Source organism: Microbulbifer taiwanensis (assembly GCF_014904815.1).
GTDB classification, from domain to species: Bacteria; Pseudomonadota; Gammaproteobacteria; order Pseudomonadales; family Cellvibrionaceae; genus Microbulbifer; species Microbulbifer taiwanensis.
In genome coordinates this window covers 1-56415 of sequence record NZ_JACZFR010000013.1, presented here as the reverse complement: position 1 = coordinate 56415, position 56415 = coordinate 1, and the positions used below count along the sequence as shown (strand labels likewise).

The following is a 56415-nucleotide window of genomic DNA, read 5'->3' as shown; positions in this document are numbered from 1 at the left end:
CGTTCTGGTCGTGGCGGATACCGTTCAGCCACACGTCCGGCTTAAGGTCCTGCATTGCGCGGTTGAAGGGCTCCAGCTTGACAGTGCGCGAGAAGAAATCGTGCTCCGGCGTATCCAGGGGCGGAATACCGCCGTAGACGGCGTTGTAGTGGGCCGCGGACATCTTTGGCGAGTAGGTGAAGAGGTTCAGCTCCAGCTCCCGGATCACCCGCTCGATATGGCGATAGGTTTCCGGGGTGTTGTAGCCGTGGTCCACCCAGATCACCGGAATATCCGGCTTGGCGCGGGTCACCAGGTGCAGGAAGGCCACCGCCAGGGGGCGAAAATTGGTGAAGACCACCGGATTCTCCGCCTGCTCGATGGTGAACTGCATTATCTCGCTCGGCTTGGCATCGCGGAAACGCTGGTTCAGCGCCTCCAGGTCTGCACCGTGATGAAAGGTGCGCGCCGGGTAGGAGCGGATGGCGGTGTTGCTGGCGTTAAGTCCCATAAAAACTCAAGGCGTTGGATCAGTAGGGTGAAAAGCATGCTAACCCCTGTCGCCGCAACAGAGAAACAATAAAAAGAAGTGATTCCATAAGCTAAGGTTATAAGTCGACCGGCACATCACGGCCGGATGGCGGCTGTGCCGTGCTCAGAGTGCACTGCCGCCATAGCGCATCAACAGGCGATTCTGCCCCGCCCCGCGGCACGGCCGCCGCTCCACCTCGACAAACCCGTGCTGCTGCAGGAAGTAGCGCGCACCCAGGTTCTCCTGCAACACAGAGGTCTGCAACTGCGCTCTGTCGCGCTTGACCGCCTCCATCAGCGCACTGCCGACACCGCGCCCGGTAACCACGGGGCTGACACAGAGACACTGCAGCCAGTCACCATGGCTCACTACGGCAAAGCCCTTGGCCATCTCCTCCCCGGCATCCACGTAAACCAGACTGCAGTCCGCCCGGCGCCAGCGCAGGATCGCCTGTGCCGCGCGACCGCGCCAGTAGTGCCGCGGCACCGCCGGGTGGGCGCTGCTCATCGCATAGAGCCACAACTGCTCCAGTCTCTCCAGGTCCGCATGCTCTGTTGTTCGAATCATATCTGCACCGTTAGTGAGCACTTGCGCACAATGCTAGTCCGCACAACACACCACTCCTAATCTGTACCAGATCAGGGTGGGTGCCTTCCGAGCTCATAAGAGGGTGAGGCTGACCAGGTTCGGACGCGCCATCAGCGTAAAGATTTGTAATGCAGAAACTTTCATTAATGATAAAATACAATCATTCTCATTAATAAATTCAATCAAGTAACCCCAATCTAATAATGCAAGGAGCATCCATGAAATCTTTCTCCCTGTCGCCTCTCGCCCTGGCCCTGGCTGCCGCGGCGGCTGCACCGGTTATTGCCCAGGAAAGCGAAACGCAACTGGAAACAATCTCCGTGATCGGCGACGCCGAGACCATTGCCGAGTTGCCCGGTTCGGCGCACCTGATCGACGCGGATCAACTGGCCAGGTTCGAGTTCGTCGATATCAACCGCATGGTGCGCTCGGTACCGGGTGTCTACATCACTGAGGAGGACGGCTACGGCCTGCGCCCGAATATCGGTATACGCGGTGCCAGCGGCGGCCGCTCCGGCAAGATCTCGCTGATGGAAGACGGTGTGCTGATAGCCCCGGCGCCTTACTCTGCACCCGAGGCCTACTACTCCCCCACCGCGGGCCGTCTCGAAGGTATCGAAGTACTGAAGGGTCCGGGCACCTTGAAGTACGGTCCCTTCACCGTCGGCGGCGCGGTCAATATGCTGAGCACACCGATCCCGCAAGCCGCTGAGGGCATGGTGCAGCTGGAGGCCGGCCAGTTCGGCGAGAACCGCCTGCACAGCTACTACGGCGCCAGCACCGAAAACACCGGCTGGTTGCTGGAAACCCACCAGCAGCGGGCCGACGGTTTCCGCGATATCGACCGCGCCGACAGCGCCGATATTGCCAAGGAAGACTACCTGCTCAAGGGGCGCATCAACTCGGCTGCTGACGCCACCTATCGCCAGCAGCTGGATATCAAATTGCAGTACTCCGAAGAGGAGTCCGGCATGAGCTACCTGGGCCTGACCGACGCCGACTTCGACCGCGACCCGAATCGCCGCTACGGCATCTCCGCCGAAGACGAGATGCAGAACCGCCACAGCACTGTGCAGCTGAACCACAGCATCCAGCTGAGCGACAGCTTCACCCTGAACACCCAGGCCTACTACAACAAGTTCAAGCGCGACTGGTTCAAGGCCAGCGAAGGCGACCTGATCGCCGCTGCCAACGGTGGCGACACCTTCGCCCAGGCGGTACTGGATGGCGAGGCGGACTACGACTTCGGCATCAAGCACAATAACCGCCAGTATGAGGCGCGTGGCCTGCAGGTCAGCGGTGACTGGCAGCTGGCCACCGGCGGTGTTTCCCACGAACTGACCGTGGGCCTGCGCAGCCACTGGGACGAGGTGGACCGCTACCAGCCGACGGAGAACTACCAGCAGATCGACGGCCAGCTGTCGTTTGTCGACAAGTCACTGCCCAATGCCAGCAACAACCGAGTCGGCGAGGCGAACGCGACCTCCTTCTTTATCTACGACGATATCCAGCTGTCGGAACAGCTGACGCTGACCGCCACGCTGCGCTACGAGGACGTGGAACTCAGCGAACAGCGCTACGACGACCCAGAGCGCACCATCAAGGGCGCAAAAGCGGAAAACCAGGTGGATGAGTGGCTGCCGGGTCTGGGCCTGGTCTATGACGTCAGCGAAACGTGGAGTCTGCTGGCCGGTGTGCACCGCGGCTTCGCCCCTCCCGGCGCCGGCTCCCAGGACGGTTTCGGCCCGGAACTATCCACCAACTACGAGTGGGGCGCGCGCTTCAATGGCGGCAACCTGTTCGGCGAAGTGATCGCCTTCTTCAGCGATTATGAGAATGCGGTGCAGAACTGCTCCGTGGCCGTGCCCTGCGACAATGGCGCAGACAGCGGCACCTTCCAGTTGGGTGAGGCGGAAATCAAGGGGCTGGAGGCGTCCTTCGGTACTGAGTGGGCGCTCACAAATGGCTGGAATATGCCGCTGCGCGCCAGTTACACCTATACGGACGCCGAGACCACCGAGGACAGCGACGACGGCGATAAACTGGCTGGCGACAACTTCGCCTACCTGCCGGAAAACGTCTTCGCCCTGTCCGCGAGCCTGGACAGCGGTGCCGCCTGGCGCGTCAACCTGACCGCCGCCTACCAGGACGAGATGTGTGTTAACACCGAGTGTAACCGCGGCGGCACCGATCGCTTCGACTACACCGAGTCCCTGTGGGTTTGGGACGCGGCCGCCCACTATGACTTCAGCCAGGATCTGAGTGCCTACCTGAAGGTGGACAACCTGTTCGACGAGCAGGTGATCGTCAACCGCGGTCCGGACGGCGCCCGCGCCAACCGCCCGCGCACCGCGACTCTGGGTATGAAGTTCGTCTTCTGATCCCTGTCGCCATAGGCAAACGAAAAAGGCCGCGGGCAGAACCCGCGGCCTTTCTTTGTCCTGAAATAGCGGCGCCTCAGGCCCTGCAAATCTTCCTTCTATATATAAGCGTCTATTTGCCCAGGTGCACAAAGTGCGCTTTCAGATAGCGCGTCTCCGGAATTGCCGGGTGCACTGGGTGATCCGCCCCCTGGCCGCCGCTGGTCAGCAGGGTCGCCGGCCGGTCCAGTCTATGCGCGGCGCCGCGCACACAATCCAGCAATTCATCTGCCGCCAGGTGCATAGAGCAGGAAGCGCTTACTAACAGGCCATCCGCCGCCAGCAGGCGCATTGCCAGTTCGTTGATATGGCGATAGGCGGACAGCCCCGCCTTGTGATCCTTGCGCCGCTTGATAAATGCCGGAGGATCCAGCACCACCACGTCGAACTTCTCGCCTTCGGCGACCATGGCCTTCAGCACATCCACCGCCTTGCCGCGCTCGGTGCGCAGCCGGTCCGCCACCTGGTTGTGCTCGGCATTGGCGCGACACCAATCCAGGGCCTGTTCGGATGCATCGACACAGGTGGCACTTTCGGCACCGCAGGCCAGTGCCTGCACGCCCCAGCCGCCGGCGTAGGAGAAGAGGTCCAGTACCTTCCTGCCCTCGACCCAGCGGTTCAGCCGCTCGCGATTGTCGCGGTGATCGTAGAACCAGCCGGTCTTCTGCCCCGCGTGCACCGGTGCCAGCAGCGGCACGCCGTTTTCCTCGAAGGGTGCCAACTCCGGCACCTCTCCGAACACCACTTCATTGACCCGGGGCATCTCCTCCACCGCGCGTCCCTGGTGGTCGTTGCGCAGCAGTATGCCTTTTGGTGCTACCAGCTCGGTCAGTGCGTCTACTACCTGTGGCAGCAGCCTTTCCATTCCCCAGTTGCTGACCTGTACCACCAGGTAGTCGCCGAACCTGTCCACCACCAGCCCCGGCAACCAGTCGGAGTCGCCGTATACCAGGCGGTAGCTCGGGTGTTCGAAATAGCGCTGGCGTATCGACAGCGCGGTTTGCAGACGCCGGTGCAGCAGCTCACCATCCAGTGCGCCCTGGCGGGAAACCAGGCGCCCGCAGATCAGCTGGCTCGGGTTCACGAAGGCGGTGCCCAGTGACTTGCCGCGACTGTCGAGTATCTCGCACTGGCTGCCGGCCTCCAGGCCTTTCAGCGGCGAGCGCCTGGTGTCCACTTCATTGCTGTAGATCCATAGGTGACCGCGCTTGAGGCGCCGCTCGGCTTTGGGGTTCAGGATCAACTGGTGTTCCACGATAGGGGCTCCAAAAAAAAGTGCCGGTCGGCGGGGGCGCAATTGTTGGTCGATGCCGGTGGCTTTGCAAGGGGGTGGGGCGGCACACAAGGGTAGGATAGCCCCGGAAAGGGTATGGCAGTTTTTGCAGTCAGCTTGTCATTCCTGCCAGAAGATCTCTGTGTAAGACTGGCCGTATGAAAACAGCAGATTCAATCCCCAACAGTCCAATGAAGATCGCCATGGTGATCTACCCCGACGCCCAGTGTCTGGATATCACCGGACCGCTGGAGGTCTTCGCCCTGGCCAACCGCCAGCTGTGGGAGGAGGGCCGTTGCACTGAAGATGTCTATCGGATAGAACTGCTCGCGGAAGAGGCGGGCCCCGTGCGCATGTCATCCGGAATGACGCTGATAGCGGATAGGTCGTATCGCGACGCCGGGCAGATGGACACGCTGCTGGTGAGCGGCGGCATGGGAGAGAGTGCTGCGCAACTACAGGATAATCAGGAATTTATCTCCTGGCTAAACCACAGAGTCGCGATCGTCCGCCGTCTGGGTTCCATCTGCAGCGGTGCACTGATTCTCGCCAGCGCCGGCCTGTTGAATGGCAGGCGCGCCACCACCCACTGGCTGGATGTGGAAGAACTGCAGGGCTTTCCCGAAGTGGCAGTGGATCCGGATGCCATCTACGTGCGCGACGGCCATATCTACACCTCCGCCGGTATCACTTCGGGTATCGATCTGGCGCTGGCCCTGGTTGAAGAGGATTTCGGCCGCCCCCTGGCGCTGAAGATAGCGCGACGGCTGGTGCTCTACCTGAAGCGCGACGGCGGCCAGAAACAGTACAGCGAACACCTGTCGGGCCAGGTGGAGTGCGACCAATTCGGTCAGCTGGTCGAGTGGATCTACAGCAACCTGGAAGCGCCGCTTACCGTCGATACGCTGGCACAGGTCGCCGCCATGAGCCCGCGCAATTTTGCCCGCCGTTTTCTACAGACAATGGGTGTGACGCCGGCAAAGTTTGTCGAGCGCGCGCGTGTGGAAAAATCCCGGCAGCTGTTAATGGAACAGAATCTATCCGCGGAGAAGGTGGCGGCCCTGTGTGGATTCCAGTCCCGGGAACAACTGCGCCGGGCCTTTCGCCGCCAGTTGGGTGTGTTGCCCAGCGATTACAGGAAACACTTCAAACGCTAGCGGTATCAGGGAAAAACATCGTAGGGAAAAAGGATGCGTTTCAATCTAACGACTCCCCAGTGGAGAGTTGGGCTTCCGGCAACGCCGCGATCAGATTGGTCAGCGCCTCGTACATAGTACTGCTGACCTCCGGATAGGGCGCCCGGTACTCTTTCATCTGGGTCACATAGGTTTCCCGTCGCCATCAATAGTTCTCTGTTCTTCCTTGCTCAAACTGATCGTTCCGTTCAAGAGTAAAAACTAATTAATTAGTTGACAGCTCAAGCTCGTGTTCTTAGAGTTAAAAACTAAACAATTAGTAGGTTGAATCATGGCCAGAAGAAAATCCGATCAGCTCACCGATGGCGAGCAGAGTATTCTGGAAATTCTGTGGGAGCGGGGCGAGTGTTCGGTCAAGGAGATTGCCGGTGCGCTTTCGGCGGACAAGCCCGCCGCCTACACCACGGTCCAGACCATGTGCAAAATCCTGGCGGATAAAGGCTACGCCGACTATCGCAAGGAGGGGCGCGCCTTTGTCTATCGCGCCTGCATCAGCCGCACCGAGGCCCGCCAGAGCGCGCTCAAAAGCCTGCTCAATCGTTTCTTCGGCAGTTCACCCGAACTGCTGGCGCAGCACCTGATCCGCGAGACGGAAATCGACCTGAAGGATCTCGAGTCACTGCAGAAGAAAATCGACGAAACGGACTGATCGGCGGACCCCCCATGCTTTTTGAACTGACACTGTTCACGACCTTTACCCTGCACCACCTGCTGATCGGGAGTTGCCTGATACTGCTGTTGACGGCTGCTACCCGGCTTTGGCGACCGAGCGCGGAACTGCAGAGCTGGATCTGGACCACCGCCTTCGCCATCTGCCTGCTGCTTCCCTTTGCGTCGCTGATATCGAGCGCGGAGTCGCCGGCGGCAGCGCCCGCCACAAAGGTCGCGCAGATTGCTGAACCTGTGATGGAGGCGCCGCCGGTGACCACCGGCAGCGCCGCGTCTGCGCAAACTGCGCCGCCCGCCCCTGAAGGCGGTGACAAATTCCAGTGGCAACTCTCCCCGCTGTGGATCAGTGAGGCGAGTGCAGGCTTGCATATTCTCCTATTGGTCTGGCTGCTGGGTAGCACCTGGCGTTCGGTCGGGGTGGTGCTATCGATCCGTCGCACGCGCCGGCTTGTTCGAGCCGCAGTGCCCTATGAAGACTGCGACAAAAAACGGGTCCCATGTCCGCTGCTCGTATCCGCGAGTGCCAGGGCGCCGATGGCCGCGGGTCTACTGAAGCCGGTAATCCTGCTGCCGCAATCTTTTGTCGAGCGTTTCGACAGCGATCGGCTGGCACCGATCATCCTGCACGAGTGGGCCCATATCCAGCGCCGGGATCTCTGGGTGGGCACCCTGCAGGAGCTGGTCGCCATCGTCTTCTGGTGGAGCCCGGTGATGCGACTGATTGAGCGAAAAATCCATGTCTCCAGGGAGTTGGCCTGCGATATGCGCGCGGCCCATGTGTTGGAGAGCGGCAAGCAATATGCGCAATCCCTACTCGACTGTGCCGAGCTGATGATCACCCGGCGACAGAACCTGATGGCTATGGGGCTTTTCAGTAAAAAGAAGGATCTGGCAGCGAGGATCAATGCCGTCCTGAAACTCAAAAGTGCAAAAAAACCAAAACTTCTGACCACCGCGACCGCCTGTACCGTCTTCGCCATCGCCAGCCTCGGCGCTGCCCAGGAATACGCGCCGCGAATAGATCTGGCGATAATGAAAAGTAATGCACTGTCACGCGTCGAGGGAGAGCGGCTGATGGGAGTCATTCGCGCAAACGATCTGCCGGCGCTGACGGAAATGCTGAACAGCGGCCTCGAGATCAATACGCCGGTATTGGGTGAAGGCACAGCCCTGATAGAGGCGGTCCGCCACAACAGGCACGAAATTGCGGAGCTGTTGATCGGTGCAGGCGCGGACGTGAATCTGTCGTCGCCGGGTGACGGCAACCCGATGATCACAGCCGCGCAACACAACCGCATGGAGCTGGCCGAGTTGCTTTACCAGCGGGGCGCGGACCTCGACACCGTAGTGCCCAGGGAGGGCACGCCGCTGATTGTTGCCATCCGTGCAGGTCACGACGACATGGCGGAACAGCTGATCGAGTGGGGAGCCGATGTCAATAAGGCCGCCGAGTGGGACGGAAGCCCGCTGATTGCCGCAGCCATGAACGGCAATCTTGAAATTGCCAAACGGCTTCACCAACAGGGGGCCGATGTAAATGGCGTGGTTTCAACCGATGAGACACCGCTGATCAATGCTGCATACCACGGCCATCTGGAAATGGTCAGTTTCCTGGTAGAGCAGGGAGCCGACGTCAATCTCGGTGTCATGGCCAACGGCAATGAACTCAGAACGCCGCTCAACCGGGCGCGCAACAATGCGGTACGCGATTATTTAATCCACGCGGGCGCGACAGAATAAAAAACTCCAGATTAAATTCACGCACCGGTTAGCCAATCAAAAAGGAATCGGGATGAAAAAGATAAACCGAAAGCTGCTGGCGGCATTGTCACTGGCGATATTAATCGGCTGGCTGCTGTGGCCCGCCTACCAGTTTTTTGCCTATAACAAGGGCTCCATGCCACTGCCTCCATTTGGGTGGTTGAAGCTTCCGGACGATGGCCCATCGGTGCAGGAAATTTACGATCCGGATTATTCTGAGGCAGCGAAACTTTCATTGACGGTGTTGGAAAAGCATCGAAAAAAAGTTGCAGCGCCGGCAATCTCCGCAGCCGTTTCCGCCTGTGGCCGCTTGGTATGGGCGGGCGCCAGCGGTTGGTCGGATATCGAGTCCAGGACACCGGTCAGCACGGCAACCCGCTTTCGCATCGGCAGCACCGCCAAGGCGCTGACGGGAACCGCGTTGGCGCGCCTGGTGCAGAGTGGGCGCATGGATCTGGATACGCCCATCGCTAATTACCTTGATCCGCTCCCCAACGGGGAATGGGCGCAGATAACACCGCGCCAGCTCGCCTCCCATATGGCGGGACTGCCGGACTACAAGGAAAACAGAGACTGGCTCGGGCTGTATCACACACTGGCTTTGCGGAATCACTTCGACAGCATGGTTGAGGCGCTCGACGTCTTCGACGACAACCCGCTCCTGTACCGGCCGGGTAGTCGGTTCCACTACACCAGTTTTCACACGGTGCTGCTCGGCGCAACCATGGCCAGCGCGGCGCAAAAAAATTATCTGCAACTGATGCAGGAGCAAGTCTTCGATCCGGCGGGAATGACGGCGACCATACCATCTCCGCTTAATGGCGATCACGAAAAAGGTATCGCTACTTTCTACAAAAGTAACGGTTTGTTCGGGGCGAAACACCGCCTGCGTGAGTGGCGGCCTGTGGACCTGAGCCACCGTCTGCCCGGAGGCGGATTTGTCTCCACGCCGTCAGATCTGGTGAAACTCGGCAGCCGCTATTTGGATACGGATTTTATTTCTGCGGAAACCCGCGAAATTTTCTGGACACCGCAGAAACTCGCCAACGGGGAAGCCAACCCGCAGCACTATGCCCTCGGCTGGCGCTACCGCGAAATGGAAATTCCGCAGCTGGGAGTGCTGCGCCACGCCAATCACGGCGGCGTGTCACGCGGCAGCCAGAGCTGGTTGATGGTACTGCCGGACTATGAAATGTCGGTGGCCGTAAACATCAACCGCAAGACAGAAGTCTTCTGGGATTTCGGCAGCGTGGCACTGGAAATTGTCCAAGCGTTTGTACAGGGCCGTTCCCGCGGTGACTGCGCCCGGGATTTGTGAGGGGTCTATTTCACCCGATACAGTCGCAGCGGCTTCGTTTTCACACGTTGTACAAACCCTTTCGCTTCCAGGTCGAGCTGCGCGGCTTTGAGCCACCAGCCCGCCTTTTCACCGCCGGGGAATAGCGATTGCGGCAGCTGCGGTAACAGTTTTTCCTTCGCTTCCGCCACCGTCAACCCGGGGGCTTCCTGTGGCAGGGAGAATAGAAGCGCCTCCCGCATGGCTTCGAATTTCTCCCGGTTCACCCGAATGGTTCGGCCCGGCGACATGATGTTCTCGATCTCTATTTTGTCGGCATTGTCAGGCATCCAGAGCTCCGTTCACGAAGGTAATTTCCGGGGTGCGAAAACCCATGGCAGCCCAGGCGCCGATCAGTTTCACAAAAAAACGGAAGGAGTGAGTCTCGGCATTGGGCACATCGCCGGGGAGGGCCACACCCTCGCACCTGTCGCGTGTCATGGTCCGCATCTCCACTGGTGGCAGGGTCGCCAGCGGCCACCTTTGCCCGTAGAGACTCAGCCAGTGGCCCGGAGTGAAGTCCAGGAACATTGCACTGTTACAACAGGTCGCGACCACGCGGCGGGTCTTGGCATCCGCGGACAGGCGATATTCCCGCAGGGCATCTGCGCCCCGCTCGCAGCGAACCCGGTCTTTGCGATAGAGCACCAGTTGCGTTGCGCCCTGATCGTTCAATAGTGGCGCTGCCGTAGCGGAAAGCGACTGCAGATACTCGCCGGCCTCCCTGCAACTCGTGCAATGACACTCGGTGCTGATAATGGGCTGACCTTCGAGCTGCAGGGCAACCCGCCCGCAGTCGCAGGTGACCTCCGTTTCTGGGCGCATTGGAAACTCCATAGCCTGGTATGTACTGCTAACTAGACTAGACGGTCCAGTTTGATGCGTCAAGCCGCGGCGGCTATCATCCGCCGCGACTGTGGGCAGGAATCGGAATATGGCGAGTGGCGTTGAAAAAAGACTGATGAGGAGTCGCCAGAAAATTCTGGCGGCTGCGGAGCAGGTGTTCCTGCGCAGTGGCTTCCCCGGTGCCACCATGGACGAGGTGGCCGCCACCGCCGGAATCTCGAAGCAGACGGTCTACGCGCATTTCGGTTCGAAAGAGACGCTGTTCATCCAGGTGGTCGAAAGCATTACCGGCGGTGCATCCAGCACCCTGGAGCAGCATGTTGGCGAGTCGGTCCAGGACAGGCCTGCCGAGGCGTTCCTACTGGATTTCGCGCAGGAACAGCTGGCAGTAGTGCTGACCCCCCGGCTGATGCAACTCCGTCGCCTGGTCATCGGTGAGGTGGAGCGCTTCCCCGACCTCGGCCGCACCCTGTATCAACAGGGCCCACTGCGCTCCATCGAACGGCTCACCGAAATCTTGCGCCACTATCAATCGCAAGGCGAACTGAACTGCCCGAATCCCACCGCCGCCGCGACCTACTTCAACTGGATATTGATGGGAGAACCCGTCAGCAGTGCCATGTTGCTCGGGGACAGGGGTATTCCCTCGAAACGCCGGCTGCACGAGCACGCGAAAGAGAGCGTGAGAATCTTTCTCGCGGCCTTCAAAAGGTAATCGGAACAGAGATACCGGATAGGGCGGGAGTCGCGACCACTTATTCAAATGGCGCCAGGGGGTGGGAAGAGGCGAAAACAGATCCCCCCGTGGCGGGGGGATCTGCCATCGATCGATTACTGGGTGTTAACCATCACTTCGGTTTCGGCAAACGTCTGTGTCCCGTCGCCATGACCGAGCAGGCCCAGGGCGCGGATGCCCGGCGCCAGCCCCATCCACTCGATGGAGATTTCTCCACTCTGTCCCACCGCTGCCACAGTCGGCGCGCCAACTACCGAATTGCCGGCGTCGCCAGTCAGGTTGAAGTTGAACAGTGTGTAGGGCGTCGGTCCGGCCGCAGAGGCGTAGTCGATCACGAAGACCGCGTATTGGCCGGCCTGTGGATCGCGCATGGTTACCGCCTCCGCAGAGGTCGGGGAGCCGCTGCTGCCCACCAGCGGGAAGTCCGGAGCCGGGCCGTAGACCTGCAGGTCCAGGTCGTCGGAGCCGTCGCCGGTACCCACATCCGCGTCGAACAGTGCCACGCGGGCCAGGTCAGTGCCCTCGGGTACGTCGAAGAAGATCAAGTTGTCGCCACCGTCCTCCACTGCACCCGGGAACGGAATCCCCTCGGCCAGGCCGTTCATCTGCGCCTGGTAGGCACCGCTGTAGCCGAACTGCACATCAACGCTCAGGGAGCCGTCGCTGCCGCTGGCGCTCAGTTGCGCCGGCGCAGCAATGGGCACCGGGCGCACGGCGATGGGGCTGCGCACCTCGAAGCGATTACCCAGCGAGCGCCAGGTCAGGGCGCCGAAAGCCCAGTCGCCGAGCTGTGCCTGATCGGTGGCGGTAAAGGTGACTTCGAAGTTGGCGCTCTCACCCTCCCGCAGGCGCAGAATCAGCGGATTGACTTGCACATCCACGCCCGCGGGCGCGTCCACGGAAGCCCAGAACCATTTGCTGCCGCGCGTTACATTGGTGACGCGGCGGGTGATGGTCTGGCTGCCGGCCAGCTCGGCGATACCGATGGAGGCCAGGTTCAGGTCGCTGGAGTCGAGGGAATAACCGCCGGATTCCAGCTCAGTGCAGGTGCCGGGATCGATCAGTTGCGGCTGATTCTCCGCGCCGCAAAGGAAGGCGAAGTAGTCCGCCAGACCGGCGTCGTACACCAGGCCCGGACTGAAGGCGGCACCCGGGTCTATGGCGCCGGCACCCATATCGAAGGGGTCCGCCGCCTGCGGGCCGAAGGACTTGCGCAGTCCGGTGCGCGCGGTGGTCATCAGTGCGGACTTGGCCATCGCCGGGGTCCACTCCGGGTGCACCTGCTTGAGCAGGGCCATGACGCCGGCCACATGGGGGCTGGCCATGGAGGTACCGCTCAGGGATGCGAAGAGGCTGCCGCCGCTGGAGACTGGCGTGGTGCCGGCGATGATACCGACGCCGGGCGCCGCCACATCCGGCTTGATGATATCCGGCGCACCGGCGTTGGCGCCGCGGGAGGAGAAGCCGGTGATGCGATCCTCGCGCGCCACCTGGATTTCCGGGCTCAGGGTACCGGCGCTGTCGGCACTGGATGCGATCAGGTCGCCGTCCGGGTGGCGGATCATAATACCCGGAATGGTGGTATCCGGCGCAGACATCACGATGGGGTCCATCCGGTCGGCAGCGGTACCGTCGTTGTAGACGACGATGGCGCGGGCGCCGGCGGCGGCGGCATTGTTGTATTTGTCGCTAAAGGCACAGGCGCCGCGAATCACCAGCGCAATCTGCCCTTCCATCTCTGCGGCGTTGGCCAGGGGCCCGCAGGCGTCCAGCGGTTCTGCGGCGATTACCGAGGCGGATATGGCGCCGACATCTGCCAGCCGCACCGGGCCGCCGCCCTCGAGGCCCTCGAAGGTGGCGGCGATATCCGCCGGCGCGTCCAGCTGCAGCCCGGTACCGAAATTCTGGTTGTCTTCGGCGGCGGCCACCGAGGTGACCCAGGGAACACCGGAGGGGGTGCCGATGGTTTCGGCGCCCGGACCGCTGTTGCCGGCGGAGACGGATACGAAGACACCGGCATCGGCAGCAAACAGGAAGGCGATATCGTCCGGGCCGTTGAACGTAGTGCTGCTGCCGCCAACGGAGAAGTTGATTACGTCGACACCGTCGGCCACTGCCTGGTCGATGGCGGCCATGGAGTCGGACGAGAAGCAGCCGCTGTCATCCGGGTTGGGTGCGTCCCAGCACACCTTGTACACGGCCACCCGCGCCCGCGGCGCCATGCCGCTGAGAGTGCCGCCGGCCGGTCCCTCGACACCGTAGTTGCCGCCTGCAGTGGTGGCTGTGTGAGTGCCGTGACCGTCCGCATCCCGCGCGGACAGGAACTCGTAGTCCGCCAGTGTATTCACCGTCAGGAAGGATTCGGAGAAGGACTGCGCCTTGATCAGCTTGTTGTTGCACTCGAAAGGCGCGTCCGCCGGGTTGAAGTCGCTGTTGCCGAAATCACAGCCCTCGCCGACGAAGTGCTCCGGCGCGGGCCCGAAAGAAATTTCGCGCCCGCGATCACCGCGTTTCGGCGTGGGCACGTCGGCCACACTGGGGTGTTCCGGGTGTATGCCGCTGTCGATCACGCCGATCACCACATCCTCGCCGGTGATACCCCAGAGCCAGGGACCGCGGATGCCGGTCAGGCCGAGAAAATCCCGGGTGGAGTCTGTCTGCGGCTTCAGCAGCTTGTCCTCCCAGACGCCGAGTACATCCTTGCGTGCGCGCAGCGTCTCCGCCTCTTTGCTGCTCATCAGTGCGGCGAAGCCGTTGAAGGCCACCTTGTATTCGTGCACCTTGCGCGCGCCGGGCACCGCGGACAGCACCTGCTCGCGGCGCGACTTGAGGAAATCGGCGTAGTGCTGGAACTGGCTGCTCTGCGGATTCATTTTGCGACTGGCGCGCGGCTTGGTGGCCGCGAGACCGGGAATATGGCCCTCATAGGCGGCCAGAGGCTCCTCGGCCAGTTGCACAATGTAGATTTTTCTCTTCTTGTTGAAGTCGGGCTTGAGTTTGCCCTTGTCGGGTTCTGCAAGACTGCCGAACGACAGCAGCAGGCCCGCAATCAATGCGGTAACTACCGTTTTTTTCATATTGGATTGCCCCAAGTAATTATTTTTTCAGGCAGGAGTGGAAGCGATTGAAAGGCGGGACTATCCGCTAAACAGCTGGGCTCTGCGCGGCCGGCGGCAAACGGTACTGCGGGTCTGGTCCTTCAACCCATCCTCCGCCGGCTATCTGGTACTAATGAATAGCAAAATGACGGATTTATTTATCCTGTAATTCGCTTTTAAAGTAATGGGGCGTTCAAATCAATGCATTGGCGCGCAATTGATTGAGTAGGCGAGATTATGGGATCCAGTGGGGAAAAAGGGGGAGACCGGGACCGGTCTCCCCGGATATCTTGGCCGCACTCAGGCGGCCACAGTCGCCTCGCTCTCGATGGCGCGGACAAGGGCGGGGTGCTCGGCGACGCGCGCAAGCATGCGCCTGGTCCTGGCGCCCAGCTCAATCTCCAGCGGGAAGTACTGGCCCCAGTTGGCGTAGACTGCCAGCATCATGTCCACTGCGGTAACTTGTTCGCCGCAGATAAACGGCCTGTCCTGCAGCCGCTCCTCGACGATGGCCCAGAGCGCTGACAACCGCGCCGCGCCCCTGGTCAGCACCTCCTGCTTTGCCGCGTCGCTTTCCAGCGCCCGGGCGCCAAAAAACAGCAGGCTGTAGGCCGGGTGCAGTGTCGCATTGGCAAACATCAGCCACTGGTGAAATTCGGCCCGCAGCTCCGGCTCCCTCGGCAGGGTGGGGCTGGCGTGCTTTTCCAGCAGGTAAAGCACTATGGCGGCGCCCTCGCGCAGTACCAGGTCGCCATCCACCAGCACCGGCACCTGGTTGGTCGGGTTGACCTGTTTGAAATCGGCAACGGAATCCCGCGCGATGAGTTCCACCGGCTGCTCCAGTTCGTTGAGCAGGGCGTGAATGGCGCGGGAACAGGCGCCGGGCATAAAGTAGAGCTTGTACATGCTATTTACTCCTTAACGGTTCTTCCTTCGGGTGAAGCGGTTTCAGGCGCATAATCGGCGACCAGTGACGCCATCAGTTCCGCCGCGCGGCGGTGCTGGGAAAGGCCGGCGATCTGGCCCGCGGCCATGGTGGCGAAATCGGCGCTGCCGCGCTCGGCGGAAGCCCTGGCCAGCGGTCGCGTCAGCGACATCTGCAGTGGATAGGGCAGGGCCGGGTCCGGCCAGGCGGCGGTGGCCTCGGTCAGGCGGTTGCGGATATAGCGCGCCATGCGGCCCGATACGGCGCGTGTCAGCACGGTGTCGCAGCCCTCTGGTTGGCGCAACAGGGATCTGTGCAGCGGGCTGGCCCCGGACTCGTCACAGGCCAGGAAGGCGGTGCCTATCTGCACTGCGTCCGCCCCCAGGGCGAAGGCGGCATCCACACCGCGGCGATCGGCGATGCCGCCGGCGGCGATCACAGGTATCGAAACCGCATCGCGGATTTTCGGTAGCAGGGAAAAGGTGCTCATCAGTGAGCGCGGTTGCGGTTCCTCGAGAAACGCCGGGCGGTGACCGCCGGCCTCCAGTCCCGAGGCCACCAGCATATCCACGCCGGCGCGCTCCAGTGCCAGCGCCTCTTCGACACTGGTGGCCGCACCCAGGGTGGCGATACCGCGTTCGGCGCAGCACTCGAGGATGTTCCTGTCGGGAATGCCGAACACGAAACTGAACACCGCCGGGCGCGCCTCCAGCAATGCCTCCACCTGCTCGTCGAAGTCGTGCAGTGGGTTCTCGGCGCGCGCCGGCGGTGGCAGGTCCAGCTCCTCGAAGAAGGGTTTTATCTGCTGCAGGTAGGCGGCCTCCCGCGCCTCGCCCATCGGCAGGCCCCACTCAGCCTGTCGCGGAATCCACAGGTTGAGATTGAAGGGGTGGGAGGTTTTGGCGCGGATATCCTTTGCCAGCGCCAGTATCTGCTCGCCGGACAGGTGGTGGGCACCATAGGCACCCAGGCCGCCGGCGTTGGAGACCGCCGCCGCCAGCCCGGCGCTGGAGTGGCCGCTGCCGAAAGGTCCCTGAAGAATCGGGTGCTGAATACCCAGTGCGCTTGTGACGGGATTGTTCTCCCACATACTGCCGACTCCTTAGCGATTGAATTCGCGGATGAGTCTAGCCATGCGAGTTACCTAAGTATACTTGCGGAGGCTTGGTAACTAAAATAAGCGGTTACCAAAAGGTAACCTGGTGAGTGCGAGTCGAACCGGGGCCTGCAAAATAAGCGAACAGGATGAAAACCATGCTGCCGAGAAGAAAAAATCCCGTAGAGCCGCCGCTGCCGACCTGCCCGATCGGTGAGTGTATGAAAGTGATCGGCGGCGCCTGGACGCCAAATATCATCTGGTACCTGAGCCAGCGCCCGCGGCGTTTCAGCGAACTGAAGGACGATGTTCACGGTATCTCCGCCAAGGTGCTGACCACCCGCCTCAAGCAGCTGGAATCCCGCGGCGTGGTGATCAGGGAAGTGATGCCCACTTCGCCGCCGAGCGTGGAATACCGCCTGACCGAATTGGGTGCGGAATTGAAGCCGGCAATTGAGGCGATAGTCAGCGTCGGCCACCGGTTAAAGTCGCGTGCAAAGTCGCGTGGGGAAGTGGGCTAGGAAGAACGCAGCAGAAAATCCGCAAACTGGGCCAGGTCGTCGAATACGGCTGTATCGGCCAGGCGCGCGTCCGGTTCGCTGATCAACTGCTGCAGCGTCTGTTCGCCCACGCCGGTCTTTACCAGCACCGGTTTGCAGCCTTTTCCCAGTGCCGCCTGCAGATCCTTGCGCTTGTCGCCGACCATATAGCAGTCGTGCAGGCTGGTATCGAACTCCGCCTCGATGGCGTCGAGCATTCCGGTATTGGGCTTGCGGCAGCGGCAGTTGTCATCGGGACCGTGGGGGCAGTAAAAGATGGCCGCGATTTCGCCACCGGCGTCCTCCACCAGCGCGCGCATCTTTGCGTGCATGGCCTCCAGGTCGTCCAGGTCGAAGAGTCCGAGAGCCAGGCCGCTCTGGTTGGTGGCGATCACCAGCTGGTATCCGGCGCGGCTCAGTTCGGCCATGGCCTCGATACTGCCGGGCAGGGGTATCCACTCCTCAGCGGATTTGACGTAGGCGTCGGAGTCGGCATTGATGACCCCGTCCCTGTCCAGCACGATGATTGCCATGAAACTGTTTCCGGGTTGCGATGAATGCGGGAAGCCGTCTGACAGCTTCCCGCAAATCTGACCGTCCGATTTATTTGGCGGGAACCAGCAGCGAAATATCCGCCACCTCGAGGAAGAGCGAACGCAATTGCGCCAGCAGAGCCAGGCGGTTGTCGCGCAGCGTCTCGTCGTCGGCCATCACCATCACGTGGTCGAAGAAGTTGTCCACGGTTTCGCGCAATCCGGCGAGGCCGGCCAGGCCCTCGGCAAACATGGCCTCTTGATACAGCGGTTCCACCTCGGTGCGCGCCACCTGGACCGCCGCGTAGAGGGCCTTCTCCGCGTCCTCCTGCAGCAGCGCCTCGTCCACTTTGTGCGGCACCGAGCCCTCGAATTTGGCGAGGATATTCGAAACCCGCTTGTTGGCCGCGGCCAGTGACTCCGCCTCAGGCAGCTGGCTGAAGGCATGTACCGCGTGCACCCGGTTGTCGATGTCCAGCGGGCGCGACAGCTTGCGCGTGGCCACCGACATAAAGACCTCGGTGGCGATCCCCCGATCCTCGTAGCGGGCGCGGAAGCGCTCGAGGATATAGGTCAGGGTCTGCTCGACCACGGTGTTGTACTCGCCCAGCGCGGTGCGCGGGTACTGGTCGCGGGCCTGTTCCAGCAGTTCGCGCAGGTCCAGGTCGAGTTTTTTCTCCACCAGAATGCGGATGACGCCGAGGCTGGCGCGGCGCAGCGCGAAGGGATCGCGGGAGCCGCTGGGGGGCTGGCCTATGCCGAAGATGCCGACCAGGGTGTCGAGGCGGTCCGCCAGGGCGATGACAGTGCCTGTCTCGCTCCGGGGCAGCTCGTCGCCGGCGAACTTGGGCATGTACTGCTCGTACATGGCCTTGGCCACGTCCAGCGGCTCGCCGTCATTCTCGGCATAGTAGTAGCCGGCGATACCCTGCAGGTCCGGAAACTCGAACACCATTTCGGTGACCAGGTCGGATTTGCACAGGCGCGCGGCGCGGGCGGCCCATTCCGGATTGGCATCAATGCGGTCGGCGATCTTTGCCGCCAGTACTGCCACCCGCTCGGTCTTGTCGTAGACACTGCCCAGATGCTGCTGGAAGACGATCTGGCGCAGTTTCTCGCGCCTGGCCTCGAGGCTGGTCTTCTTGTCGGTCTCGAAGAAGAAGGCGGCGTCGGCCAGGCGCGGGCGAATCACCCGCTCGTTGCCGTGGATCACCTGGGCCGCGTCCCGGCTCTCGATATTGGATACGGTAATAAAGAAGGGCAGCAGCTGGCCGTCCTGGTCCACCACGTGGAAATACTTCTGGTGCTCCTTCATCGACGAGACCAGTGCCTCGGCGGGTACTTCCAGGAAGCGCTCCTCGAAGCGGCCGGTCAGGGCCACCGGCCACTCCACCAGCGCGGTGACTTCGTCGAGCAGATCCTCGTCGATCACCGCCTCGCCGTTGACGTTGTTCGCCTCGGCCATCACCTGCTCGCGGATCATCTCGCGGCGCTCGGCGAAGTCGGCGATCACATAGCCCGGGTCGCGCAGCTGCTGCACATAGTCGCTGGCGGAATGGATCTCCAGTTCGCGGTCGCAGTGGAAGCGGTGACCGCGGCTGCTGTTGCCGGCCCTGAGGCCCAGCACTTCGCCGTCGACGACGGTGTTGCCGAACAGCATCAACAGCCAGTGCACCGGGCGCACGAACTCCTCGCGGCGGGCCCCCCAGCGCATGCGTTTCGGGATCGGCAACTGGGCGAGGGACTTTTCCACGATGGCGGGCAGCAGCGTCTCGGTGGCGGCGCCCTTCTGTTCGCTGACAAAGGCGAGGCGCTCGCCCTTATCGGTCTCGACTCGGCTCAGCTGCCCGACGGAGACGCCGTTGCTGCGCGCGAAGCCCTCTGCGGCCTTGCTCGGTTTGCCCTCCTTGTCGAAGGCGGCGGCCACGGCTGGCCCCAGCTTTTCGATCTGTTTGTCCTGCTGTCTTTCGGCCAGTCCGGAAACCGCCACCGCCAGGCGGCGCGGGGCGGCATAGGATTTCATCTCGCCGAATTCCAGCTCGGCGCCCTTCAGGCCCTGGGCGATACCCTCGGCAAAGGCGTCCATCAACTTGTGCAGCGCTTTCGGCGGCAGCTCCTCGGTGCCCAGCTCTACCAGAAAATCCTGCGCCATTACTGCTTCTCCTCTTGCTCGACGTCTTCCGCGAGAATATCTGCACGCAATTCCTCCGCCGCCAGCGGGAAGCCGAGGGCGCGACGCGCATCGTAGTAGGCCTGGGCGACGGAACGCGCCAGGGTGCGCACACGCAGGATGTAGCGCTGGCGCTCGGTGACCGAGATGGCGTGGCGCGCGTCCAGCAAGTTGAAGGCGTGGGAGGCCTTCATCACCTGCTCGTAGGCGGGCAGTGGCAGGCCCAGCTCGATCAGTCGCCCGCTCTCGCGCTCGCAGTGATCGAAAGTGGCGAACAGGAACTCCACGTCCGCGTGTTCGAAGTTGTAGTGGGACATCTCCACCTCGTTCTGGTGGAAGACGTCGCCGTAGGTGACCGGGCTGCCGTCCGGGTTGCGGGTCCACACCAGGTCGTAGATGGACTCGACGCCCTGCAGGTACATGGCAATGCGCTCCAGGCCGTAGGTGATCTCACCGGTGACCGGGTAGCACTCGAGGCCGCCCACCTGCTGGAAATAGGTGAACTGGGTGACTTCCATACCGTTCAGCCACACCTCCCAGCCCAGGCCCCAGGCGCCCAGGGTGGGGGATTCCCAGTTGTCCTCGACGAAGCGGATATCGTGCACGGCCGGGTCCACGCCCATGGCGCGCAGGCTGTCCAGGTACAGCTCCTGGATATTGTCCGGGGACGGTTTCATCACCACCTGGTATTGGTAGTAGTGCTGCAGGCGGTTGGGATTCTCGCCGTAGCGGCCGTCGGTGGGGCGGCGGCAGGGCTGCACATAGGCGGCGTTCCAGGTCTCGGGACCCACGGCGCGCAGGAAGGTGGCCGGGTGAAAGGTGCCGGCGCCCACTTCCATATCCAGAGGCTGTAGAATGACGCACCCCTGGCGCGCCCAGTAGTCCTGCAGGGCGAAAATCAATCCCTGGAAGGTGCTGTGGTCGTATTGCTTGGACACCGCTATCTCCGCGTGGCTATTTGCTTGTGTATTTGCTGACTGGGGGCAAAGGGACGCAATTATAGCGGCAGCGGGTGGCGCACTAAAGGCGCCGTGGCCCGAATGAATGGCCATACTTGATCGAATCTGGATTGGGAAGTAGTCGCATTGGATATCAAAGGCTGGCTGGCGGCCACCGCTCTGAAACTCGTCGGTAAACTGCCGCTGCGCTGGTCGCGCCGGCTGGGGTGGCTGTTCGGCAAGATCGCGGTGCTGACCCGCGGCGACAGCCTGCGTATCAGTCGTATCAACCTGGCACTCTGCTATCCGGCCATGGACCCGGTACAGCGGGAGAGACTGGCACGGGACAGCGTCGTCCACACCACCATGACCGGCTGCGAGGTGGCCACCATCTGGCACCAGCCCTGGAGCCGCAGCGAGGACCAGATAGTGCGGGTGCGCAACCAGCAGTTGCTGTGCGAGGGTGTCGAGGAAAACCGCGGCGTGCTGGTGTTGATGCCCCACACCGGCAACTGGGAGATCTTCGGCATGTACCTGGCCACACTGGGCCCGTCCACCGGTCTCTATGCACCGCCGAAAATCCCCGCACTGGATCCGATTATCCGCAACGGCCGCGAGGCCACCGGCGTGCATATGGTGCCCACCAATGTGCACGGGGTGCGCTCGCTGTTGAAATCGCTGAAGGCCGGCAACATGGTCATGGTGCTGCCGGACCAGGAGCCGGATATGGGCGGCGACTTCGCGCCCTTTTTCGGCAAGCCGGCGCTGACCATGACCCTGGCCCACAACCTGCTGCAGCGCACCGGCTGCCGCTGTGTATTCGGATTCGGCAAGCGGGTGGAGGGCGGCTTCGAGCTGGTGTTCCTGCCTGCAGAGCAGGCCATCTACAGCGAAGAACAGAAGGTGTCATTGGCGGCCATGAATCGCGGCGTCGAGGCCTGTATCGCCGAGGCGCCGGAACAGTACCAGTGGGAGTACAAGCGCTTCAGGAAACAGCCGGAAGGCAAGAGCCGTATCTACCAGAAAAAGCGCAACTGATCAGGTCTGCGGCAAACGGTTGCGGCTCCATACTTTCTTCAGCGTATCCAGTTGATCCACCCGCTGCGCAATTGCGAACAGTTGCGGGCACTCGGCGGCAAACCACTGCCGCCGCGGACGCCAGCAGCTCATTACCGCAATAAATATGTCCAGCGCCGTCCTCCGCCCGCCGCAGATCCAGGGGCCACCCGTTTCCTTTTCCAGTTGCCGCCACAACGCCTGGCGACGCAGGTCAGTGGTTTCGCGCAGCTGCACGGCATCCGTTTTGTCTGGGACAAAGCGCTCCGGGTGGTCGCCGTAGGTAAAGGTCGGATAGACGGCGGCCACCAGCCAGACCAGCCGGCGCAGAAACTGCACCCGCACCGGATCGTCTGCCGGCGGTACCAGCTTGCTTGCGGGAAAGCGATCCCCCAACCACAGTGTGATCGCCGCTGTCTCGGTGAGTAAGTCGCCATTATCGAGACGCAGGGCGGGGATTTCGCCGAGCGGATTTACTGCCAGCAGCTCCTCGTTGGGCAGGTCCTCCCAGGAAAAATACTCGACCCGGTACTCCTGCCCGGTCAGGGTCAGCAGCGCCTCCACTATGGCGGAGCCGCCGCCCCGCGCGGCGTAGAGGGTGATGGCCACGTCAGGCCCCGTTGCGGAAGGCGACGATGACCGGCATGCGCGCCGCGCGCCAGGCGGGGAAGAAACCGCTGAGGAAACCGATCAGCAGCGCCAGCACCGCGCCCTGCACGAACAGGTCCGGCGACATGTCAAAACTGAACACCACCTGGGTAAAACTGCCGCCCAGGGTCGAGGCGTTGAGGCCGTCGAAGAACACAAAGGCGGCCAGGGAACCCAGCAGGCCGCCGGCGGCGGCGAGCACCAGCGCTTCGGCGATGGTGCCGCAGAAGGCGGAGAAGTTGCCGAAGCCGAGGGCGCGCAGGGTGGCGATTTCCTTCGCCCTGTCCGCCACCGAGGTATACATGGTGTTGAGCGCGCCGGCCAAGGCGCCCAGGGCCATGATAAAGCTGATCACCCTGCCGAAGATGGCCATGTACTGCAGCTGTTTGCCCTGTTCGGCGAAGTAGGCCGACTCGGTCTTGAGTTCCAGGTTGAGCTGCGGCTCGGCGTCGATATATGCCTTGAGCGGCTCCAGGTTGCCGGGGTTTTCCAGTTGCGCGCGGATGGTCTGGTAGCTGCTGCCGCGGTTGTAGTGGCTCTGGATCATCTTGGCATCCGCCCAGAGTTCACTTTCGAACACATTGCCGCCGGTGGAGAAAACGCCCACCACCGTCCACACGTTTTTGCCGAAGCGTATCTCGTTGCCGAGCTGGAAGCCGTCGAACTCGCGCAGGATTCCGGCGCCGACAATCATCTCGTTGGTGCCGGGGGTGAACATGCGGCCCTCCAGCAGCTGCATATTGCCGCGCATGGCCATGCCGCGCGCATCCAGGCCGCGCAGGGGGATATTGGCCTTGCCGCCGGTGCCTTTCTTGATGCCGTCGACGATCACGTAGAGTTCGGGGGATACCAGCGGGCCGTCGGCGTCGCGCGCAATACCGGGCGCTTCCTCGATCAGGTTGACCTGGTCGCGGCCGATCACACTGTTCAGCTCCGCCTGGGAACCCTCGCGCATCATCAGCGCCACGGCGTCCGAACCGGCGCCGCTCATGGTGGCCTCGAACCCCCTGGCCATGGCCAGGAAGGCGAGCAGTATGGCGACCACCACGGCGCTGGCCAGCACCATGGCCAGGGACATCCACAGGCGCCGGGGCAGGCTGCGGATATTCATCACCGCAACCGCGGCAATTTGTGACATTAGAGATCCCATTGGCTCACCCCCGGTTGAAAGCTGTGACGATATTGAGGCGCAGCGCGTTGAGCGCCGGCAGCAGGCCGGTAACCAGCCCCAGCAGCAGCATGAATGCCAGCGCCTGCAGGGCTATGCCGGAATCCAGCACCAGGTTGGGCAGGAACTGGGCCATGGTGGCCTTGGCACCCTCGACGATCAGCCAGGCGGCGCCCAGGCCGGCGAGGCCGCCGATCAGGGCGATCAGCAGGGATTCCGTCAGTACCATTTTGAAAATGCGCGGGGCGGCGAAGCCCAGGGTTTTCAGCACCGCGATTTCGCCGGTGCGCTCGCGCACCGCCAGTGCCATGGTGTTGCCGACCAGGATCAATATGGTAAAGAAGGCCATAAACACCACGCCAAAGATGATCAGGCCAATATTGCCGATCTGTTCGATAAACGCCTTGCTGAAGGCCGCTTCGGTGCTGGTATCCGTTTCCGCCTGGGAATTGGCGAAGCCGTTGTCGATTTCGTCGGCGATGCGCTGGTTCTGCGCCGGGTCCACAGTGGTGAGGGTGATCCAGCCGATCCAGTCGCCGCCGAAGCTCTGGGTCTCCATAAAGTACTTGTAGTGAAAGTACATGCTGTTGGTATCGTGCTGCGGATCGCTGCCGGTAAAAATCCCCTCCACTACGAAGTCCCAGGTGTGGCCGCCCTCCTTGTGGGAAAAAATATTGGAGGAGACCGGCACCCGGTCGCCGACCTTCCAGCCCAGGCGCTGCGCCAGGTTCTTGCCGGCGATCAGGCCCTGGCGGTTGCCGAGCCAGGCGGCACGCTGCTCCAGTGGCAACACGATTTCCCGCTCGTACACCTGCAACAGGCTCTCCGGCTCCACGGCCATGGCCACTATCTGGTTGCGCGCCTCCTGGTAGTAGCCGCCGAACCAGTTGGCGTAGGTGACGTGCTCCACGCCTTCCACCGCCGCCACCTTCTGCGCGTAGGCAATCGGCAGTGGCTGGGTGAAGTTGATCTTGTTGACCACCACCAGCCGGTTGTCCGCCGCCAGGTCGATACCGGCGTCCAGCGCGCTCTTGAGGGTGGTGACCGCGCCGTAGATCAGGAAGGCGATAAAGATCGCAAAACAGGTGAGGAAGAGCCGTAGCGGCTTCCTCGTCATGTTTTTGTAAATTAAATAGAGATCACTCATGCCACCAGTTCCCTCTGCACGAATTTGCCCTTGTCCAGATGCAGCGTGCGGTTCGCATACTTGGCCGCGGCCGGGTCGTGGGTGACCATGACGATGGTCTTGCCGTGGTCGCGGTTCAGCAGCTGCAGCATTTCGAGGATTTCATCAGCGGTAGTGCGGTCCAGGTCGCCGGTGGGTTCGTCACACAGCAGCAGTTTCGGGTCCGAGACGATGGCGCGGGCTATGGCCACCCGCTGCTGCTGGCCGCCGGACATTTCGCTGGGCATGTGCTTGGCGCGGTCGGATAGACCCACCAGCGCCAGTGCTGTCTCGACGTTTTTCCTGCGCTGCGCCTTGGAGAGTTTTGTCAGCAGCAGCGGCAATTCCACGTTGCGTGCTGCGTTCAGCATCGGCATCAGATTATAGAACTGGAAGATAAAGCCGATATTGTGTGCGCGCCAGCGGGTCAGTGCGCTCTCGCTCAGGTTGTCCACCCGAGCACCGTCGAACGAGACCTCGCCACCGCTCGGTTGGTCAACGCCGCCCAACATATTCAACAGCGTCGTCTTGCCGGAACCGGACGGGCCCATGATGGCGACGAAGTCGCCGCGCTCGATGGTCAGGTTCAGGTCGCTAAAGATAGAAATTTCTTCCTTTCCCTTGACGAAACTCTTGCTGACACCGTTTAACTGAAATAAAAGGTCCTGCGACATCGTCAATTCCCTCAATTGGCAAATTAGTGAATTTTTTATTGTTGCGGGGAGACTTCTCCCGCGCCGCTATGCTCTGTGGCCATAAAGCCCACCTTGACACCCATATCCGGCAGTATGCGCGCGTCCCTTGCATCGATACCGATGCGCACCCGTACCGTCGCCTTGGCGCGGTCGGCAGTGGGGATGATGGCGACCACCGTTGCCGGAATATCCCAGTCCGGGTAAGCGTCCAGGTTGGCGTTGACCTTCTGCCCCGGCGACACGCGACCGATAAAGGCCTCGTTGACGTCCACTTCGATTTCCAGTGAATCCATATCGACGATGGTGCAGATACCGGTGCGGGTGAAGCCGCCACCGGCGGAGCTGGGCGCGACTATTTCCCCGGGCTGGGCGTTTTTCTGTGTGACCACACCGGAGAAGGGGGCGCGTATCGTGTGATCCTCGAGCCGCTCGCGCTGGCGCTGCACTTCTAGCTTCGCCACTTCTATATCCGCGCGCGCGCTGGCGAGTTCTGCCTGCAGGCTCTCCACCGCAGCCTCACTCTGGGTCAGCTGGGCGCGACTGGAATAGTGTTTGTCACTCAACCCTGCGTAGCGGACACGCTGGCGCCGGGCCTCCTCCAGGTTGGCGATGATGCTGGCCTGCCGTGCCTGCAGAACCCGAACCTGCGCCAGGGCAAAATCGAGGTTGACCTTCGCCTTGGCGTCGTCCAGTCGCGCCAGTACCTGACCTTCGCCCACGCTCATGCCCTCTTCGACATCCACCTCGGCGATCAGGCCCATCACCTCGGCGGAAACCGTGGCCATGCGCCGCGCGGTGATATAGCCGGAGGCGTTGAGCACCGTCTCGCGCCGGGTTAAAGCGGCCGGCTGGATTTTGGGGGCGGTCGGGGTTTGCGTCATGGCGCTGGCAAGCGGCTGCGGTGCCGCTTCCTCGCCGCCGAAAAGCGACACGGCGAGGGCGCCCAGCAGCAGGCCGGCAGTGACGCCGAGCGATGCGGCAATCAGGGTGCGCCGGGAGGGGGGATCGGATGCGGGCACTGCGTCGCGATCGATCTTCAACTGACCGAGCAACTCGCTGGTGTTTCTGCTCATACTGCCTTTATTTATTGTTGGCTACTTCCTGTAGCCCGCTACTGTGGCAGAAACTTACGAATTTGACTATCGCACAAGAGTACCGTTTGCGGCGACTGGTGACAGCTAGTGTCGCCAGAAGGCCGGGGTCAGCAGTACCAGCAGGGTAAAGATCTCCAGACGCCCCATCAGCATCGCCAGTATCAGGAACCACTTGGCCACCTCGTTGACCGAGCCGTAGTGGGCGGCCGCGTCACCGAGGGCCGGACCTATATTGCTGAGGCAGGAGGCGACGGTGGAAAAGGAGGTGACGAAATTCTCCCCGGTAGCCATGACGATGACGGTGAGCACGAAAAAAGACAGGATATAAACGGCAAAGAAGCCCCACACCGCATCGGTGACCCGCTCCGGCACTATCTTGCGGTTCACCTTGATCGGCACCACCGCGTTGGCGTGCACCAGTCGGTTCAGCTCGCGCAGGCCGGATTTCATGATCAGCATACCGCGCACCGCCTTGATTCCGCCGGAGGTGGAGCCGGCACAGGCGCCGAGAATCCCCAGCAGCAACAGCACATAGGGCAGGAAGGCGGGCCAGGCGGAGAAGTTTTCCGAGGCAAAACCGGCGGTGGTGCCGATGGACACCACCTGGAAGAAGCCGTGCAGGAAACTGCCACTGGGTGTAAATATGCCCAGGTACCAGAGGTAGCAGCTGATCAGGATGGCGGCGGAAAAGGTCACTATCACGTAGAAACGGAACTCGGAATCGCGCCAGTAGTGGCGCAGGCGGCGGTTGCGGAAGGCAAAAAAATGCAGGCCGAAGTTGATCGCCGCAGTGAACATGAAAAAGATACAGACCAGCATGATCGCGTGGTTATTGGCGTAAAAGCCCATACTGGCATCATGGGTGGAGAAGCCCCCATTGGCCACGGTGGAGAAGGCGTGCCCCACCGCGTCGAATACCGTCATGCCGGCCCACCAGTACCCCAGGCCACACAGCAGTGTCAGGGTGATGTAGATAACAAACAGCGCGCGCGCCGTCTCGGCGATACGCGGGGTCAGTTTGGTGTCCTTGACCGGTCCCGGGATTTCCGCCTTGTACAGCTGCATACCGCCGATACCCAGCATCGGCAGAATCGCCAGCGCAATCACGATCACGCCGATACCGCCGAACCACTGCAGCTGCTGGCGATAGTAGAGGATCGCCGGCGGCAGGCTGTCGAGGCCGGTGATGGTGGTGGCACCGGTGGTGGTCAGACCGGAGATGGATTCGAAGATGGAGTCTGTGATGCTCAGGTCGGGCTGGGGGCTGATAATCAGCGGCAGGGCGCCAAAACTGCCCAGTAGCAGCCAGAAAAGCGAGGTCACCACGAAGCCGTCGCGGGTGCGCAGCTCCTGCTTGAGGTCGTGCACCGGCAGCCACATAAACAGGCCGGTAACCAGCGTGATGACAAAGGCGGCGCTGAAGGCGGTGTGAGTGCCGTCGTGATACAACAGCGACACACCGATCGGCGGCAGCAGAGTCAGGCTGAACACCGTCAGGAGTATTCCGAAAACTCGCGCTATTACAGCAATTCGCATCGGCGCATTTCAGCCTATTATCGAATGTTGGTCGGTAGGGTGCGCCGTGCGCACCATTGAACCTGTGGTGCGCGCGGCACATCCTGCGGGAGTCCCGAGTCCCGCCCTTAAAAGAAGCTGAAGCCCACCTGGAACAACTGCTCCACATGGCGGGTCTGGCGGCGATCCACCAGGAAGACGATCACATGGTCGTTCGTCTCCACCACCACGTTGTCGTGGGCGATCAGCACTTCGCTGCCCTGCTCCGTCTCGCGCACTATGGCGCCTATGGCGGCACCTTCGGGCAGGTCTATATCCTCGATTTTCCTACCCACCACCTTGGAGGTGCGGTTGTCGCCATGGGCGATCACCTCGATGGCCTCGGCGGCGCCGCGGCGCAACGAGTGCACATTGACCATATCGCCGCGGCGCACGTGGGTCAGCAGGCTGCCGATGGTGTTCTGCTGCGGAGATATGGCGATATCAATTTCGCCGCCCTGCACCAGGTCGACATAGGCGCGGTTGTTGATCAGGGTCATCACCTTGCGCGCGCCCAGGCGCTTGGCCAGTAGCGACGACATGATATTGGCCTCGTCGTCGTTGGTCAGCGCCAGGAATACATCGGTGTCCTCGATGTTTTCCTCCAACAGCAGATCCTGGTCCGAGGCGCTGCCGTGCAGCACGATACTGTGGGACAGCGCCTCCGACAGGAAGACGCAGCGCTCGTGACTCTGCTCGATGAGCTTGACCGAGTAGCGGTTTTCCAGCTTGTGCGCGAGGCGCAGGCCGATATTGCCGCCGCCGGCGATCACGATACGCTTATAACCGTGTTCCAGCCGGCGCAGTTCACTCATCACCGCGCGAATATCGGCGCGCGCGGCGATAAAGAAGACCTCGTCGCCGGCCTCGATCACCGTGTCCCCCTGGGGAATGATCGGGCTGTTGCGGCGGTAGATGGCGGCCACGCGGGTGTCCACCTTGGGCATATGTTCGCGCAGGTAGCGCAGCTGGTGGCCGACCAGGGGGCCGCCCTGCACGGCGCGCACCGCCACCAGCTGCACGCGGCCGTCGGCGAAATCCAGCACCTGCAGGGCGCCGGGATACTCCATCAGGCGCGCGATATACTCCGATACCAGCTGCTCGGGGCTGATCAGCACGTCGATGGGAATGGCCGGGGTATCGAACAGCTGCGGATGCTGTAAATAGGCGCCTGCGCGCACGCGGGCTATCTTGGTGGGCACGCGGTACAGGGAGTGAGCTATCTGGCAGGCGACCATATTGGTTTCGTCGTTGTTGGTCACCGCTACCAGTATGTCGGCATCCTCGATGCCGGCTTCCAGCAGTATATCCGGGTGGGCGGCGTGGCCGATGACCACGCCGATATCCAGGCGATCGCGCAGTTCACGCAGGGTTTTCTCGTCACTGTCCACCAGCACAATATCGTTGCGCTCGGAGGCGAGGCTTTCCGCCAGTGAGCCGCCCACCTGGCCGGCGCCGAGAATGACAATTTTCATATCAGATATGGCTCGCGACTCTGGTCGCTTTTATTCGGCTTTGCCCAGCAGAGCGTAGTAGAAACCGTCGCCACCGTCGGGCTGCGGAAACAGCTGTACGCCCGCCGCCTGCGGCTCTCCCCAGGGCGCATCATTCAGCAATTGCGGCGTATTGTCGCTCGCATCCCCAGTCTCCGCAACGAAGCGCGCCACTACCTCGGCGTTTTCCGCTGGCAGTATCGAGCAGGTGGCGTAGAGCAGGGAGCCTCCCGGGCGGAGCAGCTTCCACAGGGCGCGCAAAATTCTGGCCTGCAGTTCGGCCAACTCGGCGATGTCCGCCTCGCGGCGCAACAGCTTGATATCCGGATTGCGGCGGATCACCCCGGTGGCGGAGCAGGGTGCGTCCAGCAGTATGCGGTCGAAGGGCTGGCCGTCCCACCAGGCATCGGCTTCTGCCGCATCGGCGCAGATCAGCTCCGCCTCGGCGCCGATACGCTCCAGGTTTTCCGCCACCCGGTCCAGGCGCACCTCTTCTATATCCAGGGCACTCAGGCGGATCGAGGGCTGCTGTTCCAGCAGGTGGCAGCTCTTGCCGCCGGGGGCGGCGCAGGCGTCCAGCACTCTTTCTCCGTTGCGCGGTGCCAGCAACAGTGCCGCCAGCTGCGCCGACTCGTCCTGCACACTGACCAGGCCATCGGCAAAGCCCGGCAGCTCATTGACCGCGCGGGCCTCGTCCAGCACAAGGCCGACCGGGGAAATGGCGCTGGGGCGGGCGGCGATATCCGCCGCATCCAGCTGTTGCAGATAGTCTTCGCGGGAAACCCTGGCGTTGTTGACGCGCAGGGTCATCGGCGGATTGGTATTGTTGGCGCGGAAGATATCGGCGGCGCGCTCGGGCCAGGCGGCCTTGATACGGCGCTGCAGCCAGCTCGGGTGCATGGAGCTGAACTGCGGGTTGCCGGACAGTTTGCGCTGCAGCTGTTCGCGACTGCGCTGGGCATTGCGCAGCACGCCGTTGATGACGCCGGTGGCGCGGTCCAGCTTCAGTGCGCGGGCCGCATTCACCGTTGCCGATATCGCCGCGTGATCGGGGATGCGAGTGTATTCCAACTGATAGAGGCCGAGCAGTATCAGTGCCTCCACCTCGATATCCGCCGGCGGCTTGCGCAGCAGCTTGTTGGCCTGCAGTTGCAGCCGCGGTGCCGTGCGCGCGCCGCCGTAGCAGAGTTCCCGCAGCAGCGCGCGATCGCGTTCAGCGACTTTTTCCTCTGCGCGCGGCAGCAGTCGCGACAGCGAGCCCTGGCTCTGGAGCAGGGCGGCGAGAACCCTGGCGGCCTCTGCGCGGACGTCGTTAGTCATCTATTGCCCCAGCCGGTTGCCGGGGGCAAACAGCTCCCGGTAGCCCTTGAGTATTTCCGCCACCGGCAGGGCCTTCTTGCCCGGCAGTTGCAGCAGCTGCAGGCGCAGTGCCCCGCGGCCGCAGGCGACCAGCAGGCCCTCGCTGTCGGCGGTGAGAATGGTGCCCGCTGCATCGCCGTGGCAGCCGTGCTCCAGTTGTGCGCTGTAGATGCGCAGTCGCCGCTCGCCCTTGTTGTCCGAGAAGGTGGTCCAGCAAACGGGGAAGGGATTGAAAGCGCGGATCCGGCGCTCCAGCTCCTCGGCCGGGCGGGTCCAGTCGAGCCTGGCTTCCTCCTTGCTGATCTTGCCGGCGTAGTTGGCCAGGGCGTCGTCCTGCATCCGCGGCACGGCCGTACCGGACGCCAGTTGCTGCAGCGCCTCCAGCAGCGCCGGGCCACCCAGTTCTGCCAGCTTGTTGTGCAAGCTGCCGCCTGTGTCCCGCGGGGAAATGGCGCAGCGGCTCTCCACCAGCACCGGGCCTGTATCCAGCCCGGCCTCCATCTGCATGATGGCCACGCCGCTCTTGGCGTCGCCGGCCTCGACGGCGCGCTGAATCGGCGCGGCGCCGCGCCAGCGCGGCAGCAGGGATGCGTGTACATTCACGCAACCGAGGCGCGGCGTATCCAGCACCACCTGGGGCAGAATCAAACCGTAGGCGACCACTACCATAATGTCCGAAGCCAGGGCCGCCAGTTCCGCCTGGGCACTCTCATCGCGCAGGCTCGATGGCTGGTAGACCGGAAGGGCGTGTTTTTCCGCCAGCGCCTTGACCGGGCTGGCGAGCAGTTTCTTGCCGCGCCCGGCGGGCCTGTCCGGCTGGGTGTAGACGGCGATGACATTGTGTGGGCTGTCGAGCAGTGCCTGCAGGTGCACGGCGGCAAAGTCCGGCGTGCCGGCGAAGATGATGTTCAGTGGCTGGGTCATAGACTCGGTGTGGAAGGGCCACCGGGGCGACCGGTGGCGGGAAACCTGGTTTGGAAACTGTGCGCCTAGGCGCGCTGGCGATGGGCCTTTTCCAGCTTGGAACGGATGCGGTTGCGCTTCAGCGGAGAGATGTAATCCACGAACAGCTTGCCGTTCAGGTGATCCACCTCATGCTGGATAATCACCGCCAGCAGGCCCTCGGCCTCGATCGCGAAGGTCTCGCCATCCCGGTCCAGTGCCTTGATACGCACCTTGCGGGGACGCTCCACCGTCTCGTAGAAACCGGGTACCGACAGGCAGCCCTCGTCGTACTGGTGGATCTCCTCGTCCAGCACCTCGATCTCCGGGTTGATGAACGCCAGTGGCTCGCTCTGGTCTTCACTCGCGTCAATCACGACAATGCGCTGGTGCACATTCACCTGGGTCGCTGCGAGGCCGACGCCGGGGGCGTCATACATGGTTTCGAACATGTCGTCGACCAGCTGGCGCAGTTCGTCGGTAACCTCGACTACGGGTTTTGCGACCTGGCGCAGGCGCGGATCGGGAAATTCAAGGATCTCGAGTTTGGCCATAACACCTGTGACAAACTTCTAGTATTCGTGGAACTTGCGCTGATAACATAATGATCGCGCTCAAATTTTGCCGTTTGGAGTCTAATTTTCCAATCGACTCCGGCCTGCCTCAGACAGGCCCGGCGCTGTGAATTATAGCGATAAAGAGCATAGGAATGCTTCCATGAAAAAAATTATTCTGGCCGCTGCCGCGTTGCTGGCGGTGACCTTTGGCATTCAGGCCCAGGATCAGGTGCCCCTCAACCCCGACCACCCGGATGTCTACGTGGTGCAGAGGGGCGACACCCTGTGGGATATCTCGGGCCAGTTCCTCGCCCAGCCCTGGCAGTGGCCGGAGATCTGGCAGGTCAATCCGCAGGTAGAAAACCCCCACCTGATCTACCCGGGCGACCGTTTGCGCCTGGTGTATGTGGAGGGGCAGCCGCAGCTGCACCTGGAGCGCGGACCGCGCGCCTACAGGTTGACGCCGGCCTCCGGCAGCAGCAGCCTGCACCCGCAGGTGCGCCGCGAGGCGGTGGGCGAGGCGATACCGGCGATTCCGCTGGACGCGATCAACGCTTTCCTGTCGCGCACCCGCATAGTGGCGCCGGATGCCTTCGAAGGTACACCCTATGTGATTTCCGGTTCCGACAACCACATCCTGATGGGGGCCGGAGACAAGATTTACGCCCGCGGCGACTTCCGTGTGCCCCTGGCCGCCTACGGCGTCTACCGCCCCGGCCCTATCTACGCGGATCCGCTGACTGGAGAAACTCTGGGTCGGCAGGCCCTGGATGTGGGTTCGGTCGACCTGTTCCAGTTGGATCCGGACCGCCGCGAGGAATTTGCCATTGCCACCCTGGAGGTCACCCGCACCGCTCGCGAGATTCGCCTGGAAGACCGGCTGCTGCCGGTGGAGGAGCGTTCCATCGCCGCGATGTTCCAGCCCGGGGCGCCGGCGGTACCGGTGGAAGGCGTTATCCTCGGCGTCGATGAGGGCGTGACCCAGATCGGCAAGTACGACGTGGTGGTGGTCAACCGCGGCGAGCGCGAGGCTCTGCAGCCGGGCCATGTGCTGGCGATCTACAAGCGCGGCGCCACGGTGCGCGATCGCATCGAGCGCGAGAGCGTCAAGCTGCCGGACGAGTACGCCGGAGTACTGATGGTGTTCCGCACCTTCGAGAAGATGAGCCTGGCACTGGTGCTGGAGGCGGAGCGCCCGCTCGCGGTGATGGATCTGGTGCGCAACCCCTGAGAATGTTTCACCGGCGGGCTTTTCTGTTTGGCCCGCCTTGCCCTGCAAGAACAGAATCGAACGGTAGATCGCATGGATGCGCTGACCGCCACACTGGCCCTGCTGCGACTCGAAGGCATGGGCCCCGGCCGCTACTGGCAGCTGATCGAACACTTCGGCAGCCCCCTGCGGGCGCTGCAGTCCCTCCCCGATACTCTATTGATCAAACTCCCCGAGCGCGCCCAGAGCCAGTGGCGCGATTTTGCCAGGCGCGGCGAGCAGAGCGAACTGGCCGCCTGGGCACAGGCGGAACAACAGCACTGCAAAGACGCCGGGATAAGACTGCTGGCATACGGCGAGGATGAATACCCGCGGCTGCTGGCCGAAATATCCCGCCCGCCGCCGGTCCTTTATATAAGGGGGGCCGTCGAGGCGCTGCACCTGCCGCAGATAGCGGTGGTCGGCGCGCGCCGCGCCAGCGCCGGCGGGCTGGACAATGCCCACGCCTTCGCGGCGGAGCTGGCCGGCGCCGGTTTCGCGATCACCTCCGGCCTGGCGCTCGGGGTGGATGCCGCCGCCCACCGCGGCGCCCTCAAGTCCGGCGGTATCACCCTGGCGGTACTGGGCACCGGCGTCGACCGGCTCTATCCGCGGCGCAATGCAGCACTGGCGGAAGAGATAGTCGCAAGCGGCGGCGCCGTTATCGGTGAGCTGCCCCTCGGCAGCGCCCCCGAGGCGGCCAACTTCCCCAGGCGAAACCGCATTATCAGCGGCCTGTCGATGGGGGTACTGCTGGTGGAGGCGGCACTGCGCTCCGGCTCACTGATTACCGCGAGACAGGCGCTGGAGCAAAACCGCGAGGTGTTCGCGATCCCCGGTTCCATCCACAGCCCGCTGGCGCGCGGCTGCCACCGGATGATCCGGGATGGCGCCGCGCTGGTGGAAACCAGCACCGATATAGTCCAGCAGCTGGGCGGCCTGTTGGCAGAGCCTAAGACAGCTCTGAGTGAACCGGCGCCGCAACTGGAGCCGCGCCAGCGGCGCCTGGTCGAGGCCCTGGGTGGGGATCCCCGCAGTATGGAGCAACTGGCACGGGATACGGGCGAGAGCGTCGGCGAACTGATGGCGATGCTGCTGCAGCTGGAACTGGCGGGATATGTGGAACAGCTGCCCGGTGGCTACCAGCTGACCCCGCGGGGCGCCGCCCAGTTGCAATTCGCGGAATAGACAAAATTTACCAGCCATAGATACAAGGCGGTGGTCCCGATACTGGCTGCCGTGGTTCCTGCACCGCACCCTGACCGCGGCAGGCCGGCCCAGCCTTGTCTAGGCTGGTACTATCCGCTAAATTGCGGCGCTCCCCGAGAAGCGCAATTGTCGCAATAACTGCGCTACCGCAAGACCCGAAGAGTCCCGATCCTTGGCAGAAAATAACCGTCACAGCCTGTATAGCACGGGTTTCTCCCTGGCCGGCGCCGTGCGCGCACTGGCTGCCGGTGGGGTCATCGCCCACCCCACGGAATCGGTGTGGGGGCTCGCCTGCGATCCCAACAATCCCGAGGCGGTTGCCCGCCTGTGCCGGCTGAAAGGGCGGCCCCTGGAAAAGGGACTGATCCTGGTTTCCGGCGACCAGCATCACTTCGATGCACTGTTGCACAATCTCACCGGCGACCAGCGCGCGCGTATCGATGAGACCTGGCCCGGCCCGGTGACCTGGCTGGTTCCGCATTTTGACCAGGTGGCACCCTGGGTCTCCGGTATCCACCACAGTGTTGCCCTGCGCCACACCGACCACCGCTTCACCGCCGCATTAACGCGCGCCTTTGGCGGTGCTATCGTATCCACCTCCGCCAATCCGGCCGGCTGCCAAGCCGCGCGGCACAAGTTCCAGGTGCTGCGCTACTTCGGCGACAGCCTCGATTTTGTCGGCGGCGGCAATACCGGCGGCCGCAGGGCGCCCAGCGAGATCCGCGATCTCGTCAGCGGTCGCGTCGTTCGCGCCGGCTGAGCCCGTCTTCGCCTGGCCCTCCGGGGCCTATCCTCTCCCGCATTACAAGAGCTGACCATGACTGACGCCAATACTGCATTTCCGACTCAGACCGTGAAAGACTATCTGCTGAAACTGCAGGACCGTATCTGTGCAGAGCTGGCGGCGGTGGACGGCAAGGCGTTTGTGGAAGATACCTGGACCCGGGAGGGCGGCGGTGGCGGCCGCACCCGGGTGCTGGAAAATGGCAGTGTCATAGAAAAGGGCGGGGTCAACTTCTCGCACGTGTACGGCGATAAACTGCCGCCCTCGGCCACGGCGGCGCGCCCGGAACTGGCCGGCCGCTCCTTCGAGGCGATGGGGGTTTCCCTGGTGATTCACCCCGAAAACCCCTATGCACCCACCAGCCACGCCAATGTGCGCCTGTTTGTGGCGGAAAAAGCCGGTGCGGAACCGGTGTGGTGGTTTGGCGGTGGCTACGACCTCACTCCCTATTATGGCTTCGAGGCAGATGTGGTGCACTGGCACAACACCGCGAAAAAAGCCTGTGAGCCCTTCGGTGAGGAGATCTATCCGCGCTTCAAAAAATGGTGCGACGAGTATTTTTATCTCAAACACCGCGATGAAGCCCGCGGTGTGGGTGGCCTCTTCTTCGATGATTTCAATGAGGGCGGCTTCGACAATGCCTTCGCGTTCATGCGAGCGGTGGGCGACAGCTACCTCGACGCCTATCTGCCGATCCTGGAAGAGCGCAAAGACATCGAATACGGCGAGCGCGAACGCAATTTCCAACTGTACCGCCGCGGCCGCTATGTGGAGTTCAACCTGGTCTACGACCGCGGCACCCTCTTCGGCCTGCAGAGCGGCGGCCGCACCGAATCGATTCTGATGTCGCTGCCGTCGCTGGTGCGCTGGCAGTACGACTGGCACCCGGAGCCTGGCTCGGCAGAGGACAGACTCTACACGGAATTTCTGCCGCACAGGGACTGGCTCAAGTAATCAGGGAGACTGCTGTGCACAAGGCGCGACTGGAAGATATCAACAAGCTGTTTCTCGAGTACCGTCGCCAGTTCGAGATTGGCGATGCGCAACAGGTTGCGGGCTTCTACCGCTTCCCGCTGCACTATTATCGCGAAGATGGCAGCAAGCAGGCAGTGGCCAGGGACGAGTTCGTGGGACAGGTGGCCAAGCTGTTGAATGCCTACCGCCGCCTCCAGGTCAGCCAGATAGTCGGCACTGTCACCGACGTAATCGAGCTGAATGACAACAGCAGCATGGCAACGCTGAACTGGACACTGCTGACGCCCCGGGGTGCCAAGAGCGCGGAACTCTACAGCTCCACCACCCGCTACCTGGTCACAGACTTGGCGGAGGGGTTGAAGATAGACGGGCTTATCCTGGTGGACGAGACCACGAAAATTCGCGGCGCGGTGCGCGCGCAGGGGGTGGCGAAGTGACGGACTGTTACGCGGTAGTCGGCAACCCCATCGCCCACTCGCTGTCGCCGCGTATTCACGGCGCCTTCGCCGCGCAGACAGGTGAGGATATCCGCTACGAAAAACGGCTGGTGGAAAAGGGCGGCTTCGCGGATTTCGCGCGGGATTTCTTCGCCGCCGGTGGTTGCGGCCTCAATGTCACCCTGCCGTTCAAACTGGACGCCTGCGAGTTTGCCGACACGCTCACCGAGCGCGCCAGAGCCGCAGGTGCAGTCAACACCCTGGCGTTACAGCAGAATGGCACCCTTCTCGGGGACAACACCGACGGTGCCGGCCTGGTCGCAGATATAAAAGATTACCTGGGCTGGGCGATCGAGGATCGAAAGCTGCTGTTGTTGGGCGCCGGCGGTGCCACCCGCGGCGCCCTGCTGCCACTGCTGGCGGAAAAGCCGGCGCAGATCCATATCGCCAATCGCACAGCGCAAAAAGCACAGCAGCTGGTGCAGGATTTTTCCGGCTATGGCCCCATTAGCGCCAGTGGACTGGACGCGGTGCCGGCGGGTTTTGACCTGGTGGTCAATGCCAGCGCCGCCAGCCTTGCCGGTGAACTGCCGCCGCTGTCGCCCCTTGTGCTGGCGACGGGGGCTTGGGCCTACGATATGGTCTACGGCGCCGAGCCAACGCCGTTTATGCGTTGGGCGGAGCAGTTGGGCGCCGAGACCGCCGATGGGCTGGGCATGCTGGTAGGGCAGGCGGCGGAGGCCTTTTACCTGTGGCGGGGCCTGCGCCCGGCAGTGGCGCCGGTACTGGAAATGCTGCGGGCGGAACTGCGCGACAAGCACCAGGCTGGCGCCAGATGACGCATCACCACCGAACGGTCACCGGCAGGTGCCGCGACCGTCTCGCCAGACTATTGTTCCTAGCGTGAACAGGCCCCTGCCTGGAGCTGCGGGTCCGTCGAAACCACCGGTGGAAAACACCGCAAAGTGCCGTACGGCGTACTTTTCCCCGGAGTTTTGGTATCCTCTCGCCCCTTAATTTGGGCCGGGTCGGGCATTTCCTGTGGCAAGACCCATTTCTTCCCCGCTGCGGCGCGCGTGAAACACTGGAGTTAACCGCAAGTGAATGAGCTTCCCTTCGAAAAAGTCACCATAGTGATGGGGTCCCGGTCCGACTGGCCGACCATGGAGATGGCGACCAAACCCCTCACCGAACTGGGGGTTCCCTTTGCCACCGCGGTCGTCTCGGCCCACCGCACGCCCCAGCGCATGGTGGAGTTCGCCACCCAGGCACACGAGCGCGGCACCAAGGTCATTATTGCCGGGGCCGGTGGCTCCGCCCACCTGCCGGGCATGATCGCGGCGCTGACCCCGCTGCCGGTGATCGGCGTACCGGTGGCGAGCAAGTTTATGACCGGTATGGACAGCCTGCTGTCGATTGTGCAGATGCCCAAGGGCGTGGCCGTTGCCACCCAGGCGGTGGGTGCATCCGGAGCCTATAACGCGGGTCTGCTGGCGGCGCAGATGCTGTCTGTGTCCGATGCGGAACTGCAGCAGCGCCTGATCGCGTGGCGCGAGAACCAGAGTGCAAGTGTCCCGTTCGACGTTGAATGATGTCTGCCGGAATAACGCCGTTGGCAAGTATTGAGGTTTAGCAGAGATGACAGTCAGGCGAGTTGGCATTGTGGGATGCGGCCAGTTGGCGCAGATGATGGCCCAGGAGGCGCGCCCGCTGGGTATCGAGTTCAGTTTCCTTGCCGAGGGCGACGAGAACACCGGCTGTGTGGACGGGCTGGGTAGCGTCGTGCACGCACGGGAAGGCGATGATATCGAATCGCTCTACCGCGCCATGGGCAGCCCCGAAGTCATCACCGCCGAGCGCGAACAGGTGTCGGTGGCGCTGCTGCGGGCGCTGGAAAAGTTCTGTCCCGTCTACCCGCGCCCGGATGCGTTCGAGACAACCCAGCACCGCGTGCGGGAAAAAACTGCGATCACCGCGGTCGGCCTGCCGGTGGCCCCTTTCCTGCCCGCCAATAACTACGACGAGATCTGCGCGGCAGTTCAGCAACTCGGTTATCCGTCGTTTATCAAAAGCTGTGAACACGGCTATGACGGCAAGAACCAGTGGCGGGTCGATAGTGATGAAGACCTGGCTGCCATCGCCGGCGTGCCCGAACAGGAATACGTGGTAGAGCAGGGGGTAAACTTCTCCCGCGAAGTCTCCCTGATCGGCGCCCGCACCGCAGACGGAAAAGTGGCGACCTATCCACTGGCGGAAAACGATCACTACCGAGGCACACTGCTGGTTTCCACGGCGCCGGCGCCGCATGTCAGCGAAGAACTGCAGCACACCGCCGAGGAATACCTGGCGAAACTGATGAACGCCTGGGACTATGTGGGCGTGCTGGCCATGGAGTGCTTCGTCACCGAAGATGGTCTGCTGATCAACGAGCTGGCACCGCGAGTGCACAACAGCGGTCACTGGACTCTCGCCGGTGCGGAAACCAGCCAGTTTGCCAATCATGTGCGCGCGATTCTCGGTATGCCCCTGGGGGAGACCCACTGCGAGCGCCCGGCGGTGATGATCAATATGCTCGGCGTCGACAAGAAGCCGGCACTGCCCAACGAGGGTGTCTGGTCCTACGGCAAGGCCCTGCGCCCCGGGCGCAAGATGGGACATGTGATTCTGCTGGACGACTCCCAGGAAGCGCTGGCCACGCGTATCGACAGCATGCTGGAAGAACTCTACGGTCCGTCCAAAAGACCCGCCTGAGTTTGAATCTCGTTCGCGGTCCTTACCGCGAGATCTGGCATACTGATGCCCGTTTGCCCCGCCGGGTTATTGCCCGGTGGGGGACAATAAAAGGAGGTATCGGTGCGAGAATTTGTTAAAAACCTTTCTGTCTGTTTTGCCGCTGGCTGCCTTGCCGGACTGGCCTATGCGCTGGGCCTCTGGGCCATGGGCCACTACGGTTTTACCCGCTGGCTCGGGGTCGATATTGCCCCCTATCTCTCCAACGCCTACCTCTACCAGCGCATCGTCTGGGGCGGCATCTGCGGTCTGATTTTCCTGCTGCCCTGGCGCAGGTCCTGGCTGGCGCGCGGTTTTTTCCTGTCGCTGATTCCCGCCGGCATTCTACTGTTGCTGCTGCTGCCGATGCGCGGTCTGGGTCCCGGCGCCGTGGCCCTGGGCATGCTGACGCCGCTGGTGATCATTCTCGCCTGTGGCCTCGGCGGCATAGCCGCCTCCGGCCTGTTGCGCGCCCAGGGCAGATAAGTTACAGCTCGCGGCTTTTCCAGCTGCCGCGGGAGAAGAGCCACAGGGTAAACAGCCCCACACAAGTCTCGGTGACGAATACGCCCCAGAAGACGCCGGAGTGCTGCCAGTCCAGCGGCACCGCAAGGTACCAGCACAGCGGTATCTGGATCAGCCAGAAGAACACCAGGTTGATCTTGGTGGGGGTGGCGGTGTCGCCGGCGCCGTTGAATGCCTGCACCGACACCATCCACCAGCCGTAGACGAAATAGGAGTAGGAGAGAATCCGCAGCCACTCGCCGCCGATGGTGATCACCGCCGCGTCCGCGGTGAAAATGCCCATCAGCTGCTCGTAGTAGAGGAAATAGGCCACCGAGACGCCGAGCAGGAAGACCATGTTATAGAGGCCGATCAGCCACACGGAGGACTCGGCGCGGGCCGGCTGCCCGGCACCCAGGTTCTGGCCAACCAGGGTGGCGGCGGCGTTCGACAGGCCCCAGGCCGGCATCAGCGTAAACATCATGATACGCACGGCGATGGTGGCCCCGGCGACGGCATCGTTGCCCACTTCGGCGAGGATCCGCATCAGGAATATCCACGAAGTCATGGCCACGATCATCTGGCCGATGCCGCCGAGTGACGTGCGCACAATTTCCAGTGCCACTTTGGCATCCCACACCAGCTGTGAGCCGAAAGCGCGGATATGCTTGCCGCCGCGGAAGAGAATCCACAATTGCATGGCGACGCCCACACTGCGGCCGATATTGGTGGCAATGGCGGCGCCCTCTATACCCATGGCCGGAATCGGCCCCAGACCGAAAATCAAAATGGGGTCGAGCAGCATATTGATGCCGTTGGCGATCCACAATACGCGCATGGCGATGGCTGCATCCCCGGCACCGCGGTAGACGGCATTGATCACGAACAGCAGCATGATCACGGCGTTGCCGCCCAGCATCCACTGGGTGTACCGGTATCCCTCCTCAAGCGCCCAGGCATCCGCGCCCATCAGTGCCAGCAATTCCCTGGCGTAAAAGATGCCGGCGAGCGCAAACGGCACCGAAACCAGCAGCGCAATAAAAATCGCCTGGACTGCGGCGAGACCTGCGTCGGCGCTCTTTTTCTCGCCGACGCGCCGCGCGACCAGGGCGGTGACGGCTGTGGCGAGACCTATACCGATGGCGTAGAGCAGGAACAGGTAGGTCTCGGTCAGGCCCACGGTGGCCACTGCCGAGGCACCGAGCTTGCCTACGAAGTAGATGTCCACCACCGCGAAGGTGGCCTCCATGACCAGTTCCAGCACCATGGGCACTGCCAGCAGGAATACGGCGCGGCGCATGCCGATACGGGTGTAGTCCGCCTCGGTGCCGCGAATAGCGTCCACTAGTTCGCGCCACAGGGAGCGTGCGGCTGCGGGGGCTGCATTGGTGGGGAGGGCGCTGGGTTCGGTCATGGTCGGGAATCCACCGGGTTGTCCGGGTAAAACTGGTGAAATACCTCCGGGCGGAATCCCGAGGGGATAAGGACTGGTCGAATCTGAAACGTGGCTATCGACAGCTCCAGGTCGGGAGACTTAAGCCGTCTTTGTGTCCGGGGTCAAGTCCCCCTACCGGGTCCGCCGGTTTTCATTCGCGATTATGCTCCGCTATCGAAGAGCAACTGCGCGGCCACACCGAACATCATGGCGGCCACAGCCAGATCGAGCAGGCGCCAGGTGGCCGGGCGCGCCAGCCAGGGGGAGAGCCAGGCTGCACCGATGGCGAGCGCAAAGAACCAGGTCAGGGAGGCGCTGGCGGCGCCCAGCGCGTAGGCGCCCGGATCGACCTGCTGGGCACCGAGGGACCCGATCAGCAGTACTGTATCCAGGTAGACATGGGGGTTGAGCAGGGTCACCGCCAGCGCGGTGAGCAGTACCGCATGGCGCGGCCGCGGCGCAGTCGACTCGGCCTGCTGCAGCCCCCCCGGGTGCACGGCCCGGCGCAGTGCACCCAGTCCGTAGCAGAGCAGGAAAGCCGCGCCGCCCCAGCGCGCAATGGCCAGCAGTAGCGGGCTTTGCAGCAACAGGGCGGCCAGGCCGAAGACACCGGCGGCGATCAGCATCGCATCACAGGCCACGCACAGGGTGGCCACCAGCAGGTGGTGTTCACGGCGCAGGCTCTGGGCCAGGACGAAGGCATTCTGCGCGCCGATGGCGATGATCAGTCCGCCGCCGACCAGCATGCCGTTGAAGTAACTCTGCCACATCTCCTTGTCTCTCCCTCTCGGATATCGGAAATGCTGGCGAGTCTGCCCGGCGAGCTGATATAAGATAAACAAATTCTGCTGATCAGATATTAGAGAAATCGATATGTTCGACTACAAGCTACTCTCCGCGCTCGCGGCGGTGGTGGAGCAGGCGGGTTTCGAGCGCGCTGCGCTGGCGCTGGGCCTGTCGCAGTCGGCGGTATCGCAGCGCATCAAGCTGTTGGAGGCGCGCGTAGGCCAGCCGGTGCTGGTGCGGGCCACACCGCCGCAGCCCACTGATCTGGGCCGGCGCCTGCTCAATCACGTACAGCAGGTACGCCTGCTGGAGCGCGACCTGAGAGGGCAGGTTCCGGCCCTCGACGAGGGCGATCAGCCGGAGCGCCTGCGTATCGCGATCAATGCCGACAGCCTCGCCACCTGGTGGGCGCAGGCGGTGGCCGGTTTCTGCACCGAACGCCAGGTGCTGTTGGACCTGGTGGTGGAGGACCAGGCAGTGGGACTCAAACGCATGCGCGCCGGCGAAGTGGCGGCCTGCGTCTGCGCAGTGGAGAGACCGGTAGCCGGCGCGCGCAGCATTGCGCTGGGAGCCATGCGCTACCGGGCGCTGGCCAGCCCCGGGTTTATTGCCCGGCATTTTCCCGCCGGGGTGACTCCCGAGGCACTGGCCCGCAGTCCCGCCATCGTCTTCGGGCCGGATGACTATCTCCAGCATCGCTACCTGGAATCACAGGGTATCGAGGGGACATTCTCCCATCACCTGTGCCCCTCCTCCGAAGGTTTTGTCCAACTCACATCGAGGGGCCTCGGCTGGGGACTGGTGCCGGAGTTGCAGGTGGTCGACGAGCTGGCCAGCGGTGAACTGGTGGAGCTGCTGCCGGGCCGCTCGCTGGATGTGCCGCTCTACTGGCACCACTGGCGCAACGGCGGCGAACTGCTGGCCGAGTTGACCGGCCAGCTTGTCGCGACCGCCGCAAAACTGTTGGTACCCTGAGCCGGCGGCCGTGCCAATGGCTTTGTGTCAGGCCGCGAACTCGATTTCCACCAGGCTGCAACGCTGTGTGAATCCCATGGCCCGCTTGATGGTCGGGTAGACGGAAGCGGTGGCGACACAGACACCCAGCTCGATACGCTGGCGTTTATTCAATTGCGCGTCGATACGCTCTTCCAGCAGCGGGTCGACATTGCGATAGCAGGCCACCGCCGTAGCGAAATCGAAGATATCCTTGAGGTTTTCCGGCAGGCGGCTGCCGCCCTGAAGGCAGGCCTGCACGACGGACTTGTCGATATCCGCCTCCAGCGCCATGCGCACGTTGAGCTGCAGGCACTCGCCGCAGTCGGCCACCTGCATCGCCGCCAGTTTGCTCACCCAGTAGATGTCCAGCGGCAGAAACTCCCGGTGGTAGGAGAGTGGACGGAAGTTGGCAAACTTCTCGAAGCCCTCCGGCGAGCTCAGCAGAAATTCCTTAAGGTAGTCCATATCGTAGCGATAGCGCCGGGAGAAGGTGTCCAGTTCCTGCAGGTGCTGTTCTTTGGTCATGGCTATGACTCCTCTCAGTTTGGATTAAATCAGTTTCTGCAGCAGCAGCGCCGACAGGTAGAGACCCAGGCCGAAAACCCCGTGGGTGAGCAGGCTGTTGATGCGGGCCCGCTGGGGATTCGGCGTTCTGGCGGCGGCTACGCCGGCACCCAGGGCCGGCTGCATGATGAAAAAGGGCGCAGCCACGGTGACCAGCCCGAAAACCAGGGCCGGCAACGGGGTCGGCTGCCGGACCCAGTCGGGACCACAGATCGACAGCAACAGTGCCGCGAAAAGAATGCCGATGGCGTAGTGGGCGATCCAGCCGATGGCGCGCTCGCCGGGCACGTCCGCGGCGGCGCCGATGCCCGCGTGCACAAAACGGCCGTGGGGTATATGGCCGAGCCAGCGCCCGACCATGGCCCAGTCCAGCGATGGCACGCCAAAGAGGCGCAGGCGCAGCAGCGCCCAGAGGTCCATGACCGCCGTGGCGCCTGTGCCGATAGCTACGGAATAGACAAAAAACTGCAGTGGGTCGCCCATCTGCCAATACCTCCCCGAGTCGATGGAGAGGACAGTTTCTGTGACGTTAGCGATAGGAGAAAGTTAGATTCTATCGGTAGTTTCGATAGGTGGGCTGTAATAGTTGCCGTAGAGGCGTCGCGCCTCCCGCGCAAACCAGCGCGCGGCGGTACCCTGGGGGGTCTTCGCCGACCACAGCAGGTCGACACCGAGACTCCAGGCGCTGAGCGCATTGCTCAGGTTCAGCTCTACCAGCTTGCCGCTTTTCAGGAAGGGGCGCGCCAGCTCATAGGGGGCGTTGACCCAGCCGACGCCCTTGCAGGCCAGGTCCAGCGCCTGCAGCAGCGAGTCGCTGCTCCAGGTCTGCGGGGACAGTTGCCAGCGGCGTCTGGAGGATGGCGAGGCCGCGACCAGCTGGCGGTACTGGGCGGCCTCATTGAGGGAGCTGCCGGGTTTCTGCGCCAGCGGATGCTCCGGGCAGGCCAGGGTCAGTACGCGCTGCTGGCCCAGGTTGTTGAAATCCACCTCATCCGGGTAGTGGTCGCGGTTGGTGACAAAGGCAAAATCCGCATCGCCCTCGGCGATGCGGCCTATGGCGCACTCGTCACTGGCAGTACTGGCGCGGATCTGGGTGTGGGGAAAGCATTCGGCGAAGGCGGCCAGCATATCGTTGAGTTTGTCCGGCATCACCAGCTCTTCGAAAACGATACGCAGCAGCGGCTCCTCGCCGCTCTGGTAGGAGTCCGCCGCCTGCAGGAAGCGGCGCAACTGGCCGATGGCCTGTCGCGCCAGTGGCAGCAGTGCCTGGGCCTCCGCTGTCGGCTGCGGGTATTTGCCGCTGCGGTCGAATAACGTCAGCCCCAGGTCCAGCTCCAGGTTCTGGATCTGTGTGCTGACCGCCGACTGGGCACGCCCCATGTCCCGCGCCACCGCAGAGAAGGAGCCCTTCTCGCAGGCGGCGACGAAGGTGCGCAGCTGGTCCAGGTTGAGATTGATCATCGAGGGTTCTCGGGCGGGGAAAATCAGGGCTGCTCGTGCTCGGTCAGATACTGGTTCTTCAGTTTCACGTAATTGTCGGCGGAGTAGCGGAAGAAGGCCCTCTCCCTGTCCGAAAGGGGGCGCGCCTGTCTGCAGGGAGCGCCCACATAGAGGTAGCCGCTCTCCAGTTTCTTTCCGGGCGGCACCAGGGCGCCGGCGGCCAGCACCACCTCGTCCTCGATCTCCGCGCCGTCCAGCACTATGGAGCCTATGCCGATCAGCACCCGGTTGCCGACGGTGCAGCCGTGCAGACAGGCCTTGTGGCCGATGGTGACGTCGTCGCCGATGACCAGCGGCCAGCCGTGTTCGTTGAAAGGGCCGGCGTGGGTGATATGCAGCACGGCGCCATCCTGCACGCTGGTGCGCGCGCCTATCTCAATCCGGTGCATGTCGCCGCGCACCACCGCCATGGGCCAAACGGAACTGTCGTCGCCCAGGGTCACATCGCCGATCACCGCGGACTGCGGATCGATAAAGACGCCATTGCCGAGCCGGGGGGATTTTTCGCTATCGCCATTGCCGTGGGTGCGAAGTGGGGACATGGTCAACCTCCTGTACAATCGGTCTCCTATCATAGCCTTAACCAATTCTGAGCACAGGGTGTTGTATGTCCAATCCGCTGTTAGATCTGCCGCTGCTGCCCCCCTTCGACCGGCTGCAGCCGGAGCATGTAGAGCCGGCCATCGCCGAACTGATCGATCAATGCCGGGCGCAGCTAAAGGAAGGGCTGCAAGAGCCGGGCTGGGACAGTACCCTGGCACCGCTCGAAGAAGCGCAGGACAGGCTCAACCGCGCCTTTTCCCCGGTCAGCCACCTGAACAGCGTGCTCAGTGGCCCCTGGCGCGCCCCCTACGAGGCGGCCCTGGCCCGGGTGACCGCTTACTGGACAGAGCTGGGGCAGAATCGCGATCTCTATAAACTCTACCAGCAGCTGGCCGAGGCCCCCGAGTTTGCCAGCTGGCCACAGGCGCGGCGAAAAGCAGTGGAGCTGGGTCTGCGGGATTTCATATTGAGTGGCGTCGCCCTCGAGGGCGAGGATCGCGACAGGTTTGCCGCCAACAGCCGTCGCCTGGCGGAGCTGTCGAGCCGCTTCGCCAACAATGTACTCGATGCCACCAGCGCCTGGACCTGGCATACAGAGGATGAGGCAGAGCTGTCCGGCCTGCCGCAGACCGCCCTGGCCGCAGCAAAGGCCGCCGCCGAGACGAAGGCGCTCGACGGCTGGCTGCTCACCCTGGAGGGGCCCAGCTACCTGGCGGTAATGACCCACGCCGACAACCGGGAGTTGCGCGAGGAGGTGCACAAGGCCTTCGTCAGTCGCGCGTCGGAAACCGGCCCCAACGGTTGCGAGTTCGACAACTCTGCGGTGATGGAGGAGATACTGCATCTGCGCGCCGAGCAGGCGATGCTGTTGGGTATGGCGAACTACGCCGAACTGTCCCTGGCCAGCAAAATGGCGCAGGATAATGACAGGGTGCTGGAATTCCTCAACGACCTGGCGGCGCGGTCGAGGCCGGCCGCGCAACAGGAATTTGACCAGTTGCAGGAATTCGCTGCGGAAAAACTCGGATTGGATCGGCTACGGCCCTGGGACATCGCCTGGGCGGCGGAAAAGCTCAAGCAGGAACGCTACGCGCTCAGCCAGGAGGCGCTGCGCCCCTATTTCCCCTACGAGAAGGTCCAGACGGGGCTGTTTGCCGTGGTGGAAAAACTCTTTGGCATCCGTGTTGAGGCGGACATCGGCGTGCCCGGCTGGCACGGTGATGTGCAGTTCTTCTGGGTGACTCGCGGCGGCGAGCGTATCGCCGGTTTCTATCTGGATGCATTTGCGCGGGAGAAAAAACGCGGCGGCGCCTGGATGGACAGCGTCAGCACCCGTCGCCAGACAGCGGACGGACTGCAACTGCCGATAGCCTATCTGGTGTGTAACTTTTCATCTCCCGTCGCTGGCAAGCCATCCCTGCTGACCCACTACGAAGTCACCACTCTGTTCCACGAGTTCGGCCACGGCCTGCACCATATGCTGACCCGGGTAGACGTGGCCGCGGTTTCCGGTATCAATGGCGTGGCCTGGGATGCGGTGGAACTGCCGAGCCAGTTCCTGGAGAACTGGTGCTGGCAGCCCGAGGCGATAGCGATGATCTCGGGGCATTTTGAAACCGGTGAGCCGCTGCCGCAGGCACTGCTGGACAAGATGCTGGCGGCGAGGAATTTCCAGTCGGCCATGTTCACTGTGCGCCAGTTGGAGTTCGCGCTATTCGACTTCAAGCTGCATTGTCTTGCGCGCGGCGCCAGCGCCGCGGCAATTCAACAGCTGCTCGACGAGGTGCGCGCGCAGCTGGCGGTGGTGCCAGTGGCAGAGGAGAACCGCTTCCAGCACGGCTTCAGCCATATCTTCGCCGGTGGCTACGCGGCGGGTTACTACAGCTACAAGTGGGCCGAAGTACTGTCTTCGGATGCCTTTTCCCTGTTCGAGGAAAACGGCATCTTCGATTCCGCCACCGGCGGGAGATTCCTGAGCAGCATTCTCGAGCAGGGTGGCAGTCGCGACGCACTGGACCTGTTCACAGAATTTCGCGGCCGCACACCTAAAATAGATGCGCTGCTGCGTCACTCCGGTATCGAGCAACTCGAACTGAACACCAACCCCGGCTGAGCAGTACTCAAGATGATCAATGACGACAGAGAAAAACCGCAGAAAAAGAGATTTATCGCCGGCGCCGTGTGCCCGCGGTGCGGTGAGATGGACAGGATCGTGAACTACCGCGAGGGCGACAAGAACTATCGCGAATGTGTCGCCTGTGGATTCAAGGACGAAATCCGCCTGCAGTCGTCACCCCGGGAAATTGCAACCCGGGTAAGCGAGGCACGCAAAGAGGAAACAGTGGAAGCACCGGTAAAAATTATTCAGCCACCAAAAAATAAATAGAACAGTGAAAAAACTCTATCCGTTGCTGGCATTTGTGCTGGTGATTGCCATCGCGGCCCTATACGGCCTGAACCATTATCGCGAATTGCGCGAACATCAGCGGCAACAGACGGCGCACCTGCTCGCCAGTTGTGTCAATCAGGGGCTGCTGTCACTGTTCCGGCTGCAAGCCAATGACTGGCGTGCGCAACCGGAATTTTACCGGGAGCAGGAGCGCAAGCTGGAAGAATCGGTGGCGCAGTTGCCGCAGCAACTGCTGGATGGTGAAATTTTTGCGGAGTGGCAGGAGGCCATTACAATTTGCGAGAAATTGACCCGGCACAGCAACCTGCAACACGGAACCATATTCCGTCCATTGTCTGACTTTGCCGCGCGGGACATGACCGATGCCCGCACGCTCAAGGATCGCGGGTCGCTGAGGCGGCGCCAGCGGATTATCGGCCGGCTCGACGTCTCCGCCCAGGCCGCAGATCACTATATGCAGGACCTGCGCACGGATATCAAAAACCTGTTGAACGGTGGCGGCCTGTCGCTGAAAAGCCGGGAGCGGGCATTGCAGGAAATCAATGCGGAGGTTCTGGATTACTATCGCCGCGGCAATTTTTCCAAACGCCAGGTGGATGCGCATCTGCGGCGGGTTCAGAAGTACTATCAGGTACTGGCGGACAACCCCCGCGGCTATAGTCTGCGCGGAGGCGGGCTGTATTTCTACGATGCCAGATTGCGGCGGGAAGTTGAAAATCTGAACAGCGCGATTTTGCAGGGCGACAACCAGTTTTTTGCCAACTGGAAGCAAATAGTGCAACGGCAACAATGAGCTATTTAGGTACTCGCAAGTAAAAACAGTGAGCGGGCACTGTTATTGACCAAACGACCGTAACAGCGCCCGCTCAATCCTACCCATCCTGATTTTATTATTATTCGAAAGTCCCCCGCAGAAAATGACTTGAAAACCGCTGTTAATGCACCGTCATGGTATCGAACTCTACGACCGGCGGCCGCAGACTAATATCCAGTTCGCGCGCGAAGTCCGGCCAGACACCGGGGGTTTCGATAAAGCGCTGTCTGCACAGGATCATGTCCACGAGGCTGTTGGGGGACAATTGTTGGCCGCGGAAACGCTCCCCCAGCGCGATGCTCACTTCGTCCAGCTCGCCGGCGTAGCGCTCGCCGAGCAGTTCCCGCACTACCAGGTTTGCGACCAGCGGATCCATCGGCAACAGCGGCATGCCGCAGGCCGGCTGCAGCCGATCGTTGATTTCTTCCAGCGTGCGGTGGGCCAGGTAGGCGTCGTCCAACAGCGCGGCCAGTCCCACCTGATCGGGGTGCCTCTCCGGTGGCTCGCTGAAACTGTGGCCAATGACCTGACGTACCGGGGCGAAGTCCAGGCCCCCGGCTTCGCACAAGTGTTCCAGTTGTTGCAACCACTCGGGGACCACCTGGATATAGCGAATGACAAAACAGGTGAGATGACGGGGAAGGTCCCGCTGTGGCAGAAAGATGCTGCGGTGCAGCCTGGGCAGGGAGTGCCGGATTGCCTGTCGGAAGCGTCCCTTGTGACGCTCGAGGGTAACGGCCCGGTCGATGCACTGTTGCATCAACTTATAGTCGTCGTACATCGCCACCACTCAATTATGCCAACGGAGATATCCCCTTTTCCGTTGATTTGTCTCTTAACCTGCGCTGAGGCAATACTGCTTAACGATAAAAGAAGATGATTGGTACCGTTGCTCCAGTTACATCCACGATTTGCCTAAAGTGTAGTAGCGATAATAGATCAGCAAGCCCAAAGAGCGTGCGCCAATCCACAAAAACAGGCTAAACCAGACGCCATGGTTGCCCCAGGAGCGGGTGAGCGACCAAGCCGGGAAGAAAACCAGCACCGTTGCCACGAACATGGTATCGCGCATCTGCCGACTTTTTCCCGCACCGATAAAGACCCCGTCCAGCTGGTAACTCCAGACCGCCAGCAGCGGCAGGGCGCAGAGCCACCAGTAAACCTGCCGACCCTGCTCGAGTACCGATTCGATTTCGGTGAACAGTTCCAGAATTGGCGTGCGCCCCAGTAATAGCAGCAGGGTTACAGCCGCGGCGCTACCCAGGGCCAAGACGCTGGCGGTGCGCACTGTGGAGTGGAAAAGCCGCGGAGATTTCCTGGCCACCGATTCGCCGACCAGGGCCTCGGTCGCGTGGGCGAAACCGTCCAGAGCATAGGAGGTCATCATCAGCAGCTGCAGCAGTATCGCATTGGCCGCGAGAACCGCATCGCCCTGGGCCGCGCCCTGGGCGGTGAAGAAAGTCAGGGTCAGCAGCAGCAGGCAGGTGCGTACAAACAGGTCGCCGTTGATGCGCAGCAGCTCCAGCCAGGGGGCCGGTCGGCGGTGGGGAAAGAAGTCCGCGCGGCGCAGTTGTCGGGCGATACTCTGCCAGATATCCGCATTCACGCGGCTGAGCAGGCGCAGGCCGAACAGGAAAGCGCAGATATCCGCGCAGACGGTCGCCATGGCCGCGCCCCGTGCACCCAGACCGAGACCGACGATAAACAGGAAGTCGAGGGCGATATTCAGCAGGTTGGCGGCGAGCAGGATAAACAGCGGCGCACGGCTGTCCTGGCGGCCGATGAAAAATCCCAGCAGCGCGAAATTGGCCAGTGCCAGGGGCGCGCTCAGCAGTCGAATCTGCAGATAGGCCAGCGCCTGCGGTGCGGCGGCGGCGCTGGCATTCATCCAGCGCACGATATGGTCGAGCAGTGGCGAGGCCAGCAGCAACAGCAAAAGTCCCAGTACCAGTGCCAGCAGCAGCGCCCGCAACAGCCATTCTTCTCCGCCGTGGTTGCTGCGCGCCACCAACCCGGTGGTGCCCATGCGCAGGAAGCCGAAGGCCCACAGCAGCATCGAGATCACGCTCGCGCCTATGGCGACACCGGACAGGTATTCGGGGGAGGGCAGATGGCCGAGAATTGCCGTATCCACGGCGCCGAGCAGGGGCACCGAGATATTGCTCAGGATCATCGGCCAGGCCAGGCTCCAGACGCGGGCGTAGGGTCGGGATTCGAGCGTCTTCGTCTGCATTCTAAATCTCGGTACATCGAATTGGTCGGGGGCCGGGGCCGTGCTCCGCATGCACAATCCCGCTCGGCAAAGGCCGGTATTGCGACCGGCTCGCCAAGCGCCGGTAATAAATTCTATCGCATCCGCTTTTCCTGCACGGCCCGACGCAACCGGAATGCGGTGACTGGCACATGCTTGCAAAGTGATCTGGTGAATCAAATGAGGGGTTCGCGGTGGGGGCGTTTATGGTTGGCGGGCTAATTGACTTTTCGCCGGCAATATGTTCCTTTTACCCGTGCAGTAGATGCGACAAAAAGACACAGGTTGTTGGTTGTACCTCCCGGACGACGACATCTGAAGTAAAAATCTTTTACTAAGAATAACAAGTTGCGCTGACGGCAGTATCGCGGAGGCTTCTCTCCGCCCAGTGTATGTAGTCTTGTGTTACTACAGTATGTCCACAATTTTTGTGTGGAATTACCCGCAGCCGGTTTCCGGTCGTGGGGAAATCCAGTTATCCGTGGCGGCCGACGGCCGAGAAAAATAATGGCGGGTTTCGCTTGAGGCCTGCAAAGACACGGAGATCTGTAGGCGATGTTGAGAGGCTTCAATCGGCTGTTCGCCTTGCCGGGCACCACGGTGTTCGCCCACTCCGCGCTGGCGGAAGAACAGGGGGTCGAGCGCTGGGGGGTCAATATGACCCAGGGGGTGACGGAAGTTGCCCAGACCACCTACAACCTGCATATGCTGATCTTCTGGATCTGCGTGGTCATAGGTGTAGTGGTTTTCGGGGTGATGTTCTACAGCATGTGGCGCCACCGCAAGAGCAAGGGCTACAAGGCGGCGCAGTTCCACGAGAGCACTGCGGTGGAGCTGGCGTGGACCATTGTCCCCACCATTATCCTGATCCTGATGGCGATTCCAGCCACCAAGACCCTCTACGATATCTACGACACACAAGAAGCCGATCTGGATATCATGATCACCGGCTACCAGTGGAAGTGGAAATACGACTACCTGGGTTCCGAAGTCTCCTTCTTCTCCAATCTCTCCACCCCGCGCACCCAGATCGACAACCAGCAACCCAAGAGCGCCAATTACCTGCTCGAGGTAGATGAACCGCTAGTGGTGCCGGTGGGCAAGAAGATCCGCTTCCTGATCACTGCCAATGACGTCATCCACGCCTGGTGGGTGCCGGAACTGGCGGTAAAGAAGGACGCTATCCCCGGTTTTATCAATGAATCCTGGACCCGTATCGACGAGCCGGGTCTCTACCGCGGCCAGTGCGCCGAGTTGTGCGGCAAGGACCACGGTTTTATGCCGATCGTGGTCAAGGCTGTGCCCCAGGCAGAATACGATTCCTGGTTGGGTGAGCGCGCTGAGTCCACGGCGAAGATGAAGGCGCTCACCGAGAAGACCTTCACCTTCGACGAGCTCTTCGCCCAGGGCGAAAAGGTCTACAACCGCGCCTGTGCTGCCTGCCACCAGCCGAACGGCCAGGGCGTTCCCGGTGTGTTCCCGGCCATCGCCGGCTCCAAGGTCGCTATGGGACCTCTGGACGCTCACCTGAGCATGGTGATTCACGGCTCGCCGAATAATCCGGCAATGCAGGCCTTTGGTCCGCAATTGTCCGAGGTGGACCTGGCCGCGGTGATTACCTATCAGCGCAATGCCTTCGGCAACGACATGGGCGACACCGTGCAGCCCATCGACATTCTCAATTTCAAGAATAAGCAGTAGAGGAACTGGTCATGGCACACGGTCCGCAACCCGGATTCAAGCGGTGGCTCTACACCACCAACCACAAGGACATCGGCTCCATGTACCTGTGGTTCAGCTTCGCGATGTTTCTGCTCGGCGGCTGCATGGCGCTGGTGATACGCGCAGAACTGTTCGAGCCCGGCCTGCAGATAGTGCAGCCGGAGTTCTTTAATCAGATGACCACCATGCATGGCCTGATCATGGTGTTCGGAGCGGTGATGCCGGCCTTCGTCGGCCTCGCCAACTGGATGATCCCGATGATGATCGGCGCTCCGGATATGGCGCTGCCGCGCATGAACAACTGGAGCTTCTGGATACTGCCCTTCGCCTTTGCGATGCTGGTATCCACCCTGTTTATGGAGGGCGGTGCGCCCAACTTCGGTTGGACCTTCTACGCCCCGCTCTCCACTGAGTATGCGCCGCCGAGCGTGACCTTCTTCATCTTCTCCATTCATATCATGGGCGCCAGCTCGATTATGGGGGCGATCAATATCATCGCCACCATCCTCAATATGCGCGCACCGGGCATGACATTGATGAAGATGCCGCTTTTTGTGTGGACCTGGCTGATCACCGCCTACCTGCTGATCGCGGTAATGCCGGTACTGGCCGGCGTGGTGACCATGATGCTGATGGATATCCACTTTGGTACCAGCTTCTTCAGCGCCGCCGGCGGTGGTGACCCGGTACTCTTCCAGCATGTGTTCTGGTTCTTCGGTCACCCTGAGGTGTACATCATGATCCTGCCGGCCTTCGGTATAGTGTCGGCGATCATCCCCACTTTTGCGCGCAAGCCGCTGTTCGGCTATAGCTCCATGGTATACGCGACGGCTTCCATCGCCTTCCTGAGTTTTATCGTCTGGGCGCACCATATGTTCACCGTGGGCATGCCGATCGCCGGCGAACTCTTCTTTATGTACGCCACCATGCTGATCGCCGTACCCACCGGGGTAAAGGTATTCAACTGGGTCACCACCATGTTCCGCGGTGCCATGTCCTTTGAAACACCGATGCTCTTCTCGATTGCTTTCGTGATCCTGTTTACCATCGGCGGCTTCTCCGGCCTGATGCTGGCAATAGCGCCGGCGGACTTCCAGTATCACGACACCTACTTTGTAGTGGCCCACTTCCACTATGTACTGGTGCCCGGGGCCATCTTCTCGATCACCGCCGGCGTCTACTACTGGCTGCCAAAGTGGACCGGCAACATGTACAACGAATCCATGGGCAAGGTGCACTTCTGGCTGGCGTTTATCGGCCTGAATGTAACCTTCTTCCCGATGCACTTCGTCGGCCTGGCCGGCATGCCGCGTCGTATTCCGGATTACGCGCTGCAGTTTGCCGACTTCAACCAGATCGCCAGCGTGGGCGCCTTTCTGTTTGGCGCCGCGCAGATCGTCTTCCTGTTCAATGTGATCCGCACGGTACAAGGCGGCAGTAAGGCCAGCGACGAGGTGTGGGATAACCCGGAAGGCCTGGAGTGGACGGTGCCGTCGCCAGCGCCCTATCACACTTTCAGCACGCCGCCCGCAGTCCGCTAGTGGGGAGTTGGCAGATGCGGCTGAGTGAAAACGCAAAAATAGCCACCAGACTGCTGGCGCTCGCCGCCAGTATGCTGGTGTTTGCGATTTTCGTGATGCCGCCGCTCTACGACGCCTTCTGCGAAATCACCGGATTGAACGGCAAGACCGGCAGCAAGTATGAAGCGGTGCCGGCCGCGGTGGACAGCGACAGGCTGGTCACGGTGCAGTTCGTCGCCAGCAACAACGAAAATATGCCCTGGCAGTTCAGGCCCAGCGTAGTCTCAGTCAAGGTGCACCCGGGCGAAGTAATGGATACCGTATTCATGGCTGCCAATCCCACGGATCGGGATATGGTCGGCCAGGCAATACCCAGCCTGGTGCCTTTCAAGGCGGCGGCATACTTTCACAAGACCGAGTGCTTCTGCTTTAACCAGCAGATATTGAAGGCGGGAGAAAGTGCGGAGCTGCCACTGCGTTTTATCGTTGACCCGGATCTGCCTCCCGGCGTCAATACCATCACCCTTTCCTATACGCTGTTCGATGTCACGGAAAGAGTCTCTGCCAATTTGGATAACAAAAATACCGACTCCGAGCGAGAGGGATAAATACTATGGCCACCGAAAGCAGCTACTATGTGCCCGAGCAGTCCCGGCTGCCTATTTTTGCCACCATCGGTCTCTTCCTGACTGCATTTGGCGCCGCCAGCTGGATCAATGGCGGCAGCTCCTACATTTTCTTCGCCGGCGCCCTAGCCATGGCTACGGTGCTGTGGTTCTGGTTTGCCGCTGTCATCCGGGAAAATATGGCCGGCCTCAACAGCGAGCAGCTGAAACGCTCCTATGTCTGGGGTATGGGCTGGTTTATTTTTTCCGAGGTGATGTTCTTCGCTGCCTTTTTCGGCGCCCTCTACTATATCCGCACCTTCGCACTGCCCTGGTTGGGCGGCGAGGGGGACCGCGGCAGCTCCAATATGCTGTGGCAGGGTTTCGAAAACACCTGGCCTCTCTATGTCACTCCGGATGCCGCCGCCCACGGCGAGGCGGCCAAATTTGTCGGCCCCAAGGACATTATTGACCCCTGGCATTTGCCGCTCATGAACACCGTCATACTACTGTCCTCGAGCGTGACGGTGCACTTCGCCCACGTGTTCCTCAAAAAGGACAAGCGCCAGGCCTTCAATATCTGGCTGGCGGTCACCGTAGCTCTGGGGGCACTGTTCCTGTTCTTCCAGGCAGAGGAATACTACGAGGCCTACAAACATCTGGGCCTGACCCTGGAATCCGGTATCTACGGCACCACCTTCTTTATGCTGACCGGTTTTCACGGCGCCCACGTGACCCTCGGCACCATCATGTTGCTGATCATGCTGCTGCGCTCGGTGATAGCACACCACTTCAAGCCGGACGATCACTTCGGCTTCGAGGCGGCCAGCTGGTATTGGCATTTTGTGGATGTGGTCTGGGTGGGGCTGTTTATCTTTGTCTATGTACTGGGCTCCTGACGGAGCTCCACTGTGGGAGGCTGGCCCGCAGGGGGCTGGTCTTTTTTTGCCTGCGGGGGAGGCACCCCCACAAAATG

The 56415-nt window shown here is 62.1% G+C and carries 55 protein-coding genes (1 of these 55 only partly in view); 25 read left to right on the top strand and 30 right to left on the bottom strand.

Annotation, left to right across the window (positions count from 1 at the left end):
* On the bottom strand, positions 1–490 hold the 5' portion of the coding sequence (locus IG627_RS04915; RefSeq protein WP_193190558.1) for a phosphoadenosine phosphosulfate reductase domain-containing protein. Its footprint begins 191 nt before the window's first position; 490 of the gene's 681 nt are visible here — the first part of the coding sequence; it begins with the start codon at positions 488–490; the stop codon falls past the left edge of the window.
* A 144-nt stretch (positions 491–634) separates the two neighbouring features.
* A complete protein-coding gene (locus tag IG627_RS04910) occupies positions 635–1078 on the bottom strand; it encodes a GNAT family N-acetyltransferase (protein ID WP_193190556.1) in 444 nt (147 codons plus the stop codon).
* A gap of 239 nt (positions 1079–1317) precedes the next feature.
* Here IG627_RS04910 and IG627_RS04905 point away from each other — a divergent pair, with 239 nt between their 5' ends.
* Positions 1318–3480, top strand: a complete 2163-nt coding sequence (locus IG627_RS04905; RefSeq protein ID WP_193190555.1) for a TonB-dependent receptor family protein — start codon at positions 1318–1320, stop codon at positions 3478–3480.
* 112 nt (positions 3481–3592) lie between these two features.
* On the opposite strand, the gene IG627_RS04900 is transcribed toward IG627_RS04905, so the two are convergent.
* Complete coding sequence (locus IG627_RS04900) at positions 3593–4777, bottom strand: class I SAM-dependent rRNA methyltransferase (protein WP_193190601.1); 1185 nt, start codon at positions 4775–4777, stop codon at positions 3593–3595.
* A gap of 173 nt (positions 4778–4950) precedes the next feature.
* Here IG627_RS04900 and IG627_RS04895 point away from each other — a divergent pair, with 173 nt between their 5' ends.
* Entirely contained in the window at positions 4951–5949 is a 999-nt protein-coding gene (locus tag IG627_RS04895; RefSeq protein WP_226864728.1) for a GlxA family transcriptional regulator, read from the top strand.
* Between the two features lie 40 nt (positions 5950–5989).
* On the opposite strand, the gene IG627_RS21060 is transcribed toward IG627_RS04895, so the two are convergent.
* Positions 5990–6115, bottom strand: coding sequence for a hypothetical protein (locus IG627_RS21060; protein ID WP_264299864.1), 126 nt, complete (start codon positions 6113–6115; stop codon positions 5990–5992).
* Between the two features lie 144 nt (positions 6116–6259).
* Here IG627_RS21060 and IG627_RS04890 point away from each other — a divergent pair, with 144 nt between their 5' ends.
* Genes IG627_RS04890 through IG627_RS04880 form a run of 3 tightly spaced genes read left to right on the top strand, consistent with a single transcriptional unit; the run spans position 6260 to position 9736 of the window.
* Complete coding sequence (locus tag IG627_RS04890) at positions 6260–6637, top strand: BlaI/MecI/CopY family transcriptional regulator (RefSeq protein ID WP_193190553.1); 378 nt, start codon at positions 6260–6262, stop codon at positions 6635–6637.
* Positions 6638–6651: 14 nt separating this feature from the next.
* Positions 6652–8397, top strand: a complete 1746-nt coding sequence (locus tag IG627_RS04885) for an ankyrin repeat domain-containing protein (RefSeq protein ID WP_193190551.1) — start codon at positions 6652–6654, stop codon at positions 8395–8397.
* Between the two features lie 52 nt (positions 8398–8449).
* Positions 8450–9736, top strand: a complete 1287-nt coding sequence (locus IG627_RS04880; protein ID WP_193190549.1) for a serine hydrolase domain-containing protein — start codon at positions 8450–8452, stop codon at positions 9734–9736.
* Between the two features lie 5 nt (positions 9737–9741).
* Here the strand turns inward: IG627_RS04880 and IG627_RS04875 are convergent, their stop codons facing one another.
* A complete protein-coding gene (locus IG627_RS04875) occupies positions 9742–10044 on the bottom strand; it encodes a DUF6958 family protein (protein ID WP_193190547.1) in 303 nt (100 codons plus the stop codon).
* Positions 10037–10579, bottom strand: coding sequence for a GFA family protein (locus IG627_RS04870; RefSeq protein WP_193190545.1), 543 nt, complete (start codon positions 10577–10579; stop codon positions 10037–10039). The genes IG627_RS04875 and IG627_RS04870 overlap by 8 nt, the downstream gene beginning before the upstream one ends.
* Positions 10580–10688: 109 nt before the next feature.
* Here IG627_RS04870 and IG627_RS04865 point away from each other — a divergent pair, with 109 nt between their 5' ends.
* The gene (locus tag IG627_RS04865; protein WP_193190543.1) at positions 10689–11315 is read left to right on the top strand and encodes a TetR/AcrR family transcriptional regulator; all 627 of its coding nucleotides are present in this window, start codon (positions 10689–10691) and stop codon (positions 11313–11315) included.
* A gap of 116 nt (positions 11316–11431) precedes the next feature.
* On the opposite strand, the gene IG627_RS21170 is transcribed toward IG627_RS04865, so the two are convergent.
* The 3 genes from IG627_RS21170 to IG627_RS04850 all read right to left on the bottom strand — a co-directional run bounded on the left by IG627_RS21170 (position 11432) and on the right by IG627_RS04850 (position 16449).
* Positions 11432–14413 carry a S8 family serine peptidase gene (locus IG627_RS21170; protein WP_193190541.1) on the bottom strand — a complete coding sequence of 994 codons (2982 nt, stop codon included), beginning with the start codon at positions 14411–14413 and terminating at the stop codon, positions 11432–11434.
* 321 nt (positions 14414–14734) lie between these two features.
* Positions 14735–15340 carry a glutathione S-transferase family protein gene (locus IG627_RS04855; RefSeq protein WP_193190539.1) on the bottom strand — a complete coding sequence of 202 codons (606 nt, stop codon included), beginning with the start codon at positions 15338–15340 and terminating at the stop codon, positions 14735–14737.
* A gap of 5 nt (positions 15341–15345) precedes the next feature.
* Entirely contained in the window at positions 15346–16449 is a 1104-nt protein-coding gene (locus IG627_RS04850; RefSeq protein WP_193190537.1) for an NAD(P)H-dependent flavin oxidoreductase, read from the bottom strand.
* Between the two features lie 164 nt (positions 16450–16613).
* Here IG627_RS04850 and IG627_RS04845 point away from each other — a divergent pair, with 164 nt between their 5' ends.
* Positions 16614–16976 carry a winged helix-turn-helix transcriptional regulator gene (locus IG627_RS04845; RefSeq protein WP_193190535.1) on the top strand — a complete coding sequence of 121 codons (363 nt, stop codon included), beginning with the start codon at positions 16614–16616 and terminating at the stop codon, positions 16974–16976.
* On the opposite strand, the gene gmhB is transcribed toward IG627_RS04845, so the two are convergent.
* The 3 genes from gmhB to glyQ form a co-directional block, all read right to left on the bottom strand.
* Positions 16973–17527 (bottom strand): D-glycero-beta-D-manno-heptose 1,7-bisphosphate 7-phosphatase, encoded by a 555-nt coding sequence (gmhB, locus tag IG627_RS04840; protein WP_193190526.1) that lies wholly within the window; start codon positions 17525–17527, stop codon positions 16973–16975. The two genes, IG627_RS04845 and gmhB, sit on opposite strands and share 4 nt — an antisense overlap.
* 70 nt (positions 17528–17597) lie before the next feature.
* The gene (glyS, locus tag IG627_RS04835) at positions 17598–19679 is read right to left on the bottom strand and encodes a glycine--tRNA ligase subunit beta (protein ID WP_193190524.1); all 2082 of its coding nucleotides are present in this window, start codon (positions 19677–19679) and stop codon (positions 17598–17600) included.
* Positions 19679–20635, bottom strand: a complete 957-nt coding sequence (gene glyQ / locus IG627_RS04830) for a glycine--tRNA ligase subunit alpha (RefSeq protein WP_193190523.1) — start codon at positions 20633–20635, stop codon at positions 19679–19681. The genes glyS and glyQ overlap by 1 nt, the downstream gene beginning before the upstream one ends.
* A 147-nt stretch (positions 20636–20782) precedes the next feature.
* Between glyQ and IG627_RS04825 the strand changes: the two genes are divergently transcribed.
* A complete protein-coding gene (locus IG627_RS04825) occupies positions 20783–21673 on the top strand; it encodes a lysophospholipid acyltransferase family protein (RefSeq protein WP_193190521.1) in 891 nt (296 codons plus the stop codon).
* On the opposite strand, the gene IG627_RS04820 is transcribed toward IG627_RS04825, so the two are convergent.
* The 10 genes from IG627_RS04820 to def all read right to left on the bottom strand — a co-directional run bounded on the left by IG627_RS04820 (position 21674) and on the right by def (position 32363).
* Complete coding sequence (locus tag IG627_RS04820; RefSeq protein ID WP_193190519.1) at positions 21674–22300, bottom strand: glutathione S-transferase family protein; 627 nt, start codon at positions 22298–22300, stop codon at positions 21674–21676.
* 1 nt (position 22301) lies between these two features.
* A complete protein-coding gene (locus IG627_RS04815; RefSeq protein WP_226864727.1) occupies positions 22302–23477 on the bottom strand; it encodes an ABC transporter permease in 1176 nt (391 codons plus the stop codon).
* A gap of 16 nt (positions 23478–23493) precedes the next feature.
* The gene (locus IG627_RS04810) at positions 23494–24654 is read right to left on the bottom strand and encodes an ABC transporter permease (protein WP_193190515.1); all 1161 of its coding nucleotides are present in this window, start codon (positions 24652–24654) and stop codon (positions 23494–23496) included.
* Positions 24651–25346: an ABC transporter ATP-binding protein gene (locus IG627_RS04805; protein ID WP_193190513.1), complete on the bottom strand. Its 696-nt coding sequence runs from the start codon at positions 25344–25346 to the stop codon at positions 24651–24653. Before IG627_RS04805 ends, IG627_RS04810 begins: the two co-directional genes overlap by 4 nt.
* 35 nt (positions 25347–25381) lie before the next feature.
* Positions 25382–26440, bottom strand: coding sequence for an efflux RND transporter periplasmic adaptor subunit (locus IG627_RS04800; protein WP_193190511.1), 1059 nt, complete (start codon positions 26438–26440; stop codon positions 25382–25384).
* Positions 26441–26545: 105 nt separating this feature from the next.
* Positions 26546–27997 carry a TrkH family potassium uptake protein gene (locus IG627_RS04795; protein WP_193190509.1) on the bottom strand — a complete coding sequence of 484 codons (1452 nt, stop codon included), beginning with the start codon at positions 27995–27997 and terminating at the stop codon, positions 26546–26548.
* A 107-nt stretch (positions 27998–28104) separates the two neighbouring features.
* Entirely contained in the window at positions 28105–29490 is a 1386-nt protein-coding gene (trkA, locus tag IG627_RS04790; protein ID WP_193190507.1) for a Trk system potassium transporter TrkA, read from the bottom strand.
* A gap of 30 nt (positions 29491–29520) precedes the next feature.
* Complete coding sequence (rsmB, locus tag IG627_RS04785; protein WP_193190505.1) at positions 29521–30828, bottom strand: 16S rRNA (cytosine(967)-C(5))-methyltransferase RsmB; 1308 nt, start codon at positions 30826–30828, stop codon at positions 29521–29523.
* Complete coding sequence (gene fmt, locus IG627_RS04780; RefSeq protein WP_193190503.1) at positions 30829–31791, bottom strand: methionyl-tRNA formyltransferase; 963 nt, start codon at positions 31789–31791, stop codon at positions 30829–30831.
* A 65-nt stretch (positions 31792–31856) separates the two neighbouring features.
* Positions 31857–32363, bottom strand: coding sequence for a peptide deformylase (def, locus tag IG627_RS04775; RefSeq protein ID WP_193190501.1), 507 nt, complete (start codon positions 32361–32363; stop codon positions 31857–31859).
* A gap of 163 nt (positions 32364–32526) precedes the next feature.
* Between def and IG627_RS04770 the strand changes: the two genes are divergently transcribed.
* The 9 genes from IG627_RS04770 (at position 32527) to IG627_RS04730 (ending at position 40275) form a co-directional block, all read left to right on the top strand.
* Complete coding sequence (locus IG627_RS04770) at positions 32527–33597, top strand: LysM peptidoglycan-binding domain-containing protein (protein ID WP_193190499.1); 1071 nt, start codon at positions 32527–32529, stop codon at positions 33595–33597.
* Between the two features lie 72 nt (positions 33598–33669).
* Positions 33670–34803, top strand: coding sequence for a DNA-processing protein DprA (gene dprA, locus IG627_RS04765; protein WP_193190497.1), 1134 nt, complete (start codon positions 33670–33672; stop codon positions 34801–34803).
* A 193-nt stretch (positions 34804–34996) separates the two neighbouring features.
* The gene (locus IG627_RS04760) at positions 34997–35584 is read left to right on the top strand and encodes an L-threonylcarbamoyladenylate synthase (RefSeq protein ID WP_226864726.1); all 588 of its coding nucleotides are present in this window, start codon (positions 34997–34999) and stop codon (positions 35582–35584) included.
* Positions 35585–35641: 57 nt separating this feature from the next.
* Entirely contained in the window at positions 35642–36562 is a 921-nt protein-coding gene (hemF, locus tag IG627_RS04755) for an oxygen-dependent coproporphyrinogen oxidase (RefSeq protein WP_193190489.1), read from the top strand.
* Between the two features lie 14 nt (positions 36563–36576).
* Positions 36577–37020, top strand: coding sequence for a hypothetical protein (locus IG627_RS04750; protein ID WP_193190487.1), 444 nt, complete (start codon positions 36577–36579; stop codon positions 37018–37020).
* Positions 37017–37859, top strand: coding sequence for a shikimate dehydrogenase (gene aroE, locus IG627_RS04745; RefSeq protein ID WP_193190485.1), 843 nt, complete (start codon positions 37017–37019; stop codon positions 37857–37859). The genes IG627_RS04750 and aroE overlap by 4 nt, the downstream gene beginning before the upstream one ends.
* Before the next feature lie 261 nt (positions 37860–38120).
* Positions 38121–38612, top strand: a complete 492-nt coding sequence (gene purE, locus IG627_RS04740) for a 5-(carboxyamino)imidazole ribonucleotide mutase (protein ID WP_193190484.1) — start codon at positions 38121–38123, stop codon at positions 38610–38612.
* Positions 38613–38658: 46 nt separating this feature from the next.
* Positions 38659–39771 (top strand): 5-(carboxyamino)imidazole ribonucleotide synthase, encoded by a 1113-nt coding sequence (locus tag IG627_RS04735; RefSeq protein ID WP_193190482.1) that lies wholly within the window; start codon positions 38659–38661, stop codon positions 39769–39771.
* Positions 39772–39873: 102 nt separating this feature from the next.
* Positions 39874–40275, top strand: coding sequence for a hypothetical protein (locus IG627_RS04730; protein WP_193190480.1), 402 nt, complete (start codon positions 39874–39876; stop codon positions 40273–40275).
* Position 40276: 1 nt separating this feature from the next.
* Here IG627_RS04730 and IG627_RS04725 read toward each other — a convergent pair whose 3' ends face one another.
* Positions 40277–41707: an MATE family efflux transporter gene (locus IG627_RS04725; RefSeq protein WP_193190478.1), complete on the bottom strand. Its 1431-nt coding sequence runs from the start codon at positions 41705–41707 to the stop codon at positions 40277–40279.
* Between the two features lie 182 nt (positions 41708–41889).
* On the bottom strand, positions 41890–42498 hold the full coding sequence (locus tag IG627_RS04720) for a LysE/ArgO family amino acid transporter (protein WP_193190476.1): 609 nt from the start codon (positions 42496–42498) through the stop codon (positions 41890–41892).
* 103 nt (positions 42499–42601) lie between these two features.
* Between IG627_RS04720 and IG627_RS04715 the strand changes: the two genes are divergently transcribed.
* Positions 42602–43489, top strand: coding sequence for a LysR family transcriptional regulator ArgP (locus IG627_RS04715; RefSeq protein WP_193190475.1), 888 nt, complete (start codon positions 42602–42604; stop codon positions 43487–43489).
* Between the two features lie 27 nt (positions 43490–43516).
* Here the strand turns inward: IG627_RS04715 and IG627_RS04710 are convergent, their stop codons facing one another.
* From IG627_RS04710 to IG627_RS04695, 4 genes are all read right to left on the bottom strand, one after another.
* Positions 43517–44035: a hypothetical protein gene (locus IG627_RS04710; RefSeq protein WP_193190473.1), complete on the bottom strand. Its 519-nt coding sequence runs from the start codon at positions 44033–44035 to the stop codon at positions 43517–43519.
* 24 nt (positions 44036–44059) lie between these two features.
* Positions 44060–44557, bottom strand: a complete 498-nt coding sequence (locus IG627_RS04705; protein WP_193190471.1) for a DUF2938 domain-containing protein — start codon at positions 44555–44557, stop codon at positions 44060–44062.
* A gap of 63 nt (positions 44558–44620) precedes the next feature.
* On the bottom strand, positions 44621–45535 hold the full coding sequence (locus IG627_RS04700; RefSeq protein WP_193190469.1) for a LysR family transcriptional regulator: 915 nt from the start codon (positions 45533–45535) through the stop codon (positions 44621–44623).
* Between the two features lie 23 nt (positions 45536–45558).
* Complete coding sequence (locus tag IG627_RS04695) at positions 45559–46116, bottom strand: gamma carbonic anhydrase family protein (protein WP_193190467.1); 558 nt, start codon at positions 46114–46116, stop codon at positions 45559–45561.
* 65 nt (positions 46117–46181) lie between these two features.
* Here IG627_RS04695 and IG627_RS04690 point away from each other — a divergent pair, with 65 nt between their 5' ends.
* From IG627_RS04690 to IG627_RS04680, 3 genes are read left to right on the top strand one after another with little or no spacing between them, the layout of a single operon-like run.
* Positions 46182–48230 carry a M3 family metallopeptidase gene (locus tag IG627_RS04690; protein ID WP_193190465.1) on the top strand — a complete coding sequence of 683 codons (2049 nt, stop codon included), beginning with the start codon at positions 46182–46184 and terminating at the stop codon, positions 48228–48230.
* A 12-nt stretch (positions 48231–48242) separates the two neighbouring features.
* Positions 48243–48503, top strand: a complete 261-nt coding sequence (locus IG627_RS04685) for a YheV family putative zinc ribbon protein (protein ID WP_193190463.1) — start codon at positions 48243–48245, stop codon at positions 48501–48503.
* A 4-nt stretch (positions 48504–48507) separates the two neighbouring features.
* Positions 48508–49320 carry a hypothetical protein gene (locus IG627_RS04680; protein WP_193190461.1) on the top strand — a complete coding sequence of 271 codons (813 nt, stop codon included), beginning with the start codon at positions 48508–48510 and terminating at the stop codon, positions 49318–49320.
* Between the two features lie 142 nt (positions 49321–49462).
* Here the strand turns inward: IG627_RS04680 and IG627_RS04675 are convergent, their stop codons facing one another.
* Both IG627_RS04675 and IG627_RS04670 read right to left on the bottom strand, forming a co-directional pair.
* The gene (locus IG627_RS04675) at positions 49463–50122 is read right to left on the bottom strand and encodes a hypothetical protein (RefSeq protein ID WP_193190459.1); all 660 of its coding nucleotides are present in this window, start codon (positions 50120–50122) and stop codon (positions 49463–49465) included.
* A 117-nt stretch (positions 50123–50239) separates the two neighbouring features.
* Positions 50240–51574 (bottom strand): MATE family efflux transporter, encoded by a 1335-nt coding sequence (locus IG627_RS04670; RefSeq protein WP_226864725.1) that lies wholly within the window; start codon positions 51572–51574, stop codon positions 50240–50242.
* A gap of 573 nt (positions 51575–52147) precedes the next feature.
* Here IG627_RS04670 and coxB point away from each other — a divergent pair.
* Genes coxB through IG627_RS04650 form a run of 4 tightly spaced genes read left to right on the top strand, consistent with a single transcriptional unit; the run spans position 52148 to position 56338 of the window.
* Positions 52148–53293 carry a cytochrome c oxidase subunit II gene (gene coxB / locus IG627_RS04665; RefSeq protein ID WP_193190457.1) on the top strand — a complete coding sequence of 382 codons (1146 nt, stop codon included), beginning with the start codon at positions 52148–52150 and terminating at the stop codon, positions 53291–53293.
* 11 nt (positions 53294–53304) lie between these two features.
* On the top strand, positions 53305–54855 hold the full coding sequence (ctaD, locus tag IG627_RS04660; protein WP_193190455.1) for a cytochrome c oxidase subunit I: 1551 nt from the start codon (positions 53305–53307) through the stop codon (positions 54853–54855).
* Positions 54856–54869: 14 nt separating this feature from the next.
* Positions 54870–55442 (top strand): cytochrome c oxidase assembly protein, encoded by a 573-nt coding sequence (locus IG627_RS04655; protein WP_193190453.1) that lies wholly within the window; start codon positions 54870–54872, stop codon positions 55440–55442.
* 5 nt (positions 55443–55447) lie between these two features.
* Positions 55448–56338, top strand: a complete 891-nt coding sequence (locus IG627_RS04650; protein WP_193190451.1) for a cytochrome c oxidase subunit 3 — start codon at positions 55448–55450, stop codon at positions 56336–56338.
* The last annotated feature ends 77 nt before the right edge of the window (positions 56339–56415 follow it).

Coding starts and splice junctions, on each gene's coding strand:
- IG627_RS04910 (WP_193190556.1), bottom strand. CDS start 1,078: ATGATTCGAACAACAGAGCATGCGGACCTGGAGAGACTGGAGCAGTTG.
- IG627_RS04905 (WP_193190555.1), top strand. CDS start 1,318: ATGAAATCTTTCTCCCTGTCGCCTCTCGCCCTGGCCCTGGCTGCCGCG.
- IG627_RS04895 (WP_226864728.1), top strand. CDS start 4,951: ATGAAAACAGCAGATTCAATCCCCAACAGTCCAATGAAGATCGCCATG.
- IG627_RS04890 (WP_193190553.1), top strand. CDS start 6,260: ATGGCCAGAAGAAAATCCGATCAGCTCACCGATGGCGAGCAGAGTATT.
- IG627_RS04885 (WP_193190551.1), top strand. CDS start 6,652: ATGCTTTTTGAACTGACACTGTTCACGACCTTTACCCTGCACCACCTG.
- IG627_RS04880 (WP_193190549.1), top strand. CDS start 8,450: ATGAAAAAGATAAACCGAAAGCTGCTGGCGGCATTGTCACTGGCGATA.
- IG627_RS04875 (WP_193190547.1), bottom strand. CDS start 10,044: ATGCCTGACAATGCCGACAAAATAGAGATCGAGAACATCATGTCGCCG.
- IG627_RS04870 (WP_193190545.1), bottom strand. CDS start 10,579: ATGCGCCCAGAAACGGAGGTCACCTGCGACTGCGGGCGGGTTGCCCTG.
- IG627_RS04865 (WP_193190543.1), top strand. CDS start 10,689: ATGGCGAGTGGCGTTGAAAAAAGACTGATGAGGAGTCGCCAGAAAATT.
- IG627_RS21170 (WP_193190541.1), bottom strand. CDS start 14,413: ATGAAAAAAACGGTAGTTACCGCATTGATTGCGGGCCTGCTGCTGTCG.
- IG627_RS04855 (WP_193190539.1), bottom strand. CDS start 15,340: ATGTACAAGCTCTACTTTATGCCCGGCGCCTGTTCCCGCGCCATTCAC.
- IG627_RS04850 (WP_193190537.1), bottom strand. CDS start 16,449: ATGTGGGAGAACAATCCCGTCACAAGCGCACTGGGTATTCAGCACCCG.
- IG627_RS04845 (WP_193190535.1), top strand. CDS start 16,614: ATGCTGCCGAGAAGAAAAAATCCCGTAGAGCCGCCGCTGCCGACCTGC.
- gmhB (WP_193190526.1), bottom strand. CDS start 17,527: ATGGCAATCATCGTGCTGGACAGGGACGGGGTCATCAATGCCGACTCC.
- glyS (WP_193190524.1), bottom strand. CDS start 19,679: ATGGCGCAGGATTTTCTGGTAGAGCTGGGCACCGAGGAGCTGCCGCCG.
- IG627_RS04815 (WP_226864727.1), bottom strand. CDS start 23,477: ATGTCACAAATTGCCGCGGTTGCGGTGATGAATATCCGCAGCCTGCCC.
- IG627_RS04810 (WP_193190515.1), bottom strand. CDS start 24,654: ATGAGTGATCTCTATTTAATTTACAAAAACATGACGAGGAAGCCGCTA.
- IG627_RS04805 (WP_193190513.1), bottom strand. CDS start 25,346: ATGTCGCAGGACCTTTTATTTCAGTTAAACGGTGTCAGCAAGAGTTTC.
- IG627_RS04800 (WP_193190511.1), bottom strand. CDS start 26,440: ATGAGCAGAAACACCAGCGAGTTGCTCGGTCAGTTGAAGATCGATCGC.
- IG627_RS04795 (WP_193190509.1), bottom strand. CDS start 27,997: ATGCGAATTGCTGTAATAGCGCGAGTTTTCGGAATACTCCTGACGGTG.
- trkA (WP_193190507.1), bottom strand. CDS start 29,490: ATGAAAATTGTCATTCTCGGCGCCGGCCAGGTGGGCGGCTCACTGGCG.
- rsmB (WP_193190505.1), bottom strand. CDS start 30,828: ATGACTAACGACGTCCGCGCAGAGGCCGCCAGGGTTCTCGCCGCCCTG.
- fmt (WP_193190503.1), bottom strand. CDS start 31,791: ATGACCCAGCCACTGAACATCATCTTCGCCGGCACGCCGGACTTTGCC.
- def (WP_193190501.1), bottom strand. CDS start 32,363: ATGGCCAAACTCGAGATCCTTGAATTTCCCGATCCGCGCCTGCGCCAG.
- IG627_RS04770 (WP_193190499.1), top strand. CDS start 32,527: ATGAAAAAAATTATTCTGGCCGCTGCCGCGTTGCTGGCGGTGACCTTT.
- dprA (WP_193190497.1), top strand. CDS start 33,670: ATGGATGCGCTGACCGCCACACTGGCCCTGCTGCGACTCGAAGGCATG.
- hemF (WP_193190489.1), top strand. CDS start 35,642: ATGACTGACGCCAATACTGCATTTCCGACTCAGACCGTGAAAGACTAT.
- IG627_RS04735 (WP_193190482.1), top strand. CDS start 38,659: ATGACAGTCAGGCGAGTTGGCATTGTGGGATGCGGCCAGTTGGCGCAG.
- IG627_RS04725 (WP_193190478.1), bottom strand. CDS start 41,707: ATGACCGAACCCAGCGCCCTCCCCACCAATGCAGCCCCCGCAGCCGCA.
- IG627_RS04720 (WP_193190476.1), bottom strand. CDS start 42,498: ATGTGGCAGAGTTACTTCAACGGCATGCTGGTCGGCGGCGGACTGATC.
- IG627_RS04715 (WP_193190475.1), top strand. CDS start 42,602: ATGTTCGACTACAAGCTACTCTCCGCGCTCGCGGCGGTGGTGGAGCAG.
- IG627_RS04710 (WP_193190473.1), bottom strand. CDS start 44,035: ATGACCAAAGAACAGCACCTGCAGGAACTGGACACCTTCTCCCGGCGC.
- IG627_RS04705 (WP_193190471.1), bottom strand. CDS start 44,557: ATGGGCGACCCACTGCAGTTTTTTGTCTATTCCGTAGCTATCGGCACA.
- IG627_RS04700 (WP_193190469.1), bottom strand. CDS start 45,535: ATGATCAATCTCAACCTGGACCAGCTGCGCACCTTCGTCGCCGCCTGC.
- IG627_RS04695 (WP_193190467.1), bottom strand. CDS start 46,116: ATGTCCCCACTTCGCACCCACGGCAATGGCGATAGCGAAAAATCCCCC.
- IG627_RS04690 (WP_193190465.1), top strand. CDS start 46,182: ATGTCCAATCCGCTGTTAGATCTGCCGCTGCTGCCCCCCTTCGACCGG.
- IG627_RS04685 (WP_193190463.1), top strand. CDS start 48,243: ATGATCAATGACGACAGAGAAAAACCGCAGAAAAAGAGATTTATCGCC.
- IG627_RS04675 (WP_193190459.1), bottom strand. CDS start 50,122: ATGTACGACGACTATAAGTTGATGCAACAGTGCATCGACCGGGCCGTT.
- IG627_RS04670 (WP_226864725.1), bottom strand. CDS start 51,574: ATGCAGACGAAGACGCTCGAATCCCGACCCTACGCCCGCGTCTGGAGC.
- coxB (WP_193190457.1), top strand. CDS start 52,148: ATGTTGAGAGGCTTCAATCGGCTGTTCGCCTTGCCGGGCACCACGGTG.
- ctaD (WP_193190455.1), top strand. CDS start 53,305: ATGGCACACGGTCCGCAACCCGGATTCAAGCGGTGGCTCTACACCACC.
- IG627_RS04655 (WP_193190453.1), top strand. CDS start 54,870: ATGCGGCTGAGTGAAAACGCAAAAATAGCCACCAGACTGCTGGCGCTC.
- IG627_RS04650 (WP_193190451.1), top strand. CDS start 55,448: ATGGCCACCGAAAGCAGCTACTATGTGCCCGAGCAGTCCCGGCTGCCT.